The organism is Segatella copri (assembly GCF_019249765.2).
GTDB lineage: Bacteria > Bacteroidota > Bacteroidia > Bacteroidales > Bacteroidaceae > Prevotella > Prevotella copri_K.
Genome location: NZ_CP152484.1, coordinates 2,069,043 through 2,126,713, shown reverse-complemented (window position 1 = coordinate 2,126,713; position 57,671 = coordinate 2,069,043). Strand labels below are relative to the sequence as shown.

Annotated in this window: 45 protein-coding genes and 1 tRNA gene (2 of these 46 cut by a window edge); 17 read left to right on the top strand and 29 right to left on the bottom strand. The window is 44.9% G+C overall.

Translation table 11 applies throughout. From position 1 onward, the window contains the following. The 4 genes from KUA46_RS09275 to KUA46_RS09260 all read right to left on the bottom strand — a co-directional run. Nucleotides 1-978, bottom strand: partial view of an acyl-CoA dehydrogenase family protein gene (locus KUA46_RS09275; protein WP_218487911.1) — the 5' portion only. It extends 726 nt beyond the left edge of the window; only the first 978 of its 1,704 coding nucleotides appear in the window; it begins with the start codon at nt 976-978; its stop codon lies beyond the left edge, outside the window. A 35-nt stretch (nt 979-1,013) separates the two neighbouring features. Then, nucleotides 1,014-2,036 (bottom strand): electron transfer flavoprotein subunit alpha/FixB family protein, encoded by a 1,023-nt coding sequence (locus tag KUA46_RS09270; protein WP_089545009.1) that lies wholly within the window; start codon nt 2,034-2,036, stop codon nt 1,014-1,016. Between the two features lie 57 nt (nt 2,037-2,093). After that, complete coding sequence (locus tag KUA46_RS09265; RefSeq protein ID WP_218487912.1) at nt 2,094-2,963, bottom strand: electron transfer flavoprotein subunit beta/FixA family protein; 870 nt, start codon at nt 2,961-2,963, stop codon at nt 2,094-2,096. Between the two features lie 271 nt (nt 2,964-3,234). After that, entirely contained in the window at nt 3,235-3,837 is a 603-nt protein-coding gene (locus tag KUA46_RS09260) for a riboflavin synthase (RefSeq protein WP_022120073.1), read from the bottom strand. A 290-nt stretch (nt 3,838-4,127) separates the two neighbouring features. Between KUA46_RS09260 and pepI the strand changes: the two genes are divergently transcribed. After that, entirely contained in the window at nt 4,128-5,015 is an 888-nt protein-coding gene (gene pepI / locus KUA46_RS09255; protein WP_218487913.1) for a proline iminopeptidase, read from the top strand. A 192-nt stretch (nt 5,016-5,207) separates the two neighbouring features. Here the strand turns inward: pepI and mcrC are convergent, their stop codons facing one another. The 4 genes from mcrC to KUA46_RS09235 all read right to left on the bottom strand — a co-directional run bounded on the left by mcrC (nt 5,208) and on the right by KUA46_RS09235 (nt 10,451). Beyond that, on the bottom strand, nt 5,208-6,257 hold the full coding sequence (gene mcrC / locus KUA46_RS09250) for a 5-methylcytosine-specific restriction endonuclease system specificity protein McrC (RefSeq protein WP_218487914.1): 1,050 nt from the start codon (nt 6,255-6,257) through the stop codon (nt 5,208-5,210). Next, on the bottom strand, nt 6,254-8,224 hold the full coding sequence (locus KUA46_RS09245) for an AAA family ATPase (RefSeq protein WP_218487915.1): 1,971 nt from the start codon (nt 8,222-8,224) through the stop codon (nt 6,254-6,256). Before KUA46_RS09245 ends, mcrC begins: the two co-directional genes overlap by 4 nt. 166 nt (nt 8,225-8,390) lie before the next feature. Further along, entirely contained in the window at nt 8,391-9,893 is a 1,503-nt protein-coding gene (locus KUA46_RS09240; protein ID WP_218487916.1) for an RNA-binding domain-containing protein, read from the bottom strand. A 42-nt stretch (nt 9,894-9,935) separates the two neighbouring features. After that, on the bottom strand, nt 9,936-10,451 hold the full coding sequence (locus tag KUA46_RS09235; protein ID WP_218487917.1) for a hypothetical protein: 516 nt from the start codon (nt 10,449-10,451) through the stop codon (nt 9,936-9,938). 78 nt (nt 10,452-10,529) lie between these two features. Here KUA46_RS09235 and KUA46_RS09230 point away from each other — a divergent pair, with 78 nt between their 5' ends. Beyond that, a complete protein-coding gene (locus KUA46_RS09230) occupies nt 10,530-12,107 on the top strand; it encodes an IS1634 family transposase (RefSeq protein WP_218487981.1) in 1,578 nt (525 codons plus the stop codon). 32 nt (nt 12,108-12,139) lie between these two features. On the opposite strand, the gene KUA46_RS09225 is transcribed toward KUA46_RS09230, so the two are convergent. Then, nucleotides 12,140-12,361 carry a hypothetical protein gene (locus KUA46_RS09225; protein ID WP_256625119.1) on the bottom strand — a complete coding sequence of 74 codons (222 nt, stop codon included), beginning with the start codon at nt 12,359-12,361 and terminating at the stop codon, nt 12,140-12,142. A gap of 255 nt (nt 12,362-12,616) precedes the next feature. Between KUA46_RS09225 and KUA46_RS09220 the strand changes: the two genes are divergently transcribed. Beyond that, the gene (locus KUA46_RS09220; protein WP_211421283.1) at nt 12,617-13,759 is read left to right on the top strand and encodes an ISAs1 family transposase; all 1,143 of its coding nucleotides are present in this window, start codon (nt 12,617-12,619) and stop codon (nt 13,757-13,759) included. 527 nt (nt 13,760-14,286) lie between these two features. Further along, nucleotides 14,287-14,496 (top strand): hypothetical protein, encoded by a 210-nt coding sequence (locus KUA46_RS09215; RefSeq protein ID WP_228115258.1) that lies wholly within the window; start codon nt 14,287-14,289, stop codon nt 14,494-14,496. A gap of 268 nt (nt 14,497-14,764) precedes the next feature. Here the strand turns inward: KUA46_RS09215 and KUA46_RS09210 are convergent, their stop codons facing one another. The 3 genes from KUA46_RS09210 to KUA46_RS09200 all read right to left on the bottom strand — a co-directional run bounded on the left by KUA46_RS09210 (nt 14,765) and on the right by KUA46_RS09200 (nt 18,872). Then, the gene (locus tag KUA46_RS09210) at nt 14,765-15,445 is read right to left on the bottom strand and encodes a hypothetical protein (protein WP_022120747.1); all 681 of its coding nucleotides are present in this window, start codon (nt 15,443-15,445) and stop codon (nt 14,765-14,767) included. 22 nt (nt 15,446-15,467) lie between these two features. Further along, nucleotides 15,468-16,202 carry a hypothetical protein gene (locus KUA46_RS09205; protein ID WP_194252961.1) on the bottom strand — a complete coding sequence of 245 codons (735 nt, stop codon included), beginning with the start codon at nt 16,200-16,202 and terminating at the stop codon, nt 15,468-15,470. A 135-nt stretch (nt 16,203-16,337) separates the two neighbouring features. Continuing rightward, complete coding sequence (locus KUA46_RS09200) at nt 16,338-18,872, bottom strand: glycosyl hydrolase 115 family protein (protein ID WP_218486878.1); 2,535 nt, start codon at nt 18,870-18,872, stop codon at nt 16,338-16,340. Between the two features lie 207 nt (nt 18,873-19,079). Between KUA46_RS09200 and dnaG the strand changes: the two genes are divergently transcribed. Both dnaG and cls read left to right on the top strand, forming a co-directional pair. Further along, nucleotides 19,080-21,041 (top strand): DNA primase, encoded by a 1,962-nt coding sequence (gene dnaG, locus KUA46_RS09195; RefSeq protein WP_218486879.1) that lies wholly within the window; start codon nt 19,080-19,082, stop codon nt 21,039-21,041. A 70-nt stretch (nt 21,042-21,111) separates the two neighbouring features. Beyond that, nucleotides 21,112-22,536 (top strand): cardiolipin synthase, encoded by a 1,425-nt coding sequence (gene cls, locus KUA46_RS09190; protein ID WP_218486880.1) that lies wholly within the window; start codon nt 21,112-21,114, stop codon nt 22,534-22,536. Between the two features lie 49 nt (nt 22,537-22,585). On the opposite strand, the gene rsmD is transcribed toward cls, so the two are convergent. The 3 genes from rsmD to KUA46_RS09175 are packed head-to-tail and all read right to left on the bottom strand — an operon-like array spanning nt 22,586 to nt 24,491. Next, nucleotides 22,586-23,155 (bottom strand): 16S rRNA (guanine(966)-N(2))-methyltransferase RsmD, encoded by a 570-nt coding sequence (gene rsmD, locus KUA46_RS09185; RefSeq protein WP_254949396.1) that lies wholly within the window; start codon nt 23,153-23,155, stop codon nt 22,586-22,588. Between the two features lie 41 nt (nt 23,156-23,196). Beyond that, nucleotides 23,197-24,006, bottom strand: coding sequence for a DUF3822 family protein (locus tag KUA46_RS09180; protein ID WP_006847081.1), 810 nt, complete (start codon nt 24,004-24,006; stop codon nt 23,197-23,199). A gap of 5 nt (nt 24,007-24,011) precedes the next feature. Then, nucleotides 24,012-24,491 (bottom strand): hypothetical protein, encoded by a 480-nt coding sequence (locus KUA46_RS09175; RefSeq protein WP_218486881.1) that lies wholly within the window; start codon nt 24,489-24,491, stop codon nt 24,012-24,014. A gap of 77 nt (nt 24,492-24,568) precedes the next feature. Between KUA46_RS09175 and KUA46_RS09170 the strand changes: the two genes are divergently transcribed. Beyond that, nucleotides 24,569-26,140 (top strand): ATP-dependent DNA helicase, encoded by a 1,572-nt coding sequence (locus KUA46_RS09170; RefSeq protein ID WP_218486882.1) that lies wholly within the window; start codon nt 24,569-24,571, stop codon nt 26,138-26,140. 61 nt (nt 26,141-26,201) lie between these two features. Here the strand turns inward: KUA46_RS09170 and KUA46_RS09165 are convergent, their stop codons facing one another. The 4 genes from KUA46_RS09165 to KUA46_RS09150 form a co-directional block, all read right to left on the bottom strand. Continuing rightward, nucleotides 26,202-26,996 (bottom strand): DUF6266 family protein, encoded by a 795-nt coding sequence (locus KUA46_RS09165; RefSeq protein WP_153083755.1) that lies wholly within the window; start codon nt 26,994-26,996, stop codon nt 26,202-26,204. Between the two features lie 204 nt (nt 26,997-27,200). Next, complete coding sequence (locus KUA46_RS09160) at nt 27,201-29,084, bottom strand: DUF3987 domain-containing protein (protein WP_153092893.1); 1,884 nt, start codon at nt 29,082-29,084, stop codon at nt 27,201-27,203. Nucleotides 29,085-29,202: 118 nt separating this feature from the next. Continuing rightward, the gene (locus KUA46_RS09155) at nt 29,203-29,784 is read right to left on the bottom strand and encodes a BT4734/BF3469 family protein (protein WP_217744664.1); all 582 of its coding nucleotides are present in this window, start codon (nt 29,782-29,784) and stop codon (nt 29,203-29,205) included. Beyond that, the gene (locus KUA46_RS09150) at nt 29,781-30,227 is read right to left on the bottom strand and encodes a helix-turn-helix domain-containing protein (RefSeq protein WP_153092895.1); all 447 of its coding nucleotides are present in this window, start codon (nt 30,225-30,227) and stop codon (nt 29,781-29,783) included. Before KUA46_RS09150 ends, KUA46_RS09155 begins: the two co-directional genes overlap by 4 nt. A gap of 334 nt (nt 30,228-30,561) precedes the next feature. On the opposite strand from KUA46_RS09150, the gene KUA46_RS09145 reads away from it, so the two are divergent. Further along, nucleotides 30,562-31,404: an Abi family protein gene (locus tag KUA46_RS09145; RefSeq protein WP_153083773.1), complete on the top strand. Its 843-nt coding sequence runs from the start codon at nt 30,562-30,564 to the stop codon at nt 31,402-31,404. Nucleotides 31,405-31,430: 26 nt separating this feature from the next. On the opposite strand, the gene KUA46_RS09140 is transcribed toward KUA46_RS09145, so the two are convergent. Both KUA46_RS09140 and KUA46_RS09135 read right to left on the bottom strand, forming a co-directional pair. Further along, nucleotides 31,431-32,597 carry a hypothetical protein gene (locus tag KUA46_RS09140; RefSeq protein ID WP_153083751.1) on the bottom strand — a complete coding sequence of 389 codons (1,167 nt, stop codon included), beginning with the start codon at nt 32,595-32,597 and terminating at the stop codon, nt 31,431-31,433. Then, nucleotides 32,585-34,750, bottom strand: a complete 2,166-nt coding sequence (locus tag KUA46_RS09135) for a Piwi domain-containing protein (protein WP_153092896.1) — start codon at nt 34,748-34,750, stop codon at nt 32,585-32,587. The genes KUA46_RS09140 and KUA46_RS09135 overlap by 13 nt, the downstream gene beginning before the upstream one ends. A gap of 643 nt (nt 34,751-35,393) precedes the next feature. On the opposite strand from KUA46_RS09135, the gene KUA46_RS09130 reads away from it, so the two are divergent. Both KUA46_RS09130 and KUA46_RS09125 read left to right on the top strand, forming a co-directional pair. Further along, nucleotides 35,394-37,841, top strand: a complete 2,448-nt coding sequence (locus KUA46_RS09130; protein WP_256625013.1) for a site-specific DNA-methyltransferase — start codon at nt 35,394-35,396, stop codon at nt 37,839-37,841. Nucleotides 37,842-37,848: 7 nt separating this feature from the next. Beyond that, the gene (locus KUA46_RS09125) at nt 37,849-40,368 is read left to right on the top strand and encodes a DEAD/DEAH box helicase (protein WP_218486883.1); all 2,520 of its coding nucleotides are present in this window, start codon (nt 37,849-37,851) and stop codon (nt 40,366-40,368) included. A gap of 246 nt (nt 40,369-40,614) precedes the next feature. Here KUA46_RS09125 and KUA46_RS09120 read toward each other — a convergent pair. The 5 genes from KUA46_RS09120 to potA form a co-directional block, all read right to left on the bottom strand. Next, a tRNA-Tyr gene (locus KUA46_RS09120) sits at nt 40,615-40,696 on the bottom strand. Between the two features lie 174 nt (nt 40,697-40,870). Continuing rightward, nucleotides 40,871-42,178: an ABC transporter substrate-binding protein gene (locus KUA46_RS09115; RefSeq protein ID WP_218486922.1), complete on the bottom strand. Its 1,308-nt coding sequence runs from the start codon at nt 42,176-42,178 to the stop codon at nt 40,871-40,873. Between the two features lie 80 nt (nt 42,179-42,258). Beyond that, nucleotides 42,259-43,053: an ABC transporter permease subunit gene (locus KUA46_RS09110; protein WP_153138262.1), complete on the bottom strand. Its 795-nt coding sequence runs from the start codon at nt 43,051-43,053 to the stop codon at nt 42,259-42,261. 23 nt (nt 43,054-43,076) lie between these two features. Next, nucleotides 43,077-43,862 (bottom strand): ABC transporter permease, encoded by a 786-nt coding sequence (locus tag KUA46_RS09105; protein WP_256625014.1) that lies wholly within the window; start codon nt 43,860-43,862, stop codon nt 43,077-43,079. Between the two features lie 31 nt (nt 43,863-43,893). Further along, complete coding sequence (gene potA / locus KUA46_RS09100) at nt 43,894-45,297, bottom strand: polyamine ABC transporter ATP-binding protein (protein WP_218486884.1); 1,404 nt, start codon at nt 45,295-45,297, stop codon at nt 43,894-43,896. Between the two features lie 137 nt (nt 45,298-45,434). On the opposite strand from potA, the gene KUA46_RS09095 reads away from it, so the two are divergent. From KUA46_RS09095 to KUA46_RS09080, 4 genes are read left to right on the top strand one after another with little or no spacing between them, the layout of a single operon-like run. Further along, nucleotides 45,435-46,100 carry a SprT-like domain-containing protein gene (locus KUA46_RS09095; protein ID WP_218486885.1) on the top strand — a complete coding sequence of 222 codons (666 nt, stop codon included), beginning with the start codon at nt 45,435-45,437 and terminating at the stop codon, nt 46,098-46,100. A gap of 53 nt (nt 46,101-46,153) precedes the next feature. After that, on the top strand, nt 46,154-47,095 hold the full coding sequence (locus tag KUA46_RS09090) for a hypothetical protein (RefSeq protein WP_218486886.1): 942 nt from the start codon (nt 46,154-46,156) through the stop codon (nt 47,093-47,095). Between the two features lie 37 nt (nt 47,096-47,132). After that, nucleotides 47,133-48,626 (top strand): MBOAT family O-acyltransferase, encoded by a 1,494-nt coding sequence (locus KUA46_RS09085; RefSeq protein WP_218486887.1) that lies wholly within the window; start codon nt 47,133-47,135, stop codon nt 48,624-48,626. Nucleotides 48,627-48,685: 59 nt separating this feature from the next. Next, nucleotides 48,686-49,684: a thioredoxin-like domain-containing protein gene (locus tag KUA46_RS09080; protein ID WP_022120734.1), complete on the top strand. Its 999-nt coding sequence runs from the start codon at nt 48,686-48,688 to the stop codon at nt 49,682-49,684. A gap of 65 nt (nt 49,685-49,749) precedes the next feature. Here KUA46_RS09080 and KUA46_RS09075 read toward each other — a convergent pair whose 3' ends face one another. The 3 genes from KUA46_RS09075 to KUA46_RS09065 all read right to left on the bottom strand — a co-directional run bounded on the left by KUA46_RS09075 (nt 49,750) and on the right by KUA46_RS09065 (nt 54,496). Continuing rightward, nucleotides 49,750-51,891, bottom strand: a complete 2,142-nt coding sequence (locus KUA46_RS09075; protein WP_434725785.1) for a M3 family metallopeptidase — start codon at nt 51,889-51,891, stop codon at nt 49,750-49,752. A gap of 62 nt (nt 51,892-51,953) precedes the next feature. Then, nucleotides 51,954-53,093: an MFS transporter gene (locus tag KUA46_RS09070; protein ID WP_218486888.1), complete on the bottom strand. Its 1,140-nt coding sequence runs from the start codon at nt 53,091-53,093 to the stop codon at nt 51,954-51,956. A gap of 83 nt (nt 53,094-53,176) precedes the next feature. Further along, nucleotides 53,177-54,496 carry an ATP-binding protein gene (locus tag KUA46_RS09065; protein ID WP_117693774.1) on the bottom strand — a complete coding sequence of 440 codons (1,320 nt, stop codon included), beginning with the start codon at nt 54,494-54,496 and terminating at the stop codon, nt 53,177-53,179. Between the two features lie 380 nt (nt 54,497-54,876). Between KUA46_RS09065 and KUA46_RS09060 the strand changes: the two genes are divergently transcribed. From KUA46_RS09060 to KUA46_RS09050, 3 genes are all read left to right on the top strand, one after another. Then, nucleotides 54,877-55,305 (top strand): hypothetical protein, encoded by a 429-nt coding sequence (locus KUA46_RS09060; protein WP_153104189.1) that lies wholly within the window; start codon nt 54,877-54,879, stop codon nt 55,303-55,305. A 166-nt stretch (nt 55,306-55,471) separates the two neighbouring features. Then, the gene (locus KUA46_RS09055) at nt 55,472-57,595 is read left to right on the top strand and encodes a TonB-dependent receptor plug domain-containing protein (RefSeq protein WP_218486889.1); all 2,124 of its coding nucleotides are present in this window, start codon (nt 55,472-55,474) and stop codon (nt 57,593-57,595) included. Nucleotides 57,596-57,639: 44 nt separating this feature from the next. Further along, nucleotides 57,640-57,671 carry the 5' portion of a heavy-metal-associated domain-containing protein gene (locus tag KUA46_RS09050; protein ID WP_022120729.1) on the top strand. Its footprint extends 298 nt past the window's final position, so the window shows 32 of its 330 coding nt (coding positions 1-32); it begins with the start codon at nt 57,640-57,642; its stop codon lies off the right edge, out of view.

Below are 57,671 nucleotides of genomic sequence, written 5' to 3'. Positions count from 1 at the left end.
GTTGATGATCTTCTCACCAAACTGAGCACGCTCCTTGGCATAAGCCAAGCCCTCATTGTAAGCCTCCTGCTCAACACCTACACTCTGAGCAGCGATACCCAGACGGGCACCATTCATCAAAGCCATCACGTACTTAATCAATCCGAGACGGGTGTTACCGCAAAGCTCTGCCTTGGCATTCTTGTAAACCAACTCGCAGGTTGGAGAACCGTGAATACCCAACTTGTGCTCGATGTGACGAACAGTTACGCCACCATCACGCTTGTCGTAGATGAACATAGAAAGACCACGACCGTCCTTGGTGCCTTCTTCAGAACGAGCCAGAACCAGGTGGATGTCTGAGTCACCATTGGTGATGAAACGCTTCACACCGTTCAGACGCCATGTGCCGTCCTCATCCTGTGTAGCCTTCAGCATTACGCGCTGCAAGTCAGAACCTGCATCAGGCTCAGTCAAGTCCATACTCATGGTCTCGCCAGCGCAGATGCGAGGGATGTACTTCTGGCGCTGCTCCTCAGAACCGAACTCATAGAGTGTATCGATACAGCTCTGGAGAGACCAGATGTTCTGGAAACCTGCATCGGCAGCAGCTATGATTTCAGAAGCCATAGAGAAGATGGCGTTAGGCAGGTTCAAGCCGCCGTAACGGCGAGGCATTGACAAGCCCCAGAGGCCAGCCTTGCGTGTAGCATCAAGGTTCTCGAATGTCTTGCTGGCATAAATCATGCGGCCGTTCTCCAAGTGTGGACCTTCGAGGTCAACATCCTCAGAGTTTGGTTCGATGATGTTAGCAGCTACATCGCCGGTAATATCCAGCAATCGCTTGTAGTTCTCGATGGCATCCTCATAGTTTACTGGAGCATCTTCAAACTGGTCTTTTTCTGCGTAGTTGCGCTCCTTCAAGTCAACAACACGCTTCATCAATGGGTGATTGAGATGAAATTCAATCTCAGGGTGATCACTATAGTAATTAGCCATTTTGCTTTTCTTATTTAAATAATGTGTAATGCAGATTACTTTGAATTCTGCTTGTAGTACTTGATGAGCTTAGGAACCACATCCTCAACATTGCCGTTGATAACGTAGTCGGCAATCTTGTTGATTGGAGCATCAGGATCGTTGTTCACAGAGATGATGATGCCTGAATCCTGCATACCGGCGATGTGCTGAATCTGACCAGAGATTCCGCAGGCGATATAAACCTTAGGATGAACGGTAACACCAGTCTGACCAATTTGACGGTCGTGATCTACCCAGCCTGCATCTACGGCAGCACGGGAAGCACCTACCTCACCATGGAGGAGATGAGCCAACTCGAAGAGCTGGTCGAAGCCTTCCTTGCTTCCTACGCCATAACCACCGGCTACAACGATGGCAGAACCCTTCAGGTTGTGCTTGGCAGCCTCTACGTGGTGGTCGAGTACTTTTACTACGAAGTCTTCAGCAGGAACATACTTGCTTACCTCTGGATAAACCACTTCCTTCTTGCACTCACCCTCGTAGATGCTCTTCTGCATCACGCCAGAGCGGACAGTAGCCATCTGAGGACGGTGCTCTGGGTTTACGATAGTAGCTACGATGTTACCACCGAAGGCAGGACGAATCTGATAGAGCAGCCCCTCATAGTGCTTGCCGCTCTTCTTGTCGTCGTAATCACCGATTTCAAGCTCTGTACAGTCGGCGGTAAGACCGCTGGTCAATGAAGAAGAAACACGAGGACCGAGGTCGCGACCGATAACGGTAGCACCCATCAATGCAATCTGAGGCTTCTCCTCCTTGAAGAGGTTGACGAGAATGTCGGTATGTGGAGCTGAAGTGTATGGGAACAATCCCTCAGCATCGAAAACAAATAATTTATCTACACCATAAGGGAGAATCTGATCCTCTACCTGACCCTTGATGCCAGTACCAGCCACGATGGCATGGAGCTCCACGCCCTGCTGGTTAGCGAGCTTACGACCCTTGGTGAGCAATTCCTGAGATACTTCGGCAACGGTTGTGCCTTCTACCTCGCAATATACAAATACGTTGTTCATTGTCTTTTCTAATAAAGCATTTTTAAATGAATCGGAATCTGAATCATCCTTCGATGATTATCCGATAATACTTTCGTCCAACAATTCCTTCATCAGTCCGTCGATGTCCTCATCGCTGCTGGTCAAGGTCTTGCTCTCCTTTGCCTGGAACACGATGTTCTTCACGGCCTTCACCTTGGTAGGTGAACCGCTCAAACCACACTGTGCAGGGTCGCCGTCAACATCGGCAACGCTCCACTGGTTCAGGGTGAGGTAAGGGCGCTCCTCATAGAGGCTGGTCCAAGGTTCATCACCCTTGCGCTCCATAGGGCAGGTAGCGTATTTATATTTCATAACGAGCTTCACGTTGCATGGGCGACATGGAGCAGCACTTCCGTTTACGGTAATTACCAATGGCAATGGAGCCTCTACGGTCTCAACACCGCCATCAATGAGGCGGCGGATAGTAGCCTTGCCATCCTCTACCTTGAGGATTTCCTCTGCATAAGTAACCTGGTTCAATCCCAGCTTCTGAGCCACCTGAGGACCCACCTGAGCAGTATCACCATCGATAGCCTGGCGACCACCGATTACGATGTCTACGTCACCAATCTTCTGGATTCCGGTAGCAAGGGCATAGGAAGTAGCCAATGTATCAGCACCGGCAAAGAGACGGTCGGTGAGCAACCACCCCGTATCTGCACCACGATAAAGACCCTGGCGGATGATTTCGCCAGCACGTGGAGGACCCATAGTCAAAATACCAACTGTAGAACCTGGATTCTGCTCTTTCAATCGGAGAGCCTGCTCCAATGCGTTCAAATCTTCAGGATTGAAGATTGCAGGAAGGGCAGCGCGATTTACTGTGCCTTCGGCGGTCATCGCATCCTTACCCACATTTCTTGTGTCAGGTACTTGCTTGGCAAGTACTACGATTTTTAAACTCATATTTTTAAAAATGGTTATTGTTATAATTTCCTAAGTTTGTTAGTGCTCAGTACTCAAGTTGTACGTCGTCTAGTGCGATTGTCAGACTTGCTATCGTCCAATAAGTTACTGTCCAATGTTCAATTTGGGACAAAACACGGGGGCAAAAGTAACACTTTTTTATGGCTTACGCAAATATTTTATTAAAAAAATGCCCATTTAGTCTTGCTTTGTGCGCAAAACGCAAGAAATGTGCATGTTTTTTAGAACGTCCGTACTTAACTTTGCTGGCTTATTCAAAGCTCTTGAGTCGAGCGATATATTTGCCCAGAATGTCGAATTCGATATTCACTACCGTTCCCACTTCGATGTCGCAGAAGTTGGTATTCTCTCTGGTATAAGGAATGATGGCAACGGTAAATGTGTTGTCTGTAGGATCACAGACGGTGAGCGAAACGCCGTTAACGGTAACGCTGCCCTTGTCGACCGTGAAATAGCCTTTTCTTGCCATTTCCTTATTGAGCTCATATTCGAAAGTAAAATAAGTAGAGCCATCAGCGTCTTTCATTGCGATACATTTGGCAGTCTCGTCCACGTGTCCCTGTACGATATGACCATCCAGACGGCCGTTCATCACCATCGAACGTTCCACGTTTACCTTGTCGCCCACCTTGAGCAGACCCAGATTACTGCGGTCCAGGGTTTCCTTCATGGCGGTAACAGTATACGTGCCATCTTTTATTTCCACCACGGTGAGGCACACACCATTGTGCGCCACGCTCTGGTCGATGCCGAGTTCATCTACGAACGAACATTTCAGGGTAAAGTCGATGTTCTCCTTATCATGTCTGATAGCTACGACGGTAGCCATTTCTTCTACGATTCCACTAAACATATATTCTATTTTTATTTGGTTTCATTATTATTTAGAATGCAAAGATATTGCATTAGCTAGAAACAGCCAAATTATTTAAGTTCTTTTGATAAAATAAGCAAGATATATTTGTTTAATTGCCATATTTTTTATATTTTTGCACATCATAATATATGCACATGATAAATGTGATATACATGTCTTTTCAAAACTCCACCGAATATGAAGAATAATGAAGACTATATAATAAGGTATAGGAGCAGCAAAATTAGATAACACAGTTTAGGTAACAATAAAAACATTTGAAGACAATGGAAATCAAAGAAGGATATATGCCCTTCATGGGCTATCAAACATATTATCGTATCGTAGGTAAAACAGAGGAGGGCAAGAGCCCTATCATCCTCTTGCATGGTGGACCAGGCAGTACCCACAACTATTTCGAGCTATTGGATAGGGTAGCGGAATCAGGTAGAGCTGTCATCATGTACGACCAGTTGGGCTGTGGCAACTCATTTGTGGAGGGACATCCCGAACTCTGGACTCCTGAGACTTGGCTCAACGAACTCTGTGTGCTCATCGACTATCTCCACATCGACCATTTTCATCTCTTGGGACAGTCGTGGGGTGGCATGCTCGCCATCATCTATCTGATAGAGAAGCAAGCAAAGGGCGTGAAGTCAGCCATCCTCAGCAGCACTCTTTCGAGCAGCAAGCTTTGGGCAAGTGAGCAACATCGCATGATTAAGTTTATGTCGGAGGAAGACCAGCGTGCCATCGCTGAGGCTGAGGCGAAGGATGACTTTTCGAGCGAGGCGTATGCCAAGGCGAATGAACACTTCATGCTCCTGCATTGTGCCGGTGAGGTGACGGAGGATAGTCCAGAGTGTCTTCGCCGGAAGAAGCGTGCTGGTGCTGAGGCTTATCTCCATGGTTGGGGACCAAATGAATACACTCCTACTGGTACGCTCCGTGATTATGATTACACCGACCGCTTGGGCGAAATCCAAGTGCCTTGCTTGGTGATGAGTGGCACCAACGACCTCTGTACTCCATTGGTAGCAAAGACGCTCTACGATGGTATCCCAGATTCCAAGTGGCATCTCTTCGTAGGAGCCCGACACATGCCTTTCGCCGAGCAAAATGATGAGTATTGCCAGGTGCTGGAAGAATGGATGGAGGAGAAAGAGGGAAAGTGATTTGGCACTTTCCCCTTTTATTTTATGATTCCATTGTCAGTATCAGAGAGGTTGATTCTCTTTTTGTCCAATTGATTGGATAAAATAAGCATAAAACCGTCCAATTGATTGGATGAAATCAATGGAAAAAGTGCTGACAGTGGTGCCAAAAGTGCTTTAAAAAACGACTTTTGGCACCACTATCGGCATTTTTTAGTAAACTGAATACGATACGAAAGCCTCTAATTGCTTCTCTATTTCAGCGAAAGGTACATTGAGGTCAAGAGTGCGGAAGTATATGGTATTGCCATCCGCAAGCTTCATACTTCCATTGGGTGTGATGTCTTCGTCTGTTTTAGCATAAAGCAACATGCCATCCACTTTGCCCGAATGCAGTTTGTCCTTATTCATGACATATGTATGAATTTGGTACAAGTTGTTAGAATGTATTGTCGCTTTGTCAAATTGCACTTGCATGGTATGTCCATAATACTTGGTGTCAATGATGAGCGTTCGGTCATTGAGAGTAAGTAATATGTCAGTTTGCATGATAGGAAGAACATGAGTGGAAGATACATCTCGGTCGATGTTCCAATCTATTTGTGCAGCTTGAGCCTTGTATTCAGGATGTTTAGACCTATAGTATTCTAAGACAAACTTCTCGAAAAGGCGACAAAGATGTTCATCAGTAAATGACTTTATCTTGTATTTCCCCTTTTCTGTTGTCATCAGAATATCCTCGGTAAGGAAATAACAGATATAAAGTAGCATTTGATAGGATTTGTTGTTTCTGTCAAATGTCAGTATATTCCATTTTATCGTGCTTAGTTCGATGATGTCGATGCCTGAAAAGAACAGCATGAGATTCTTTAGCTTGGTCTTTTGATCTTTTTTGATGTTTCCGTGCTTGAGAAGACCAAAGACAGTTGCTTTTATAATCTGATTGAAGATGTTGTTTTCCGATAACTCATCATATTCACAACCGATTTCTTGCTTTCTGCATAACTTGTTTTGGATGGTAGCGTTCAAGTCAAGTTTTCCGCGAAGGGTAGGGAGTGAGTCTTTGCGAATGATATATTGCTTGAAAATACCTTGTTTCAGTTGGCATGAGATGCCCTTGATGAGAATTTCGGCAAACAATTGTTGTATGTTGTCGAAATTCTCACCAGCAATCTCTTCATAGTTGTTCTGCTTTAGCTCACGAAAAGCATAAGTGAGCATATAGTAGATGTTGAGTATGAATATGTTCTTGTCTTTCGTCATTTGAGTGCGTCTAATAGTTTTTCTACAGCCGTTTGATACTTCGAATCGTTGTCAAACCAATATTCTCTAAGCATTGGCTTGATGTCGTATTCCACGATATTTTCCAACCACAAATCGTTGATGTCATTTGGCTTGGAAGAGCAGAAGTAACTGTGACCGATACAGAATCCCGAACCAAGTGAATCGTCATTGATAATGTCATGGTTGAGTGAAACTATGGCATTGACAACTTTATCAAACTTATCATTTCCTATGGACTCTTGGTACTTCTTGAAACCTTCAGTGTCAAATCCAGGAGTCATTTCATAGAAACTAAATCGACGGCGCAAGGCATAGTCTATCATGGCAAGACTTCTGTCTGCTGTATTCATCATACCTATTATATATAGGTTGCTTGGCACACAGAACATTTCGCCATTATAAGCCAATTTAATTTCTGTGTCTCGATAGTCTTTTTCTATTAGCATTAACAATTCACCAAATATCTTGCTCAGGTTTCCACGATTTATTTCATCTATAATGAAGTAGTAATCTTTGTCCGGATTACTTTGGGCTCTTTTACAGAAGTTATAGAAAACTCCCTTTTTGAGTTCGAATCCACCATCTTCGTTAGGTCGATACCCCATCATGAAATCCTCATAGCTATAATTTTGATGGAATTGGATGAATTCGATTCTCGATTCGTCTATATCCCCCATCATAGAGTAAGCTAATCTCTTAGCGGAGAATGTCTTACCTACGCCAGGTGCTCCTTGCAAGATGATGTTCTTCTTGTTTTGCAAGAGCAAGCGCAGCTTGGTATAGTCTTCTTCGCTCATATATACCTCATTGAGAAAATTCTCTTGTGTATAGGGTTTCAGCTGTTTGTTTTCTTCTTTTGGATTGGATTCTCTGATGAGATCAATCAGGTACTCATATTCGTCAGGGGCAACTTTGAATAGTGAGCCATTCTTGTTTTGAATGAATTCCATGCTTTTTAGCTCTGGTGCATCCTTGAATGAGGCGTAGTCGATAGGGTATTGCAGGGATTCAACTTTTTTGAAACAAATATGCTGCCCATCTGATGGCGTGTCGATTTCGGCAATGGCAACGATTTGTTTCACAGGGTTGGCCTCATATCCTATGACAATATCCCCTTTCTTGGCATTCATGAAGTTTTGGAAGACTCTTCTTGGATTGCCGTTCTCATTGTAAAGAGTATAGTCTTGTATATCACCAACCTTCATCTTGGAGAAACTCCAAATCTTAGGGCTGGCTACGAGCCACCAATATTGCTTGTTGATATTGTCTTCTGTCTCATTTGTAGCTTCTGTAGTCTGAACATAGTCTAATTCTTTCAAAATAGTAAGCAATTCTTCGTAATAGTCAAAGATGTCCTTGTCTCCTTTCTGCTGCATTAGGAAAGCTTGAAGTTTTGATATAGGCATAGCTTTAGCTCCTGCTAAACCAAAATGTGTTGCCAATTGTACAAGCATGTCTTTCTTGTAAATGGGGATAAGTTGGTTGTTGGAGTATAAGAATGCTATCTTCCATCTGTAGCCTTCTCCTAATTCTGTGATCGTATCTAAAACCTCAAAGTTTCCATTGCTGGCGTTTGTTGCAATTTTGATGATAGCGTTCTTTACTACGTTGAAAGCTTCTTGAGCTGTAGGCTTATTATATCTTGCATACCAAGCATATTTTTCATCGCTGATAAACTTTGTGTTGTGAATATTGGTCTTAATACGATATTCATAGATACCAAATTTATATGATGAGCCACCCCATATAGATCCCAACTCGTATGTGCGAGATTCTAGCCAATAGCAGAAAGAGTCATCTTTGTTCAAATTGGTATATTGCTCCAAAGTCATGCCTTGGAGCGTATCCAGAGGAAATGTGTGAAGAAAGTCTTTCAAAAGCTTTTGGCGTAGTTTCTTAACTTCTTTTTTCCCTATTTTATCTGATGTAAGTTTTATATCGTTCATAATTTTTCTTTTTTTGAAAATAATTACTGACATAGTTACCGACATGGTTACTAACATAGTTACTAGCTCTGTTACTATTTCATGAAAAGTAGCAGAGCTTGAATTATCTGACTCTGTCGTTGACTTTGTCGTTCTGTATCAAAACAAAACGACAGAGTCGGATTGTTTATATTGTCTCCAAGAACAACAAACCCTTTTTGGTCGTTCTGTATTGTTGCTTAGGACTTGTCGGCTTATCTGGTACCGTAAGTTCCAGATAATCATGAAGTAGCAAAGGTTCGATGAAAGCCTTGAAGTTCCATTGTTGATACGTAACACCAATTAAATCGTATATTTCCTTTCTGTATTTTGGTTCTTTGCAGAACTTAAGAATGGATACAACTTTGTCTGTTGCATCTGTATATGTATTATCACCTTCAGCTCTGTTAGTAGCTCTGTTAGTAGCTCTGTTAGTAGCTCTGTTAGTAGCTCTGTCACTAACTCTGTCACTATCCAGCCAAAAAGTGACAGTGCTGGTGCAGATATCACTCTCAAAAGTCACGTCATTTCCTGTGATTTCCTTCCACTCATTCATCATGTCGAAACCATAACCGATGGTTTCAGATAGGTTTACCAGTCTGAATATCTTGGCAATAATTGGGTTGCGAGGATTGGAGTAGAGATGGTTGCCCAGTTGAGATATTGGCACAGGATAGCCACCGGCATTGAAGAACTCGACTCTGTCGGTATAGATATGAATGCACGAGTGGATGGTGCTGAATGGATCGAAGTGGGAGAGCATGTTGACCAATGCTTCTCGCAAAATCTTAAACTGCGAGCGGTCTTCCACATTGAAACCCTCATCGTTCATCATGAAAGGCGTATCCACGATGAGGCGCAGTCTCCTGATCATAATCTGAAAATACTCCCAAAGGTTCTCTTGCTCTGGGATGCGATAGGTATAGCGAGTTCGTGCTTCTCTCACGCTTCTGCCAGGAATCTCCACCAAGTCCATCCAAAACGTAGGGACATAGCGGCGAACCCATTCTTCTTTGCCAAAGCACATCAAGCCGCCATAATTCAGATGTCCCTCATTATCGGCGATGCCGATGCGCTTGCAGAAGTCGGCGATGTCATTGCCTATCAGATTAGGTCGAGGACTGTATAGCTTGAAGTAATTGCGATAGTCGCGAATGGTATCCTCGTTGAGCATGGAGAGATTGGAGTCTAAGAGTATCTGCTCAGACTTGATGCCGAATGATTGGTTATGAAACATGGCGGTTATCTCACCATTGGTTGCTCGCTGGTCTCCACTGCCAAATCGGATGAATGTATTCTGTGGATTGTTATAGTAGATAGGCTTGTGGGGTGATGAGGCGATATGAAATGCCAAAACCTTATGTCCATCTATATGATAGAGCATGCTCTTGGCATCGACTGGCTCATTGAACTTTTGGGAACGCAAGGTGCCCAAGAAGTCTTGTTCCAACTTCTCTGCATTGGCAACTCCAGAGATTTCAAACTTCTTGCCATTCTGCTTCACTCCAAGCACTATCCATCCGCCGGAAGTGTTGGCGAATGCACTTACGGTTTCCCATATATTCTTAGGGAGTTCGCTCTTGGCCTCCTTAGCCTCGAAGTCCTCCCATTCGATGTCGTTGATTCTGTCTATCAGCTCTTCCTTTGTCATAATAATGATGATTAAATTGAAATATAGAATTTCTTCCTCCCTTCACTTCAAGAAATAGATAGGAGCATGCTGGGTGCCTTCCTTCACCATGATACCCTTTTCGCAGAAATGGTTGAGCCACTTCTGAGCCATGTATGGAGTCAAGCCGAAGTGGATGCGCATGATGCGAGTGGTGATGTAACGATTCTTTTGAAGATACTCCTTGATTTCCTCCAATATCTTTTCCTCGGAGTATTTTGTAGATTGGTTGGAATAGCGGGAGCGGACGAAATGGACGTTGCGCTGTACTTCCTCCATTAGCTTACCTTCTGGTCGGAAGTTGATGCCGGTGATGCGTACTTCCTTGCCCGTAATCTTCTTGTCTGGATTCTCCTCTGGCATCTCTAGGCTAGCCGACATGGAGAAGTAGCCTATCTCTGGGATATAAAAGCGGCGTCCCATGGAGAATTCTTCCACCATAAGGTCGTGAAGCTCTGCCAACACCGCAGCCACATCTCCCTTGGTGAGTGAGCAGCGGCTCTCCTGACTTTGACAAAATGTGTACCTATAAAATAACATATCCTAATTTTCAGGCATTTAGCAAAAATAATCTCTGTAAATGGGTGACGCAACGACTATTTTTTGTATCTTTGCACCATGTTTGTACGTAAGAAGAAGCACCGCAGTGGGCATATCGGAGTGCTTGTGGTGGACAAGAGCAATGGCAAGTTCCGTGAAATCAAGAGTTTCGGTGTTGCGAAGACAGATGCCGAAGCGGATGCTCTGTGCCTAGAAGCGAACAAATGGATAAGAACTTATGGTGGACAGCAAGAGATTAACTTCACAGAACCAGACATCAAGCAAAACGAAGAGGAAGAGACAGAACGAGTACTGTCTAACATAGACTCCCTGCTTCTAAATGGACACCAAATTATCCTAAACCAAGTATATGACAGCATAGGTTTCAACCAAATTCAAGATTCCATACTTCGCCATTTGGTTATCGCTCGCATCTCTCAACCCATGAGCAAACACGCAACAGTAGATTACCTGAAGTCATACTTTGATGAAGATGTCGAGTTGTATAAGCTTTATCGCTACATGGACAAGTTGTACTATACCCAAAAAGAAGAGGTACAACGCATCAGTGTAGAGCACACCAAGCGCATACTCGGTGGACATGTAGGTCTGATGTTCTATGATGTGACCACACTGTATTTTGAGACCAGTAGAACAGATGTGCTGCGAGAGTCTGGTTTTTCAAAGGATGGCAAGACATCAGAGTCGCAGATAGTGCTAGGCCTCTTGGTCAGCCGTGATGGCTATCCTCTGTCGTATTGTATTTTCAATGGAAGCCAATACGAGGGATACACCATGCTACCTATCATAGATGATTTCATACAACGCTTCTTTCTGGACGATTTTGTAGTGGTGGCTGATGCAGGGCTCATGAGTAAGCGCAATGTAAAGTTACTGGAGGATGCAGGATACAAATATATAATAGGTGCTCGTATTCATACAGAGTCTGAGCAGATAAAAGAATGGATCTTGCAGCAAGACAAGATGCCTGGAAAATTTCACGAATACAGATATGGTGACAATGCAAGATTGATCCTCGGCTATTCCGAAGAACGAGCAAAGAAGGATGCACATAATCGTGATAAGGGAGTGGCAAGGCTCAAGAAGGCATATGCAAATGGAAAAATCACAAAAGCCTCCGTAAATAAGCGTGGCTATAATAAATTCTTGGAAATCAGCAAAGACATAGATGTAGTTATCAGCGAAGACAAAATCAAGGAAGATTCACAGTGGGATGGCTTGAAAGGTTATATAACCAATACTTCCATCACACCAAAGGAAGTTGTCGAACAATACCACGGTCTATGGGTCGTGGAACGAGCCTTTCGTGTAACCAAAGGGAACTTGGAGGCACGCCCCATCTTTCATTTCACAGAGAAAAGAATAGAGGCACATATCTGCATATGCTTCATTGCATACAAGGTGTATAAAGAACTGGAGCGTATCTTAAAAATTGCCAAGATAAACAAAAGTGTAGATTCAGTTTTGAAAATTGCTAAGACCATAGCTACTATCAGAATCAACATGCCGAATAATGGGAAGGTCAGGCAAGAAACATTGCTGCTGACTCCTGCCCAACACTCTATCAAGCCCTTGTTTGATGTTCAAAAGATACTAGACGGGGGCAAAAGTGACGATTCTGCCCCCGAAAAATAGAAAAATCCAAGATGGGTGACGCATAGTCAAAGTCAGGAAAAGCGGCGTCCCATGGAGAATTCTTCCACCATAAGGTCGTGAAGCTCTGCCAACACCGCAGCCACATCTCCCTTGGTGAGTGAGCAGCGGCTCTGGATTTTCTCTTGCAGTTGCTTCTCGGTCATAGGTTCATGCTGCACGATACGAATGTATTGGCGCTTTTCTCCTGTGCCCTGGGCATTGTTGAGCATGTAAATGTCGTATTTCAGTTCCATATTTCTTGTTGTTTGATGGTTCGTTGTTTTCTATATTCTTTGTCTTCTATGAAAGATGATGCAAATATATATAATAATGTGATAACTTGTATCTTTTGGTGTAAACTATTAGCAGGGTAAACGCATCAAACTTTTTACCTTTTAACATATAGATATTAATGTTGTATCTTATTGAATATTAACTATTTATATTTGCTTGTACCAAAAATATTTTGTATCTTTGTAAAGAATAATTAAACACTTAAAAGTTACAAAATGAGCATAATTAAGTTATCTAAACAAATTCCAGACCCAAGAGTCACAGGACGAACTGTTCATAAAATGGAACATATTATCTATATTACCATAGCAGCAGTACTGGCTGGATGTCAAACATGGGATGATATTGCTGAGTTTGGAAGAACTAAGAAGGAGTTCTTCAAATCTCGTTTGGTAGGTTTGGAGCACATTCCAAGCCATGACACCTTCAATCGTTTCTTCTCTATATTTGACCCAAAGGGCTTTGAACAAATTTTTCGCGATTGGGTCAAGGAAATTGTTGGTGAGGTCAAAGGCATAGTAGCCATTGACGGCAAGTTAATGCGTGGCTCCAGCAAATGCGATTCAGAGCACACATTGGGCAAAGATGATTTTCGCATGTGGATTGTGTCGGCATGGTCTTCTGATAACAATATCTCTCTGGCTCAAGAGAAGGTGGGCGACAAGACTAACGAAATCACCGTTGTACCAAAGTTGCTTAGCGCAATAGACTTAAAAGACACCATTGTAACGATTGATGCCATGGGATGCCAAACCTCTATAACCAAGAAAATAAGAGAGGGAAACGGAGATTATATTATTGCATTGAAGAAAAATCAAAAGACAAGCTATGATTTTGCAAAGGATATCATAGCCGAATACACTGATCGTGACTATCAGGGTATAGTTTCAAAGCATACTTCCTTTGACAGAGGGCATGGCAGATTAGAAGAAAGGAAATGTATAGTGGTGAGTTATGGCAGCACTACTCAAAAAATGTTCAAGAACAAATTTGAAGGGCTAAAATCTATTGTTGGCATTCTGTCACGAAGAACTATCGTTTCAACAGGTGAAACTTCCGAGGAAAACAGGTACTACGTAACTTCCCTAGGAAATGAAAGGCCTGAGGGAATCGCCAATGCAATAAGAAAGCACTGGGGAATAGAGAATAATTTGCACTGGCAATTAGACTTTACCTTTAGAGAAGACGAAAGTAGAAAGGTGAAAAATGCAGCAAGGAACTTCTCTACTATTACTAAGATTGCTTTGTCCATCCTTAAAAAGGATAAAACGATCAAGGGAAGTCTCAACTTAAAAAGAATGAAAGCTGGCTGGGACGAAAATTACCTGTCAAAACTTTTGGAGGCGAACGCATTTTGATGCGTCCGCCCTGAAACTATTAGGTTTATTTAAACATTGGTATATGTCATGTGATTATACGGCATTTGTCATCCGGTCGTATGATAAGTGTCGTATAATCGCATGACAAATGTCACGCAATTGTTATAATTGCTTTCTTGCATCGTTATAATTGTTTTCTTGCATCGTTATAATTGCTTCCTTGCATCATATAAGTCACAACATTGTTGCCATCCATCTCACCCTTGGCAATTCGCAGGGGAGGTATGTGATGAGGCTGAGACTATCTATTACACCTTCGTACCTGAGAAGGCGCAGGAAATGGGGTTCAGTGGATGCAAGGTAGAAGGTGAATAAAAGGCGCTTTTCAAGAAACGCTCATTCAGAATGAGTGTTTTTGCTCAGAATTACTCATTCTGAATGAACAAAAATGAAGATTTATTTGGTTGTTTACTTAAAAAAATGTATTCATCGAGTTGAAACGCCGCGGATATGATGTTTTTTATCATGCAGATAAGAAGGAGTGCGACTTTGTTGTTAGAGAGGGCATGAGAATCATGAAGGCTTATCAAGTAACGATAGTGATGAATGACGAGAAAACTCGCAAGCGAGAAATCGAGGGGCTGATGGAAGCCATGAATGCTTATGGCTTGGCTGAGGGATATATTCTTACGATGGAGGAGAAGGAAGAACTTGAGATAGATGGCAAGCAGGTTCATGTTCTTCCTACGTGGGAATGGATGTTGAGAGAGAAGTGAAATATTATAAAAAAAGTGATCATCATACCCCGAAAGGGAACTGGTATGGTATTTTGAGCCGATTCGACATAAAGTCACCTTCGGGAATAGCTTCTCAAAAACAGTAATTAAAATTTCATTCTCCTTTCGCAATCACCAGAGTATGCTTATAATCAGTCATTTATATAGGTAGTTAAGTTGTGTGTAGTGTTGGCTGGTCGGAGAATCTTAATCCGGATCATTATAATAGTTCCTGCGGAGGGCACGAAAGTGCCCTCCGCAGGAACTATTATTGTTTACTGGAAGCTGCTTTCCATTCATCATAGATATGGCTAAAGATAGCTACGCCATCATTCAGTTGCTTCCTAGCTAAAGACTTATCTTTGTTCCACCATTCAAGAATGTAATTCTTCAGTCCCTCATATTCCTTTTGATCCTTGAATTGTCTATCCAGGCTTCCCATTTTGCCAAGCGTTGCATTGTAAAGAATAAATGCCCTTTCCTGTCCATTAGGCTTCAGTGCATACCAAGTAGCCCAAGAGTTTCCTGTGTTTATGCCATTGCCAGGCAGAAATACGTGAACTTGGTAGACAGATGCATTCTTGCCGCGGTAAAGGAGTTCCATAAGGCGATCCTCTTTTACAGCCCTAATCGAATTACGTGCTATCGTTTGGCAATGTTCCCACACTTCGCCTTCAGGGTGTTCCTCTGTGAGTGCAAGCCATTCCATCTTGGTTACTTTCTCAGCATCGTACTTCTTGGCTTTTTTGCCATCTGGATTCTCGGCAAGTCTTACTTGATATTCTAACGCCCACCCCATGTACTTCTTAGGAATGTAGCCCTCTATCTGTTTGCCATCCATCATAGTGAGGCGAACATGACGCATTTCTGGGTCGTCATTCTTGCGAGCGTGTGCAGCTATCGCTACCACCATTACTGCTATGAGCAGCCAAAACTTCATTGCTTTCATAATGATTCCTTTTAGTTGTTATTTATTGTTTGCCATCTAATACTTCTATCACTCGTTGTATCATAGAACTTCGGTTGTGTTCACCTAGTCCAATGAGTTTCTTTTCCCATTCCTGCGAAAGTCCTACACAGTGGCAAAGTTCTCGGATAAAGGGTTTGTCGCATTTCTTATAGGTATCTCCCAGACATATAAGCTTGCCATCAGTCTGTCTGACATAGAAGTCGCAAGCCGTCTTGCTTGGGATGAAAAACATTGCTGCTGCTGTGTTACATTGCCTAGCTTTCATTCCTCCCATGTCCGTCACGGAATAACCTTGGGAGGCATAAATATAGACTTGCAATCGTGGGTGGTTGATATATAGCCAGCTCCATCCCACATTTTCCAAAGGAACAAGTGTGCGTACGTTTTGCTTGGAGGTGGCATTCCACACCACTACAGAATCAATGTTGGCGAAAGGTATCACGTCGCTAGTGCATTGGCGAGAAAAGAAGTTTCTATAAACTTGAACATCCTTTTTCTTGCGTGGCAAGTCTATTCGGTCATTACTTTCATAGAGTTGCTGGATACCATTCTTTAGGTACACTCGACCCTCGCATGATTGAGCTTGCATGCTAATAGTTCCCATATAAGCAAGCAAAATGCTAATGATGAGATATATTCGCCCCAAATTTACCTCCTCATGCACGGCATTTTTGATCTCTCGGATGGTCTTGCCATTGGAAAGACGCCAACCTTCTATTTCTTCAAATTTACACATAAGCGATTTCTCTTGATAATCCATGCAAAAATACGAGAAAACTTTCTGATTACCAAATGAATTAACCATTTTTTATAAAAATAGGCACGCATCCTTTCGTGGGTGCGTGCCTATACCTTTTATTATATGCTACCTTTAAATCACCTTGACTCTCTTTTTTCCTCCTCTTCCATCAATCACGATTTTCTCGAAGACGATGGCTGGGTCGTTAGGAGTGAGGGTGAGGGTGTGGATGCCATCGGATGAGACAGGCAGCTCTAGCTCTATCACCTTGTCCACGATGCGAGTGGCTATCGTTGGATAATAGATATTGTAGATGTTCTCCGGCTTCTCGTTCAAATCTTTGTTGAAGTTAACCTCTACAGGAGAAGCACCATCTAAACTTACACCATAGGTTAAGCCGCCCTTGTTGAGATAATCCAAGGTTGATTTGGTAATCACATGAATGCGAACCTTCTGCTTGCCATTAAATGCCTTGCCATCCGAAGTTTTGCTAACTTGCATCTTAAACTTGTAAGAGATGCTGGCTCCCTTCACGCTCTTGGTATACGGCATCAGAGTCATTGCCGATACGCTTTTGCCCATGAATGGAATCTCTGTCCATTTTGCCTCGGCAGCATCCGTCTTGCTGCTATAATAAGGTGCTTCGATTTCTACCACGCCGTTGTTTTCGCTGATAATCACTCCATCCTTGGAGGTTACCCGGAAGAGTTCCGGACAGGTATCCTTCTCGAAATCATCATTCCAACTCTTATAGCCGATATGCTTCTGGGTCATCATGCCGTTCCACTTGCCGCCAGCCATCTTATGATTGTAATAGTCGCAGATGAGTGAATCGCGCTTGAAGAGGCGCTCGCATTCATCAGCCCATACATTCGCCTTCGGATTGCCCTGCTTGTAGAGGACATGGTTCTGTGCCTGGGCAAAGTACATCTGGTGCAGATTGCTCATCAGCTCGATAGGGAAGAGGATAATCTGACGATAGGCGTCGTGATAGGATGCCGGCAGACTGTTGTACTGGCGCAGCGCATCGGCTTCGAGCTGGAGATACTGATTTACCACCTCCTGCCATTCTCCGTTTTCCAGACTGTAGGTGTTCTTGTTGAGCATCTCTGGGGTGCAGCGGCCGTTGTACTTGCAGATGAGGTTCAGAATGCGGGCTGCTTCATCGGCTTGTGATTCACCAAACTGCTGTGCGCACCAGTCGCGGGTATGACGGGTGATGTTGTTTACATCGTATTTATGTGGATTCCAAGCCATGTCCATAAACTGGCTGATAGGATATTCCATCGGCTTGAGGTCGCCCACATTGAGAATCCAGAGACGGTCGATGCCATTCTCGTAAGCAAGTGTCAACTGCTCCCAAGGATTCTGTACAGGAGTAACGTTGAGCATCTTTGAGTTTCTTGGAGCACCTACGTAATCTACGTGATAGTATAAGCCCCAACCGCCTTTGTGCTTGCGTTCCTTGGCATTCGGCACACGGCGCACGTTACCCCAGTTGTCATCGCAGAGTAGGAGGGTTACGTCATCAGGCACCTTCATGCCCTTGTCGTAGTAATCCAATACCTCTTTATATAGTGCCCAAACCTGTGGGGTTTCGCTAGCCTTTCTGCCGGTTACGTCAGCGATAATCTTACGCTGGTCGTTGATGATGTTGGTCATCAGTTTCGTATCTGCCTCTTCGCTCATCGCTTCATCGCCGTCGCCGCGCATTCCGATGGTTACAATCTGTTCAGTTCCCTTCATTCGCTCAATGCCTTCACGGAAGAACTTCTGCAGGTTTGTCTTGTTCTTCTGATAGTTCCATGGTCCCCATCCCTTTCGGTTGCGGGCGTATTCCTGGTGGTTGCGGGCCATCGGCTCATGATGGGAGGTACTCATCACTACGCCCATCTCATCTGCCGTCTTCTCGTTCTCCGGGTCATCTGCGTAGAAAGCCCAGCCCCACATGGCAGGCCACATCATGTTACCTCTCAGTCGCAATACCAGTTCGAAGACGCGCTGATAGAAACGGTGGTCGCCATATCCGGTGCCGTAGGTGTTCTTTACCCATGACGTTAGGCAAGGTGCCTCGTCGTTGAGGAAGATACCGCGATAACGTACGGCTGGTTCGCCATCTGTGTAGATTCCTTTGTTTACGAAAATGGAATCGTGGTGCTCTACAGGTACGTCTGCCCAGTCATACCAAGGCGATACGCCCATCTGCTGCGAGAGTTCGTAGATGCCGTAGATGGTGCCTCGTCGGTCGCTGCCTGCGATGACGAGCTGACCATCTATGAGCGTGATGATAAACTTTTCACGTTTGTCCTTCAGTAGATTTCCGTTGATGCGCTTCTGTTTCACCAGTTGGTCGATGGCTGCAGAATGGCCGATGGTGCCTACGAGGATAGCTGGTCGGGCTGTGTCGGCTTTTTTCAGAAAACCGGCATCAGAGGTGAGGGTGGCTGTGGCTCCACTCACACTTTTGATATCTTTCAGCAGGGCATGAGCAGCATAGCTCACTCCCTTGCAGTCGTTGGTATCCATGTAGATTTCTACTCGGTTATTGGCATTCAGCAGCAAGTCTCCTTGCTTGAAATTCACAAATCTGTCGGCTGCGCTCATGCTGATAGTTGAGAGCAGGGCAGCGCTTGTCAGGAATGTTCGCTTGATGTTGTTTAGTTTCATATTTATTTATTTTGTTGTTATTTTCCGATTGTCAGCAATGTGTTTTTGCCGGTTGCAAAGATAGCCAAAACTATCCGAATGTACCTTGTTTTATGTAAACTTTAGTTTTTAATATGTTTCATTTTTACTTTTCTGTCCGTTTCTCTTTGTGTTTTCAAAGAAAAATAGTAATTTTGCATAGTAAAAACAGAAAAAAGAATATATATAATGATAGACAGACCGACGATAGCAAAAATTATGGATGCCACCAAGATAGAAGAGGTGGTATCCGAATTTGTTACGCTCAAGAAGCGTGGCATCAATTATGTCGGCTTGTGTCCTTTTCATAACGATTCCAATCCATCTTTCTCCGTATCTCCAACAAGAGGTATCTGTCATTGCTTTACCTGCGGAAAGGGAGGCAATGCAATCAACTTTCTGATGGAACTGGAACAGATGACCTATCCCGATGCTCTTCGCTGGCTCGCCAAGAAATATAAAATAGAAATTCAGGAGCGGGAACTGACCAATGAAGAAAAACAGCGCGAGAGCGAAAGAGAATCCATGTTTATCGTCAACGATTGGGCGGCGAAATATTTTCAGGATATTCTCCTGCATGATGTGGATGGTATCGCTATCGGTATGGCCTATTTCCGAGGAAGAGGTTTCAGAGATGATATCATCAGAAAATTCCAGTTGGGTTTTGCGCTCCCTAAGCGTACTGCTCTTGCTGAGGCGGCTAAGGCGGCTGGCTATAATCCGAAATATCTGGTTGATACGGGACTCTGCTTCAAGGTGGATAAGGACGAAGCCGGCAATAAGTCGGGTGAGGATAAAATTCTTGACCGTTTCTCGGGCAGAGCCATCTTCCCCTGGTTCAGCGTGAGCGGCAAGGTGGTGGCTTTTGGCGGACGAGTACTCGACAGCAGAACCAAGGGCATCAGCCAGAAATATGTCAACTCGCCTGATAGCGTTATCTATCATAAGGAGCGCGAACTCTATGGACTCTATCAGGCCAAGAAGGCGATAGCCAAGGAGGATTGTGTCTTTATGGTGGAAGGATACACCGATGTTATCTCGATGCATCAGTGTGGCATCGAAAATGTAGTGGCCAACTCGGGTACGGCGCTGAGCGTGCATCAGATTAGATTGCTGCACCGCTTTACCAGTAACATCGTTCTTCTCTATGACGGCGATAATGCGGGTATTCATGCTGCGCTGCGAGGTACCGATATGTTGCTCGAAGAAGAGATGAACGTAAAGGTGCTCTTTCTCCCTGATGGTAATGACCCTGACAGTTTCGCCCGCAGTCATTCGGCAGAGGAATTCAGAAGATATATTCAGGAGAATCAGACCGACTTCATACAGTTTAAGACCGATATTCTGCTACGCGGCGTGACTGACCCTGTAAAGCGAAGCCAGGCTATCAATTCGATTGTAGAGAGCATCTCTAAAATCAAGAATCAGATAACGCGCGCTTCTTATATCACCGACTGTTCTCACCGTTTGGGCGTGAACGAGGCAATTATCGTGAATGCCTTGAACAATTTTGTGCGCAACGGTATGAGTGAGCAGGTAAAGGCAGAGCGACGTGCAGCGGGATTGAAAGATTCGCCTGTAGCGGCAGCGCAGCAGACGCAATCAGTGATGAGAGCGGTTACCCCACTGGATAAACTTCTGGAAGTAGAAGGCCTTCTGGTACAGTTGATTATTCATCATGGCGACCAGCTCATCACGGTTCAGGATGTAGACGGAAATGATGTGGAGGTAGCTGTGGCCCAGTATATCAGTCTTGATTTGGGTGGAGATGGCTTTAAGTTTCATAATGATTTATATAATCAGATTATGCAGGAGGCTGTGGAGCATCTCGAAAAAGAAGATGATTTTGTCGCCGAAACTTATTTTGCCAATCATCCGAATCCGGATATCAGCAGGTTGGCTGGTTTGCCTACAGGTGCCCAGGAGGTATCTACGGCTAGTCTGCAGATGAAGATGAGTGCCGACAAACTCCGTCAGTTTGTCTTTAAAGACATCTTGAGTTTCCGCACTCATTATATTGCTCAGCGTATTATAGAGGTTCAGCAGGAGTTTGCCAAGAATCCGACCAATCGTGAACTGCTGCAGGAGTTTATGAAACTCAAGCAGATGAACACGCTTCTGGCGAGCCAGGCAAACAATATCTTCAATTAACCGGAGCCCCTGTCTTGTGGGGGAGAAACTCTGTAAAGAAGTATTAGAGATAAAAAAGGAGAAACGCTATATGATTTATTTTCACTGGATATATCTGTTGCTTTATGTCGTGATAACCGTTCCGGCTATCATTACCGTCTTGATGGACAATCGTCAGCCCGCCAAGACGATGGCATGGATATTGGTCTTCTTCTTCATCCCCTTTGTGGGTATCATCTTCTATTTCTTCTTCGGACAGAATACCCGCAAGGAACGGCTTATCAGCGACCGCAGCATGGACCAGCTCACCAAGCGCTCCATGCTCGAGTTCGTAGAGCAGGAGAATCTTCACCTGCCAGACAGCAATAAACCGCTGATGAATCTCTTTGCCAACCAGAGTTGGGCGCTGCCTTTTAAAGATAATCAGGTGGATATTTATACCGATGGCTACGATTTCTTCCTTACCTTATTATATAATATAGGACAGGCAAAGCATCATATTCATCTCGATACCTATATCTTCGAAGCCGATGCCTTGGGATATCTGATAGCTGATGCCTTGATTGATAAGGCAGAGCAGGGAGTGGAGGTGCGACTGATTTATGATGATGTAGGCTGCTGGAAGGTGAAGGATGAATTCTTTGAACGTATGCGTGATGCAGGCATTGATATACATTCGTTCATGCCAGTCCGCTTTCCGGCTTTTACGAGTAAGGTAAACTATCGTAACCACCGCAAACTCTGTGTCATAGATGGTAAGGTGGGCTTTATCGGCGGCATGAATATAGCTCTGCGCTATGTGAAGGGTGATAAGAAACAGGCTTGGCGCGATACGCATCTCCGTATAGAGGGCGGTGGCGTTTACGCCATTCAGAGAGCCTTTCTGGTAGACTGGTATTTCGTAGATCGTACATTGGTTACCAATCGCCAGTATTATCCGCCGGTCAGTGCGCATATCCGCAACAATTGTCTCGTACAGATCGTTACGGGCAGTCCTATCAGTCCTTGGCCTGATATCATGCAGGGCTATGTCCGCATCCTGCTTCAGGCCCGGAAGTATGTGTATATGGAAACGCCTTATTTCCTGCCAACAGAACCAGTATTGTTTGCCATGCGAACAGCAGCTCTGGCTGGTGTGGATATCCGTCTGATGTTGCCCCGTCATGCTGATGCCAAACTGGTTGAGTGGGCATCACGTTCGTATGTGATGGAGGCGATAGAGGCTGGCGTAAAGGTTTATCTCTATACGGCAGGCTTTAATCATAGTAAATTGCTGGTGAGTGATGATAATCTCTGTACGATAGGCAGTACGAATATTGACTTCCGAAGTTTTGAGAATAATTTCGAAGCGAATGCGTTCTTCTTTGATGAGGGGATGGCGCAGCGCGTGAAGGCTGTCTATCTGCGGGATGAGGCGAAGAGCATCCTGGTAGATGATGTATCTTATTTCGTAAAACGTCCGTTCCTGCAGCGTCTTTTCGAGAGTACGGTAAGATTGCTCTCGCCGCTGTTGTAACGAATAAATCCCCGTTTGCATCTTGTCTGGTGCAAACGGGGATTTTTTTTTATCTGAATATTGAGAAGTTTACGCTTCCGTAACTTCTGTGCTCCAGAAATCGTGGATGCTCGGAGAAATCATAGTCTTTGCCATGCTCAAAGACGAAGATGCCTCCTTCGTTGAGATAGTCGCCATTCAGAACGAGGTCTGGAATCTGCGGCAACTCCTTCAGAGCGTATGGAGGATCAGCAAAGATAAAGTCAAACTTCTGCTTGCAGGTCTTCAGAAAACGGAATACATCACCACGAATCAGAATATCCTTGTCTTCGCCCAACTTCTGAAAACATTGGCGTATGAAGTTGGCATGGTCGCGGTCTGCCTCTACGCTGATTACCCGGCTGCAGCCTCGTGATACCAGTTCGAGCGAAATGCTACCCGTACCGGCAAAGAGGTCGAGGGCAGAGGTATCTTCGAAATCAATATATCCCTGCAGCACATTAAAGATGTTCTCCTTTGCAAAATCTGTTGTCGGACGCGCCTTAAACGAACGTGGAATGTCGAAATGGCGTCCCTTATATTGTCCTGTTATGATTCTCATATTTACTTTGAACTTTGAATGTTGAACATTGAACTTTATGATAAGCTATTCTGTTGAATTCTTAACTATCAACTCTTGTCTTACTTACTTAGGTACAGTGCCATCAAATCGAATGGCAGACCTTTAATCTCTGTGATGGGCGCACGGTTGAATTCGGCGGCAGGATTCAGAATGAAGGTCTTCTTGATATAGAGTTTCGTGTTGTAGAGGAACCAATCCTTATCAGGAACATTGCCTGATACATGCAACTCATCCTGCATCTGGTTGAATCCTAATTGCTTCCATACATAGAGAATGAAATAGAGGGCATCCTTGGCATGCTCGGCATTGAACGAGTTGAAAAATTTGAAACGGTTCTTCTCGAAACCGAAAACGTCCAGCTTCTTGTCGTGAAAATAAACATAGAGCTTGCGGTGAATGCCGGTGAAACTGCGATGGTGCAGATAGTGCCACATCGGTTGCATGATAGGTGTGAAGCGGACATCCTTGAAGTTGTCTTCTACCACCATCTTCAAATCCTTGTTGATAGGGAATACCGCTACCGCATTCAGTTCCGGCTGCACTCTGTAGAGAATGGCATCGCTGTTATGACTGTTGAAGGCATGCTGATAGAGCACATCGATATCCTCTTCATGAAATTCTTCGATAGGAACCAGCAGGATAGGCGAATCGAGATATACGCGTACCTTCTGGTATCCCCGCTGCAGGAGAGTACTCTCCTTGAAAGCCTGACGCAAGTTGGCTGCCATCGAAACACCACTCTTTACCGTATAAGGTTCATAGATGAGCTGATGCTCAGCTTCACGGTCAACTACCGAAAAACTGAGGGTGTTTCTGCTCACGCGGATGGTGAGGCGTGCTTGCTGAATGTTGTTACCTTTTATTTGCATATCTGTTACCAATTACCTGCGTTGTTATTATCTGTCGTTAAATCGCCTATCTTGAGTCCGGGATAGCTGCCGGCATAGTTGGCCTCCTCTATCTTCTGCTGGATGGAACCTTCGTCGAGTCCTTCGAGGAAGGTTTCATAACCGGCCCCACATTCCATCACCGGAATCTGCTTACCGCTTTTTCCTACGATAACCGTGGCAGCAAGTGTAAACTTCTTACCATCGGAATAGGGAATGTATTGGGCATCTTCCTGTAAGAACTTGCCTTTTACCAGTGTCGGAAAATCGCCTGTATATACGCCGTGTTTCGCCTTGTATTTCTCTTCAGCCTGACGTATCTGCATCAGTTTCTCCTTCACCTCTGTTTCTCTGCTAGCCATGGCTTTCTGGAAGCGGATGGGCTGGCTCACACTCAGAATACAGAGTAGCATCATGATGATGACGCATGCTCCCAAAATATAATTATTCTTTATTCTTTTTCTCATTTCAAAAAGTATTATTACTTTTGCACAGCAAATAGGTGCAGTAAATTTTCTGCAAAGATACTAAAAGTTTTCGAAATATGAACATTGAAGAGTTAAAATATCAGATATTACAGCAATTTGGCTTTCCGCCAACCCCAGAACAGGCTCAAGCGCTCGATGTTTTCGTGCAGTTTATGACGGATAGTAATCCTCATGCTGTGATGATTCTCCGGGGTAGTGCGGGTACCGGTAAGACATCGCTCTCGGGTGCTATCGTCCGTACGCTCCGTGCCGTTCGCCAAAAGGTGATGCTCCTTGCTCCTACGGGTAGGGCGGCTAAGGTCTTCTCTCTGAACAGCGGGATGCCTGCCTATACCATTCATCGCCGCATCTATCGCGAAAAGGCGTTTGCCGGAGTGGATGGACAGTTCAATCTCAATGATAATCTCTATACTGATACGCTTTTTATGGTGGATGAGGCTTCAATGATTGCCAATCTGGGATTGGGCGGAACCACCTTTGGCAGTGGTTGTCTGTTAGATGATCTGATTCATTTTGTGTATCAGGGACGTAACGACCGACTTTTGCTGATTGGCGATAAGGCACAGTTGCCTCCTGTTGGTGAGGAAGAATCACCAGCTCTTTCTGCTGCGATGCTCCAGGGATATGGACTGTCGGTTTATGAGTGCGATTTGAACGAAGTAGTCCGTCAGAGTCAGCAGTCGGGTATTCTCTTTAATGCTACCCGTATCCGCCAGATGATTACCCACGATGACATTACCCAACTGCCTAAAATCCGTTTCTCCGGTTTCTCGGATATCAGGGAGATGCCGGGTGCAGAACTCATCGAGGCACTTGGTGACAGCTATCATCAGGTAGGACTTGACGATACCATTGTGGTGACTCGTAGCAACAAGCGCGCCAACATCTTCAACCAGGGCATCCGCAACATGGTGCTTGATAGGGAAGAGGAACTCGAGAGTGGCGACATGCTGATGATTGTGAAGAACAATTATTATTGGATGGAGGAAGAAAGAAAGAAGATAAAGGAAAGTGAAGAAAGAAGAGTGAAGAGTGAAGAAACTGCGTTCGGCGGCCGAAGGGAAAGCCAATTCAATAGTTTAGCTAATCATAAAGTTTCGAGTTCCAAGTTCAAAGTTCAAAGTAAAGAAGTTCAAAGTAACGAACTTCCTGCTTTTCTTGCGAATGGAGATAGAGCGAAGGTGATGAAGGTGAGCCGTCGCATCGACCTCTATGGTTTCCATTTTGCTACCCTTCTGTTGAAATTCCCCGATTATGACAATTATGAACTGGAGGCTACGGTATTACTGGACACTTTGACGAGTGAGGCTCCTGCTTTGACCCATGATCAGCAAGAGCAGCTTTTCCGTCAGATAGAGGAGGATTATCAGGACATACCACTGAAGGCAGACCGTATGAAGGCAATCCGGCAAGATCCGTATTTCAATGCTTTGCAAGTGAAGTTTGCCTATGCCGTTACCTGTCATAAAGCGCAGGGCGGACAGTGGTCGCATGTTTATGTAGACCAGGGCTATATGACGGATGATATGCTTACTCCCGATTATATCCACTGGCTCTATACTGCTTTCACCCGTGCCACCGAAATGCTATATCTGGTGAATTGGCCAAATACGCAGATAGAAGGATGAAGATAACAAAAAGAGGGTGTGTCATAAGTCTGTGACACACCCTCTTTGTTTAGAAATGAGGTTACTCTAGACCATCGTCACCGCTTCCTTCGCTAGGATTTGTTGGGGTGGTAGTGCTGCTGTCGCCATTGTCACCCTTGTTAGAACCCTCGTTTGGTTTGTTCTTGTCGATGACACCGTCGTTGTAGAGGATGCCGTTGGCACCTTGCTCCACACTGCCATCGCTCTTCACGTCACCTACATACACAGAGTTGCTCACGCTTGAGTTTTGCACAGAGGCAAAGGCGATGTAGCAGGAGAGAAGGTCGTCAGACCAATCGACAGGGAGTTTCAACACAGTTTTGCAATCTATACGACTCGCATCTTCGGTGGTGAATACTGCCTCGCCCTTTGTGAAATTGTAGACGAGAGGCATGGCGAAATCGTCGATGCTGGCGTGGCTCTCGTCAGAGTTGTCCTCCCAGGAAAAGGTCGCCACGTTGCTTGCCACTTTCACCGTGCAGAAACGGCCCGGCATCAAGGAGCCGCTACTCACCAATACCTTGCTAGGGTCGATACCAAAGGCGGGATACTTGCCTGCCATGCAGTTGCGCACGGTGTGGCTCATGGCCGCATTGGTGGCTGTCTGGTGCTGGGTGTAGTTGCGGAAACCCACTTTCAAATAGGCTGTCATCACCTTGACAAACTTCTGTGCCATACCAAACTTGATGCGCTGTGACATCTGTTTCTCGGTACGAGGGTTCTTGATACTCTGGGCCTTGCCACGCATGTAAGCCATGCCCTTCCAACTACCACCAACTACTGTTCCTACGGTTCCATTGAATCCACCAAGGATACCTTGTTTAATTTTTCCCATAATCTTGTTCCTTTCTTTAATATTAAATTGTTAAACACTAAATGAATTCTATCTTTATCCCCTCAAAACTAAGTTTTTCGGAGCATGTATAGACTTGGTACGGAGCAGGTACGGAGAGGGTACGGAGCAAGTCTTGTCGCCGTTGAGCTAAATCATGGTCCGTAGCCCTCGTTTCCTAACCACATTGCAAAGATACTACTTTTTTCAGCACTTTCCAAGCATCGGTAGGAGGCTGCGCTCGTCTGCGTTTTGTTGCTTAACCTTCTCATATTCTCCGTTTCCTGTTCGTTTGCATAGACCGTGCTTGTTGACATATTCGCCTACATATTTCTCGGCTGTGCGCTGAGGAATGCCAAGCTTTTTTCCGATAGAAAGAACCGTTTGGCGATTGAACTTGTCGGGAAGGTTCTCGAAGAGTCTTTCGCTCTTAGGGCTTAGTTTGATTCCCAATGTTCCGTCTTCCTCCTTGTTTGGCATAAGCGTGGCAAAGATTTTTGCGGCGTGCTGCATCAGTGTGTCGGCGATGGTTATGGCATTGTCCAAGTCTTCGTCTCGGCAAATAATGGAGGTTGTTGCATTCTCAGAGATGGAGGTTGTGGGACTTTCGGAAAGCGTTTCCTCCAATCTTGCGATACTCAAAACCATGGCGATGCGGAAGGTGCTCAGTCCCAGTCGGTAGATGCTTGCCACAAAGTCTCTGCCCAACATGTTCTTGTATTCCTCCACTAGGCTCTCGAAGTATTTGTTGAATTGCTCACCTTGTGCATCAGTCAGTTCAAACAGGATGTCATTCGAGTAGGACTGACCAGTCTTTGGCTTCATACTCTTGCTAGCAACCAAATGCTGATGGATGCGGAACACACGCTTGCCGATGGCTTCCATTTCCTCGTCGATGGTGCGCTTAGCCTTGCTGAACACGTTGTGCCATTTGGCAGGAATATCCACCTTCATGAAGAGAAAGCGGGAGAAAAGTCCGTTCTCAGGTGAAGGGATGAGGTTGTTCACCTGTCCTGGTGTACCTGTGAGATAGACCGTCCATTTAGGGTTGTGAATCTCCACGTGCTCGTTCTCCTTGCGACGTCGATAGGTGATGTCCTCATGATGGAAACCCTTGCGCAGACCATCGGAGAAATTGCCATAGTCGCTCTTGAGGGTGTTGGCGAGCGAATCAGCCTCAGTCTCGAAGGTGATGCCTTGGTCGTGGTTGTCGTGGAGGGCTTGGTAGATAGCGGTAGAGGAACAGTTGGCTGGTATCAACATTGAGCGATAAGGCGGTTCCTTGGGCATAGGCATGGCAGCGGACTTCTTGTTGCCCGAGGCACGCAGGTCAGCGAGTTGCTGTTGGTAATCGTCCACCTCCTGTTTATTGGCCTCACGTATTTCTTGCTCTATAGGACTCACCAGCTTGAGGCAAGCAGAGGTACGTCCTTTGCCGCTGGCAGCGTTTGCCACGAGGAAGGTGAAGAGGTTAGGATATACTCGCATGTCATCATAGATGGCGAAGACCTCTGGGAAGGCTCCGCTCAGAATGGTGATGGAGGCAAGCAAGAGCATGTCTTTCTCGGTAGGTGTCTTGCCCAAGGTTGTGATGTCCTTGAAGATTGGGGGCAAGTTGGTGGCTACTTTGTCGCTGAAGGTTGGCAGAGGGATGGGTTCTTCTGTGTTTGCATCATTTGCAGAGTTTGCAAGGTTTGCATCATTTGCAATGTTTGTAGAGATTGCGTTTTTTGTGCTGTTAGCATCTCCCATGGTAATATTAACCCCTGCTTCCTTGGCATAACCGAAGAAAGAAGCAATGCTGATGCCAGAATGGTTGCTGTTGGAATTGAGTCGCTTGATACAGTCGTCATAGAGTTTGTCGCATTCCTTGTGGTTGTAATCGGCATAGAATCGACTGATGTCGTGGAAGAAGCTTCTGCCTTCCTCGCCCATTTCGAGCGAGATGCCAAAGGCGATGTTGCGCCAACGGTTATAGCCTGCGGTGATGTCGATACCCATCTCCACGATACGATTGGTCACTGTGCGGATTTGTTCCGCAGTATTGATGTTAGCCCATTGCTTTGGGCTGAATGATTTATTTGTTGTCATAATTGTAATCTCCTTATACTTTTGATGTTTTTAATAACGTTATGATGCCATTTGAAGGCATTTGAATTGGCTTTCCCTTCGGCCGCCGAACGCTGTTTCTTCACTCTTCGTTCTTCACTTAAAAAGGGCATATGAGTGGGTTCACGTAACAATGTCGGTCGTAGGGTAGGAAACAGGCTCGGCTCACGTTTTTGCAAGCAGGGTCAATGTCCACTCCATAGTTCAATCGAATGTAGTTTTGCAGAGCAAGAAACCAAGTTGCATGGTCAGCCTCTTGCAAGTCTATTGCTACGATGAGCTTCAGTCCATCACCCGAAGGACTGCGGAAGGCCAGTTCCAGTTCGAAGTTTTCCTTCATCACCTCATCGTGTATGAATTGCTGCTTGAGGTCTTCCACCTGTTCGTAACCGATGTGGTCGATGTCGATGCAGAGCAGACTGGAGTGCTGGATGAGACCTTGGTCGTTGCGACTGCTGAAGGTGCCGCTTGCTAGGATGTAGTCAAACTCCTTTGCCTTGAAAGCCTTGCGCTCTTTCTCGTCGGCAATGCCACGGAGCGTGTCCGTGGCTTGCTTGTAGAGCAGAGGGTTGGTGATGTAAGTCCAAAGATGGTAGATGCTCACACGGTTGTGGCTCAACACGTTAGAGATGGGATGTCGGTAATATTGCATCCGATGCTCGTGGAGTTGGTCAATGGTCATTGGCATGGTGTGCCTCCTTCCTTTGCTGGTTGCTCGGCCTTTGGCATAACCTTGTCTTTTGGCATAGGCTTCACTCTGCTGTCTCTGTAGGATTCCTCCATGAGTCGTTGCAGGTCGCTTTCCTTGTAGTAGCATCTTCCGCCCATCTTGGCGAAGGGCAGCTTGCCGTTGGAACGGAGCGTCTGCAAGGTACGCTGACTGATGTGAAACATCTCCATCACCTCATAGTTGTCGTGCCACTGGTCGAGTGGGGTGAGGGTAGGAGCTTGCACGGCTTGTGTAGACTGCACACTTTGCACGTTTTGCAAACCTTGCAAACTTTGCAAAGGCTGCAAGGTTAGTGTTGTGGCTGGTTGTGAGTCTTGTATGCCTGTGTCTTCTTTTTTGTACGTGCCATACTGTGCTTCAGGCATCATACTGTTTATTATGTCTTTTTTGTTCATTTTCCGAACCCTAACGATGTGACGTATGGATTCGGTTGCAAAAGAACTTGGTCTATCTTGGGCGACGAAGAAATGTATTCTGGTCTGTTTTGGCCTATTTTGGTCTGGTTGGTCTAAATAGGTCTAGCTCTAAGATTTTTACGGAAAACTAAAATTTTTAAAGAAATTCTCAAAAAAGTTTGGTAGATTCGAGAGAAAGTTGTATATTTGCAGCACAAGAACCCGCCAAGCCTCTTTTTAATGCTTAAATCGGCGGGTCGTTTTATTTTTGTATGTAAATTATGATATGCAGTACAATAAACAATATACAGCCCCATCAGAGCTATTAAGAATAATGGAAGGTAGAGGTTTGGATTGTTCGGATGTATCTGATGCCGAAGCTTTGCTAAAATCAATAGGTTATTACCGATTGAGTGGCTATTTGTACCCTTTTCTTAAAATTCCTAAGGAAGAGCATCTCTTTAAGGTAAAAAGCAGTTTGGGTAAGGCAATCCAACTTTATGACTTTGATAGGGATTTGCGTTTGTTGATATTTAACCAGATTGAGCGTATAGAGATAGCTGTAAGAAGTGCAATTGTTAATATATCGTGTGCAGAGACTAACGATGTGTTTTGGATGACTAACTCTTCTTGCTTTGCTCATCTTGACAAATTTTCTAAGACAAAATCACTGATAGATAAGGAACTACAGAATACACGTGAGGATTTTATAAATCATTTCAATCATGTTTACGACAATCCTTACCCTCCATCGTGGATGATTTCAGAAATCATTCCTTTAGGTGTATTGACGAGAATATATGAAAATATAGCTAGTAACCAGCTACGTAAGAAAATAGCAAGATATTTTGGCTTGACAGTTCCTGTTTTTATTTCTTGGATGACTATAATAACATTGACAAGAAATACTTGTTGCCATCATGCGCGCCTTTGGAACAGATATTTGTCTTTGCGTGCATTGGCAATGAATCGACCAAGCTTTCCGTGGGTGTCAAATGATGTCGTGCAAGGAAAGGTGTTCTTTACCCTTTGTATATTGAAGCATTTTATAGATGTGGTCTATCCTCGAAATTCTTTCAAGCAGGATTTAGTAGAGCTATTAAAGAAGTATCCAATTGTTGATACCAAAGCAATGGGGTTTCCTGAAAAGTGGCAAGAGCAACAGTTGTGGCAATAGCTGTACTATGTGTGAAACAAGTACGGCTATTGCACCTCATTTTTTATATTGGCATATTCTTGCTCTATGTCACCTGAGTATTGATACGGTTTCAGCGACTTGGAATTACGGTTTATTGCAAGTCTGTATTTCTTAAATGCTTCACCGTTTTGCCCCATGACAACCTTGGTGCAAAATTGGTCGTATGCAGTAAGTGTATATCCTGTCTCATATTTGTCCTTTATCCATGAGAAAAAGCCTAGATAGTCGAGCATGGCTGCGGCATGAGCAGGAGCATCAAGCATCTGCTCTATTAGCTTTATAGCTTTTTCTTTTCTTCGATTATCATTGTTGGAGTCAAGGGCGACAATCTTTGGCATTTTCAAGAATTCATATTGTGTAGTGTCCTCTAAGAATCTTTCTGCCTTGTTTAGAGGGCGTTTTTCTTTTTGTTGGTTCTCTTCTGTTGCCACAAGGGCGTCCTTGTGTCGTATGACGATATTCTCCTCTTGGATTTTATCTTTCTCATTTTGATATTTGTCAAATTCTTCTTCCGTTGGAAAGACTCCTTTCCATAGGAAAACGAAATCTCCAAAGTCATCGTCAAAGTCAAGGTTACCTTGGGTATATAACAGGGGAGAGAATGTTAGGATTAAACTGAAGTATAGTTCTGTGAGCATATTTTGTAGTAATACAGCGACGTTTTTATTCTTGCCAGCTTTACATGAATCTATCTCTTTGCTATAGTCTTTGATGGTGGTCATAAGGCTTTTTATCTCTGGTCGGACAAACCGATCGTCTTTCATAATGGAATGTAGTTCCACCAAAGCCCAAATGGTGCGTCGCTTTTCCAAGTCGAGAATGGTCTTGTACATTCTTAGTGTTGGAGTTGAAATTTCTGGGCATGTCATAATGTCTGACAATACAGCTTTATACACTCTCGTATATGAATCTATCTGTGTGGAGCGATTCAAGCAGCTTATAGTATTTCTCTGCTCTCGGTCTTTGTGATATATCTCCTTTACTTGGGTCAGACTATCAAGTGCGTTGATGATGTCTTTCTCCAGTTCTAGCAAATTGCCTCTTTCCTTAGTATGGCGCAAAAGGCGCATCAACAGAGACTGCTTCTCGAATGAAACAGTCTCTGTGATAAGGTTGGGGCGAAGCTCGCCCCTTAGTATTGATTCTGTGATGGGTAAAATCATAGCATCCAAAGATTATTTTTTCCAAACTCAGTTAATTGCCCATTCGGGAAATGTGGTACAAACTTAGCGACCAGTGCTGCATACGCAATGGTGATAGGCATACTTCGCATGGAAACAGATTTCCAGTTGATGCGAGTGGTCTGATAGGTCAAGGTGACAATCTCCTTGACGTCTTGTTCTGTCAATTCCTTTTTGTTCCGTCTTCCTGGCATGATGGAAATCTTGACAGGGAACGGTCTGAGAAACGGCATTTTTTCACCAAATCCACCATATCTCTCATTGTTGTATAAGAGGTATTCGTGGCAACCTTTACGAGTGCGGAGATGTATGTATGTGCCGCTTACTGGCATCAGCACGTTGGTGCACGATGTGTCGAAAGCCATTAAGTCCTCATTGTCCGTCTCTGTGACATGGATTACAATGACAGGACAACTAACTTGACAGGTTCGCAAGGCATCCTCTATGATGTCAGACTCTTCACGATTCAGCTTCTTGTGATAATAGATGATGAGGCGTGAGGGGTGCTTGAACTTTCCGTAGAAGTTCAATATAGCCTTGATAAGGGTGGCTCTCAACTCTTCGAAGTTGCCTTTGAGACAAGCATCAAAGTTGTGTAACTCTCCCTCTTTGTCGAGGCATACTGCTGATCCGATATATTGTTGGTTGATGCCATGCTCTCTGTAAGCACCGATTCCTACAATCATATCATTCTCTTGGCTAGGATAGGCTATCTTCCATGCTTTGCCCCCTTCTTTGCCGGCTATAGCTGCTGCGATGTTGGGCACCATATAATTGATAAAACTGTTCTCATCCACTCTCTTTTTGTGAATCACTTGTGAGCCAATGTTATATTTCATCAAGAGATACTTCATGTCGTAATAGAGGTGGTAATGAGGTGATGAGACATCATCTCTGTCTACGTCTGAAATGATGATAGCAAAGTATTTCTTGTCGTGCTCGAAGTTCATCGCCGTAAGATGGTTCTCTAGTTCCGCCAAAGCATGCTCGTCGTCAGAGAACATAAAGTTCATGCCATTTGCCCAGGCATGATTGCCCATCCATATCGTATGGTATAGATAATTGTTTGTGTCGATGTCATCTGGTGACAGGCGGTTTTTGGGAGCATTCTTGGAATCCTTTCCTTGTTGGAAAATGTAGTACAAACGCCAAAGGGTAAAATTCTGAGAACGTGGACAGATAAAGAAATGTCGATGTTCTGTAGGACGCTCTGCAGCTCCAAATCTCTTGAAGCAGTAGCCTGGACTAACATTTGTCTGGTTGTTGCCAAATCTCAGCATTTTGGCTTTTTCCTCGACGATGTTGATTTTCTCTTCAGCCAGTTGAATGAAGTGGGCGTTGTTGGGCAAATCCACTCCTACGCTTTCAGTGAAAGCTGGAATGTTTATCCATTTGGATATGAAATTTCTTATGCCGTTATATTTAGTAACATATTTGTTGCCATCTCGATGGTAGTGAGTAGGGATTTTGAGTCCGCTCTTGATGCTGTGGTTTACGATGGGGTATATTTTCCCATTTGTAGCCTCCATGTGGTGTTGTCCTATTTCTGATTTCTTCAGAATCATAGTTCCTGCGATGACACGAAATTGCTCATCTTGCAGGGACTGCAAGAGGTAAATAGGTGTTTTCCCGACAAGGGATTTGCTTCCTTGTGTAATATCTAGTTGCCAACCATCCTTTATCTGGTCATTGTATCTTATGGTCAAGCCATATCGCTGGTATGTCCAGTAATTGGTACCCTCGTCCGCTTCCTTGATGTAAACTTCTATGCCACCAATGAAATCCTTCTTGCAAGGACAACCATATTGTCGAAAGTAGCGAATGATTTTTCTATATAGGTATGCCTTGGTCAAGCGAATGTCTTCCTCCGTGTTGAGGTTGTCAAGAATTAGTTCTTTTAGGGAGTTTTTCGTATCCTTCAAGTTGGCTTCTAATTCATCTTCCCAGACAGGGAAGTATACCTCGTCTATGTTTTCAGGAGCATTGAGTTTTTTCCAAATAAGTGTGTCTCGCAATTTGCTGAAATGAACGCTCCCGCTCTTGATAGATTTTTGGAGGTTAGTGCATAGACCTCCTACACCAGCGAAAAGACTGATGGCTGTAGGCTCTTTCTTTACTTTTATAGCGAATGAATTGATTTCCATCCTTTTCTCTTTTTAAAATTTGATACTTGTCCTAGTTTGCCAGAGGCATCCTTAGACGTTTTTATTTTCGCAAAGTTACGGAAAATAGTTGAGATAAAAGCAATAATTGCAGAGAAAATGCAGAGAAAATTGAAAATTAATGAGTTATTCTAAATTTTATTATTAAATTTATTGCAAAATTTGGAATAAAGTACTTCTTTATTTGTAAATGTTTGCTTTTTCTTCGTTCTTTTCCATAAAATATTGTCGATTTTCAAATAATATTTGTATCTTTGCACTTGGATTTGGTTTTGGCCATTTCCAAGACATTTTAGTAAAAACAAAGCATTGACTATTATTTCGCGTTCACAAAGAAAAAGCCTGAGAAACTGATTTCTTTTCCGCAGAAGGAGTAATCGGAATGCTGTTTGCTGTGAAGCCTCTGTTTTAGAGGAAGTTTGCTCGCACACTCATGTGTATTGTTGATGTTCATACCTATACGGTGTGGACATCCGTTCCTACATGAGTGGCGGGTTTTCATTCTCAGGCTTCCCGTGAACGCGAAAGGAAAGGGGTCCGCACCTTTTTCTTTTCTCCATCCATGATGCTCTCTCCTTGCAGCAAGCCGTCTTGATAGTTGGATGCGACTTAAAATAACTATAAGATGGCAGCGATTAATGATTTAATTGCTCGAATACAAGATCCGGAACTTCGCCTTCATGTGGCAAAGGAGGTGAAAGAGCTGACCAAGCATAAAAAGTTTGGACTTGTGTTTGAGAATCATGTGCCAGAGATGACTTTGCTCTATGACTATCCTATCAGCCGTGGATGCAAGGTGATTCGCAAGGTGGATGATGACAAAAGGCTCACAGAGGATATTCTTTGGGAGGTGATGAGTGTGTGCCGTGGGATGGCTACTTGCCACCATTCTATAACAGGTGAGGAACTGCAAGTTTCTTGCCAAGACCTCATTTGTGTGGCAAAGAATGGTGAGCCAATTTACCCTTGCCTTAAATATGTGGACTCTGTTCAAAATGCTCCCGATAGCGACCTTTGGCACACGTTGATAGAAGCGGACAATTTTCATGCTCTCCAGCTCTTGGCTTATCTTTATCCGCAACAGGTGGATTGTATCTATATAGACCCTCCCTACAATAGTGGTGCTACCGATTGGAAGTACAATAATAATTATGTAGATGGCAATGATAGTTACCGTCATAGTAAATGGTTGGCTATGATGGAGAGTCGGCTGTTGCTTACCAAGAAATTGCTGAATCCTAAGAATTCGGTGCTGATTGTAACTATTGATGAAAAGGAGTATTTGCATCTTGGATGCTTATTGGAGGAAATGTTTCCTGAGGCAAATATTCAGATGGTGAGTAGCGTAATAGCACAAAGTGGTGTGGCTAGAAGTAATTCCTTTTATCGAACAAACGAGTTTCTTTATATAGTACAATTTGGGGATAGTGCTGTTCAAAAATTACCTTTATCCGAAGAATGGGAGTTAGGGAAAAATAAAAGTCAAGGTGCTCAAGGTATAGTTTGGAATCAATTAAGAAGAACAGGAACTAATAGCTTAAGAACAGATAGGCAAAATTTGTTTTATCCTATCATTTTCAATGAAAATGCCTCTCAAATCTTGGACATAGGCGAAGCTATGCCTTTGTCAGAACATCCTTCTTCTGTAATGGAGAAAAAGGCTAATCGTTTGTTTTTATGGCCAATTAGACCGAATGGAACAGAAGGAAACTGGCAATTAGGGAAAGATGAATTAAAGGAACGTTTGTCTAAAGGTTATATAAAATGGGGAAAAATTACGAATACGGGTATCTATGTTACTTTTTTAAAAAGGGGAAGCATACAAAAAATAGAAGATAAAGAAGTAAATGTTGTTGGTAGGGATGTTGTAAGTGGAACAGTACTTGTTGATAATTCCAATTATTCTAGGTCTTTTATTCCTGGAACACAATGGAATATTGCAAATCATGATGCTAGTTATAAAGGGACACAACTTTTGTCTAAATTTATCGGCAATCGCTTCTCCTTCCCAAAATCCCTTTATGCTGTCCACGATGCCATCCGTTTCTTCGTTGCCAACAACCCAAACGCTCTCATCCTCGATTTCTTCTCGGGCAGTGGTACAACCCTTCATGCTGTTAATCTCTTGAATAAGGAGGATGGCGGACATCGCCGTTGCATCATGGTGACCAACAATGAGGTGAGTGCCGAGGAGGAAAAGGCATTCCGAGCCAAAGGTTTGCACAAGGGTGATGAGGAATGGGAGAAGTTTGGCATCGCTCGCTATGTGAACTGGCCTCGTACAAAATGCTCCATTCTTGGTGTGGATGTGAATGGAAACCCAATCCAGGGAGATTACATTACTTCCAATACGGAAGAGAAGGTGGTAAAAAGAAGTATCAAGCAAATTAGCCTTGACCTTCGTGATGATTCCTTGGGAACAAAATTGAAGAAACAAATCGTTGGCTTGATTGGCGACAAGAAAATGCCACAAAATGCGGTTAAGGCTGAATGCCCATATCTTGTGCCAGAGGATGCTAATAATGCAATCCTCTTCGACGTTACCAAGATAGACGGGTTTATGGAGGATATTCATGAGAGTATTGATACCATCTACGTGGTTACTTCTAATAATAAGGCATTCACCGCAGCCAAGAAGGAACTGGATGAGTTGCCCGAAAAGATAAAGACTGTACCTGTTACGATTCCGATGGCTGAAGGCTTTGTTGCAAATGCGGCTTACTATAAGTTGACTTTCCTTGATAAAGATAAGGTTTCGCTTGGCGCCCAGTTGAACGAACTGCTGCCTATCTTGTGGATGAAAGCAGGTGCCCATGGTGTGTGTCCTACTCATGTGGATGGTGAGTTTATGGTATTTCCCGAGAACAAGATGGCTGTCTTGAACGATGAGTTTGCCATAGACGAGCTGAAAGAGGCATTGCGGGACAAGCCAGAGGTGGAGACCGTTTACATCATCGAAGATAGTGAGGAGAATTATCGCACGTTGGCTGCAAGTCTGAATGTTAAGCAGACTTATCAGCTTTACCGTGACTATCTCGACAACTTTAAGATTAATATAGAAAGAAAACAATAAGGCACGTATGTTAGTAGATTTATTTGAATTTCAGAATAAAGCACTTGGCAGTCTGCGAGAGCGACAGGTGAAGGCACAGCGTCGCTATAAGCAAGATGGTGAGAAGAGCATCATACCTTTTACAGCCCCTACGGGTGCTGGCAAGACCATCATCATGTCTGCATTCATTGAGGCTCTCTATACTGGAGACACCTATCAAGGGACTCAGAATGATGCCATCGTGCTATGGATAAGCGATGCACCTGAACTGAACGAGCAGAGTAAGGACAAACTCTACAAAGTGGCAGACAAGTTGAGAAATCGCCAAGTTGTGACTATAGATGAGCAGAACTTCAAGGCCGACAAACTTCAGTTGGGTACCATTTATTATGTGAATACCCAGAAATTTGGGGTAAACAGCAATCTTGTGAAGTATAGCGATAGCCGTAACTATACAGGTTGGGACTTTATGCGCAACACGATAGAGGAGTATGGTGACAAACTTGTGGTTATCATTGATGAGGCTCATCGTGGTGCCAAGCCCAATGAGATTGGTACGCAGATGAGTATCATGCAGAAGTTTGTTCTTGGTTCGGAGGCAGACAATATGCCGTCCATGCCATTGGTAATCGGCATGAGTGCCACCTTGGAACGATTCAATGAATTGGTGAAATCTGCTGATTCTACGCTGTTGCCTAAGGTGGAGGTTACTCCCGATGAGGTGCGTGCGTCAGGCTTGCTGAAGGATGAGATCAAAATACACCATCCTCAGACAGGAGAGGCTTTCGCCGAGATGACCTATCTGGCGGAAGCCGCAAAGGACTGGAAAAGTAAATGCCAGCATTGGGAGGCGTATCGTCAACATGAGGATGTGGAAGTGAGACCAGCCTTGGTGGTTCAGGTAAAGAACAAAAAGGATGATAAGTTGTCTGAAACCAACCTCGACGAGTGCTTGCGCATCATTGAGGCTCATGCCGGGATTTCATTGAGAAGTGGTGAAGTGGTACATACTTTCGACATCAAGGAATCCATTACTGTCAATGGGCTTGAAGTGCGTTATCTCGACCCTTCACGAATATCGGAGTCCAAGGACGTAAAAGTCATCTTCTTCAAGGATAATCTTTCCACAGGTTGGGATTGTCCAAGGGCTGAGACGATGATGTCGTTCAAGGTGGCATCAGGTTACACCAACATCGCCCAACTGCTAGGAAGAATGGTGCGCACTCCTTTGCAGAAACGAATAGAGACTGATGATACTTTGAATGAAGTACAGCTTTTCCTTCCTAATTTTGATGCGGTTACCGTAGAACGGGTGAAGCGAGAATTGGAAGGTACGATTCCTACTCATGTGGAAACCAATCCTTCGCCTAAGCAGGAATTGAAACTTAGGGGCAACTTGCCTTGTGGACTTTCACGACAGGAAGTGTTCGAGGCTATCAATGCCGCTCAGATAGATAATTATGCGATACCGCAAAAAGACGTTACGGATTATCGAAAAGCTCTTTTCAAACTTTGCCATTTGCTGGTTCGCACTCGATTGTGCAGAGATGCTGTCAATAAGCTGAAGAATGATATCGTCGGTCAGATAACTGATTTCGTCAAGGATTTGCAGGATGCTGGGACTTACCAGCAGACGATGGAGAAAATCCGCACCATGAACGATGTGGTGTTAGCTTTTGATGCCTTGGGCAAAAGCGCAAAAGAGGGCGAGGATGGCAAACTCATTCTTTCAGAGTCGGATATAGATACTTGGAGCGAGAATGTGGAAACACGTTTTGGAAAAGACGGCGTGCTGAATGCTTATCGCAAGGCTCGCCTGGATGAGTATGACAATACTGAACTGCGTTTACAATTTATCCTCTACGCCAATAATCAGTCGTGTATGGAACGTCTGGATAAGTATTGCAAGGAGGCATTCTATGAATATTACGATAAGTATCGTCAAAAGTTAGAGGCTTTTGGGGAGGAAGTGAAGCGTGAATATGAGAAGATTGTAAAGGCTCACGTATCTACTTTGCCATTCGATTTAACCTTGCCAGACTTGATGGTTACGAGCAAGCATCCTGAAGGAACAGCATTTACTGATCATTTATATGTGGATGGAGAGGGGAAGGCTGTATTTAAGTTGAATGAGTGGGAGCAAGCTGTACTTGATGTGGAACAGAAAAAAGAAGGTTTCGTTTGCTGGGTGCGAAATGTTCCTAATAAGAATGGTTTTCTATGTATTCAATATCTTAATGGCGACGAATTAAGACCGCATTTCCCTGATTTTATCGTTGTGCGTCGTGTGGATGAGCAGTTTGAGTTTGTATTGCTTGAACCTCATTATACTGGCTATGCAGACTCTGTTCCCAAATTGAAGGGAATGGCAGCATATTCAGAGCGTTGTTCTGCTATTAAGCGTAATGAGATGATGCGCATTGTGGATATAGCGACTGGTAAGAAAGTGGAATCGCTCAATGCAGCTTCTTCCTCGGTTCGTAATGATATTAAGCATTTGATGAGCCAAGATGATTTGAACAATTTGTTTATAAGGTATAATAAATAGAGAATCAGGAGGCAATGATAAAGTGAGAGTCTTTGCCTCCTGTTTTAGCTTTTTAGTTCTTCAAGCACCCAATAGGCATCGCCGTATGCGGAACCGCATGTATGGTGGTGTGAGAGGTCGGTAAATGCGAAAATAGGAGACAAACGCCTACGATTAGTGTTTACCTCCTACTCGATTGTATAAAAAAAGTCCGGCTCTCTCTCGAAAGTCGGACTCTTAAATTTTTGAGTTATTTTTTGGGAAAAGTGGGTAGTGATGGATTCGAACCACCGAAGGCATAGCCAGCAGATTTACAGTCTGCCCCATTTGGCCACTCTGGTAACTACCCAAAAGCTTTATGTCTCAAAAGCGAGTGCAAAGGTAATGCTTTTATTTGATATTACCAAATTTTTTCGGTATTTTTTTCTCTTTTCCTTCAAAAAATGTTCTTTTTCCCCTATAAAATAGGTTTTTCCCCTCTCTTCCCCCTTTTACCTTTTTACCCTTTTACCCTTTTACTTTTTTACCCTTTTACCTTTACCACATGTCTTCTGCGGTGTTTTCTCGACAGCCTTCTGTGCTTGTAATGCTCATACTTCTTGATGGCAACGAATACCGTGAGGGCAAGGACTACGGCCAGCAGGAAGATAACGATGCCGCCGCCCAGATTGTCGCCCTTCACCTTCGACCACATATCCAATACCTCGGGAGTATGATCGCCGGCATCATGAATCATGGCGCATCGGGCTACTATGCTGCTGTCTGGATACATGATAGGGTTGAGATGGGCATTCCTGCCTTCCTCGCCAAAGAAGTAGGCCAGATTTACAGGTTGGGGATAAGCCTCAGTATCGCTCATAGCTTCTAATACTTTCTTGCCTGCCACGCTGCTCACATATCCTGTAGTCTCCATATTAGCGAGTGCCACGTCTTCCTGACAGAGATAGTTGATGAAATAGGCGGCAGCCTTCGGATTGCGGGAATATTTAGGGATTACCCAACCGTCGAACCATACATTGCTTCCTTCTTTCGGTACTTCATATCCCAGTTCTACACCCACTTTCCCGGCTTCTTCAATAGCCCAGACGGCATCACCGCTCCAGGTCATGTTGAGATAGGCTTTGCCTTTGGTCATGGTCTCCTTGCCGAAGTCGGCTTCCCATCCTTCAATGTTTGGCTTCAGAGCTTTCAACTCTTTCTCTACTGTGGCTACGGCAGCGGGTGAATAGTCGTTCATCAGCTGTGGTATGGTCACCTTGCCTGTTTCCAGGTCTTTACGGTGTGCCCAGATGAGGGCGGTGCCATAGGAGTCGCGGTAGGAATCCTTCATCAGGAGTTTGCCCTGATATTTTCTGTTCCATAAAGTTCCCCAGGTCTGTGCATCATTTATAGGTACGTGCACCTTATTATATAGGATGCCACAGGTTCCCCACATGTAAGGCACGGCATAATGGTGGGCGATGCGCCCATTGTTGGAGGTGGCATCTATCTGCTCAACAATGTATGGTGATACGTTGCTGATATAGTTGGGCGTCTTGCCGAAGGCTGTGTCGATAGGCAGGAGAAGGTCTTTGCGGAGCATGCGCTCGATGATATATTCTGACGGGCATACCACGTCGTAGTCTTCATGACCTCGCTCTATCTTGGTAAGCATCACCTCATTGATGTCGAAGGTCTGGTAGATGACTCGGATCTTCTTGCCGGTCTGCTGTTCATACCATTTCGGAAAGTTGGCAAGAACGTCTTCATCTATATAATCAGCCCAGTTGTAGACCTTCAGAATCTCCTCACGGTTCTCTTTGTTGTAACAGGAAGAGAGCGGCAGAATCATCAGCAGGCTAAGAAAGAGAAAAACGATGGCCTTAACTCCTTTTACTCCACTGACTCCTAATAATATCTTGTTCTTCATTCTCATTTCTTCTTATTTTTCTCAGAACGTTTGTTGATGATAATCAGCATCACCAGTACCAGTACGAAGATGATGGTACTCAGCGGCCGAAGTTCTGGGGTCAGTCCTCCCTTTCTGGCATCGGCATAGATGAATGTGGAGAGGGTTTCCAGACCTTCGTTACCTATTGTGAAGATGGTGACGGCGAAGTCATCGATACTCATCGTGATGGCAAGCATGAAACCGGAAATCATACCCGGCAATATCTCTGGGATGATGACCTTGCGAAGTGCCTGCATCGGAGAGGCGCCCAGATCGAGTGCCGCCTCATAGAGGTTCGGATTCATCTGCTTCAGTCTTGGCATCACACTCAGGATAACGTATGGCAGACAGAAGGTGATATGCGAGAGTACCACGGTAGTATACCCCTGCGGAATGCCCAGCGTGATGAAGAGCAGGAAGAGCGAGATACCGATGATGATGTCGCCGTTGAGTATCGGAATGTTGTTGACAAACTGTATGGCGTTACGTGCATAGCGGTTGCGCAGGTTGTAGATGCCGATGGCTGTCAGGGTTCCGAAGAGCGTGGATACGGTTGCGGTAATCAGGGCGATGGTTACGGTATTGACCAGTGCAGCTGTGAGCGAATGGTGCGTGCCTTCTTCAAAGAGATTCTTGTAGAGCTGCAGCGAGAAACCCGTCCAGTTGCCCATCACCTTCGCTTCGGTAAACGAGAAGATGATGATGATGAAGATAGGGGAGTAGAGTAGCAGCAGGAGCAACCAGAGATAGCCCTGGCAGAATACTTTCTTCATCATATCCTTACTGAATAATGACTGCATCATCTGATACCTCCTTCCTGTTTACTGCCATCACCTGCGATGAGGGTGGAGGCGCCGATGAGGAAGAGCATGATGAGCGAGAGGGCTGCACCGTAGTTCCACATCGAATTGTTGATGTTCTCCTGGATGGTGGTACCGAAGAGCTTGATGTTGTTCATCGTCAGCAGTTCGGAGATAGCGAAGGTAGAGATGGTTGGCATGAATACCATCAGAATGCCACTCGCTACGCCCGGCATGGAGAGGGGCAGGATGACCTTGAAGAACTGCTGCCAAGGCGATGCTCCCAGGTCTTCAGCTGCTTCGATATAGCTGCGGTCCATCTTCTGCAGGGTATTGTAGATAGGGTAAATCATGAATGGGATGAAGTTGTAGACCATACCGAACAGGAGGGCGCCCTCACCCAGTTGAAGGTCGGCAAAATCGAAGAGGGCCACGGTGGCAAGTGTGCGCACCAGGATGTTTACCCACATCGGCAGAATGAAGAGCATGACGATGGTGTTGGCATACTTCATCTTGGTTTGTGTCAGAATATAGGCGGCCGGATAGCCCAGCAGAATGCAGAGCAGGGTGTTGAGAAAGGCGATGCCTATTGAATACACAAAGGTGTTGATGGCTTCGGGGTGTGCCAGGAACTTCTGGAAGTTGTAGAGCGTCAGGGCTCCGTTCTCATCGGTAAATGCAAACACTACGATGAGAAGCAATGGCAGTACCACAAATATCGCTGCAAAGATGGCGTAAGGTATCGACCAGCTTTGTCGCGAAGAGATAAACTTGATAATGTTCAATTTATAATTGATAATTAGGAATTAATAATTTTTATTCAAACGAAATATTCTCCTGAGGAATGGTGATAGCCACATGATCGCCTAAATCCCATACATCCTGTGTATCTACATAGAGCTTCTCGCCCCAGTCGGTATCGATGGTGAGATGATAGTGGTCGCCCTTGTAGAGAATGAAGCTGATGTCGCCTGTAAAGGTTCCTTCGCTCTCGTTGTCGAAGAGTTCTATCTTGTTGAAAGGTACGTTCACCCGGATGGTTTCGTTTCCGTTTTCATCGGTCTGAATCTTGTCCTTTATTTCTTCCGGAATCTCCATCTGGTATTCGCAGCCCAGGAATTCTATTGTTCCGTCGCCGTTTACCTTTGCATCGAAGGTGTTGGTGATGCGCTCCTTCTTCATGATGTGAATATTGTCGGGTATCACGCTCATTCCTATCGTCTGACCTACTTCGAAATGCTTGTAGTTCTGGATGAGGAATTCATTGCCCTTCTCGGTTTCTGCCAGCATCTCGTAGTGTACTCCCTTGAAAATAGAAGATGTTATCTTGCCCACAAACTGGGCGTGGGCGGTATCGGTGGAAACTTCTATATCCTCAGGACGTATCACGACATCCACTTCCTGGTTGCAGCCGAAGCCCTTGTCTACACAAGGCAGTTCGGTATCTGCCACATTCACCAGACAGTCGTGGACCATCGTTCCGCAGAGAATATTGCTCTCGCCGATAAAGTCAGCAACAAAAGCATTGGCTGGTTCGTTGTAGATATCGGTTGGTGTACCTATCTGCTGTATCTCTCCCTCGCTCATCACCACGATGGTATTGCTCAGGGTGAGGGCCTCTTCCTGGTCGTGGGTTACGTATACGAAGGTAATGCCCAGGCGTTCGTGCATCTGCTTCAATTCCAGCTGCATGTCTTTACGCATCTTGAGGTCGAGTGCTGCAAGCGGTTCGTCCAGGAGAAGAACTTCCGGTTCGTTGACGATGGCACGGGCGATGGCGATACGCTGCTGCTGACCGCCCGAAAGCGAGTTGACATCACGATATTCGTAATCACTCATGTTTACCATCTTCAGGGCACGTTTCACCTTTGGCAAAATCTCTTCCTTCGGTGTGTTCTTGAGTTTCAGACCGAAGGCGATATTGTCGTAAACGTTGAGATGAGGGAACAGAGCGTATTTCTGGAATACCGTGTTTACATTTCGCTTGTAAGGAGGAAGGTTAGTAATATCGTTGCCGGCGATGGTAATGATGCCTTCGCTGGCGGTTTCAAAACCTGCCAAAAGTCTTAATAATGTCGTTTTTCCGCATCCCGAAGGACCCAGAATGGTCATAAATTCGCCCTTTCTCACATAGAGATTGATGTTGTTGAGGGCTGTTTTCTCGCCAAATCTTTTCGACACATTCTTAATATCTATGATATGCTGTGCTGTCTTGTTCATTTTTGTTGTAAATTTGCGTGCAAAGTTACGCATTTTTCGATAAATATTGAAAGAAACAAAGAAAAAGTTGTATCTTTGCAAACGTTTTGTAGTATCTGATATACAGAACTGAATAATTATTGAATAAATATACATACATGATTGTTACAATAGAATGGATGGAGGAGTGGTTCAGACGGTTTGACCAGGAATATTTCGGGGGAAAACTGCCTGTTCCTGAACTCGGACTTACTCATGCCAAGACTCGGTTGGGGCAACTTGCCTATAAGCGGGCCTCCAGATGGGGACGCACCAAACTCTACGATTTCAAACTCTCCATGTCTACTTATTATGATATGACCGACAAGCAGGCAAAGAGTGTCTTGCTTCACGAGATGATACATTACATCATCGGTTATACTGGACTGAAAGATACCTCGGCACATGGTGTCGTGTTCAAGGGACTGATGGATAAGCTCAACTGCCAGTATGGCTGGGATATCAGAGTCTCGACATCCACCAAGGGCTGGAAGGTAAGCGAAACCGTAAGAAGCAGGAAAGAGAAGAAGGGACCGCAAATCTATCTGATGCTTGCCATCGAAATGAATGATGGAAGACATTATCTCTCGAGAGTGAATCCGAGTTTTGCCCATCGCATCGAAAATCAGCTGAAGACGGTCAGGGAAGTGGTTTCTCATCAGTGGTATACTACGATGGAGAACTATTTCGAAGACTATCCGCAGGTGCGCAGTTTGAGAGGAAGGCGCATCTCGAAGGCCGATTTCGGAAAGTTGCTCAATGTGCTCACTCCCTTTCAGCTGTAATGCCAGATGAATGTATAAGAAAAAGAATAACCAAAACTCATTAAAGATATAAAATGAAAGAAACCTGGAAAATGATAGCCCTGCTTGCAATAGCCATTGGAGGACTGCTGGCTTATGCCTTCATTCCAGAGCAAGTGGCTGAAAACATTCCGCTGAAACAGATTGGAATGGATGCGCTCACCGGTAAAAGTGAGGCAGAGCTTGCTGAAGAGGAAAAGGCTGACAGCATGATAAAGGAACCCGTGGATACGGCGGCGCAGCGAGTACTGATCTTCGGCGACTCGATGTCGGAATATCTAGGTCTGCGACTGGCTGATTATGCCAACAAGAACGGGCATAAGCTCACCTGTATTACCTGGGTGGGTTCGGGCACCAGAAACTGGGCTGCTACCGATACCCTGCAGCATTATATCCAACGTATCAAACCTACCCATGTCTTTGTATGTCTGGGCAGCAACGAACTGTATACGTCTGATATGAAGGGATGTGAAAAACGCATCCGTGCCATCCTGAGCAAGATTGGTAATATTCCGACGATATGGATCGGTCCGCCAAACTGGTGTGAGGATAATGGATATAACAAACTCCTCCGTGAGGTGATGGGCCCACGAGGCTATTATCCTAGCTACAAACTTACCTTCGAACGCCAGAAAGACGGCCGGCATCCGACTATGACTTCATCTGCCATGTGGATGGATAAGATTGTTGAATGGATGAATAGCGGACATTGTGTGCATCCGTTCCGATTGGAAAAGCCGGATAAGCGTGACCGCAGATACAGACAGATTACCATCTTGCCTCCTGGAACCAAACATAGGGCAGACAACACGGCTATGAAGAAGGATTCTCTTTCTATGCCTGTTGAGGGAACTGTGCCTGAAACCACAGAAAGTCCTGCTGCAACCAAGGAACCTGCAACTGCAGGAAAAACGGCTCCGGCTGCTGACAAGACGGTTCCAGCGGTAAAGCATGTAAACCATAAAGACTCCGTATAAGAAAGAGTTCAATAAATAATATCTTCAGAACAGACAAATGAATTATTCAACATTCGAAATAAGTGCCTTGTGGCATTGGATAGAGCGGCTGTTTGTTTATCAGGCAGATTCTCCGCTGATGATGGGCAGCATTCCGTTTGCGTTGCTCTTCATCTTCTTCCTTGCCATTTATACCCTGCTCAAGAGCTATTCGCGCACAGCCATGATGATGTATGTCATCTGCTTCAGCCTTTTCTTTGCCTATAAGGTGAACGGAATGGTGATGTGGATGCTGCCGCTTACGGCTTGCATCAATTATGCCGTAACCCAGGAAATGAGACTGCATGAGGGGAAGGCGCGCAAGGCGCTGCTCACCTTCGTGGTGCTTGTAGACCTGGCTCTGCTGTGCTATTTCAAATATACCAATTTCATCATTGGCGATGTAGTCAACGAGATGTTCAGCACCAACTTCTCCCTGCAGTCTATCGCTCTGCCTGTAGGTATCTCGTTCTATACCTTCCAGGCTATCAGCTATGCGGTAGATACCTATAAGCGCAAGTTCGACATGGAGGTAACGCTCCTGGAGTATTGCTTCTATCTCACCTTCTTTCCGCTGCTGATGGCGGGTCCTATCACCCGTGCCGCCAACCTGATACCCAGACTGAAACGAAACGAACAGGCTTCCAGCAGAATGCTGTGGACAGGACTCTTTCTTATCATGCTGGGACTGGTCAAGAAGAATATGCTGAGCGATTATATCGCACAGTTCAACAACTGGGTGTTTGATGCGCCGCAAACCTTCTCGGGTTTCGAGAATCTGGCAGCGCTCTTCGGCTACCCTGTCCAGATTTTCCTCGATTTCTCGGGATACAGCGATATGAGTATCGGTGTAGCAGCCATTCTGGGTTTCTATCTGCCCGACAACTTCTATTTCCCTTACCGCTCACTCTCGGTTACCGAGTTCTGGCGTCGCTGGCACATCTCGCTTTCCTTCTGGTTCCGCGATTATGTGTATATTCCGCTGGGTGGAAACCGGAAGGGAAAGGTGTGCATGTATTTCAACAATTTCCTCACCATGCTGGTGGCAGGTTTGTGGCATGGCTCTTCCTGGATGTTCGTCATCTGGGGTGCTCTTCATGGTTTCGGACTTGTGGTGCATAAGTTCTTCAGCCGTCAGTTGGGCATAAGCATTCCCCGTACGCTGGCAGGCAATTCCCTCAGCTGGCTCATCACCTATTTATATATATGCTTTGCTTGGTCGTTCTTCCGTGCCAAGGATTTGGGTGTGTTGGGGAAGATGTATGATAAGGTGGCAAATGATTTCAGCATCGATTATCTGGTGCCTTTCTTCCATGCCCGTCCTGCCTGGACGCTTTGCATCATAGGTGTCATGCTGAGCTATCTCTTTACCGAGCGCCAGTATCATCGTCTTCAGGCGCGGTTCATCCTCCTGCCTTGGGTGGCTAAACTGCTGCTCTTCATCATCTGTCTGCAGATGGTGGTGGAGGTTTCCCAGGAGAGTGTGCAGCCGTTTATTTATTATCAGTTCTAGTTTCGATGGTTAATATTAATATATATTTTTGAAGTAACAGACATAAACAGTAAAATTGTATGAAGAAACTATTATTCTTTTTGCTCCTGATGACGGCTGTCGTCGGTAGAGCACAGACTTCGCTTGACTTGCTGCCTGTAGGCACCGAGGCTCCCGACTTCACGATTACTGACAGTAAGACGGGTAAGAAAATCTTCCAGCTTTCAGATAAGAAGACTCAGAAGGATAAAGACGGAAAAACGGTTCCGGGTGTCTGGACCGTGCTCGATTTCTGGGCTTCCTGGTGTCCAGACTGCAGAAGAGACATGCCGATGGTGAAGGCTATCTATGACAAATACAATACCAAGATCCAGGTAGTGGGTGTTTCTTTTGATACCGATGAGGCTAAGATGAAGAAATATCTGGGCGATAATCAGTATAGCTGGTTGCAATACTGTGAGTTTAAGAAATGGAAGGAAACTAAGATTTCCAAGGATTATCACATTTCGTGGATTCCTACCTCTTATCTGATCAATCCGGAAGGTAAGGTTGCATTCTCTACCGTGAAGGCGGAGGAGATGATGAAGAAACTGGATTCGCTCGACCAGGCTGGAGCTTTGAAACCTGCTCAGGTGCAGACTGCTCTCAAGAAGGTGTATAATGAAAGCATCGATCCGATGGCTCAGATTGATGAGGCTTTGGCTAAAGCCAAGAAGAATGGCAAGTTTGTTATCTGTCAGGTAGGTGGTAACTGGTGTCCATGGTGCTTGAAGTTTGCCGATTTTGTAGAGAAGAATGCTGCGGTCAACAAGATGGTGAATGATCATTTCGAATATATTCATGTGAACTACAATCGCAGAAAAACTGCCGGTGATGCGGCGGTGAAGAAGGCTGAGCAGCTGATGAAGCGACTGAATAATCCTCAGCGTTTCGGATTCCCGGTCTTTGTGGTGCTCGATGAAACCGGAAAGGTTCTCCATATCCAGGATTCCAGTTTTCTGGAAGAAGGTAAGGGATATAACGAAGAAAAGGTGCTCAGATTCCTGAAGAGCTGGACACCTCAGGCTATTAAAGGATAAAGAAAGAGGGTGTGTCATTAACTTATGGCACACCCTCTACCTGTTTCATATCGTAATTTTATGCATTACAAACCTCTTGCTTTCAGAAATCCGGAAGCATCGGGCTTCTCCATACCTGTAAAGTCGGTAAACATTTCCAACTGGTCCTTGGTGTTGCCACGGCTCAGAATCTTATCGCGGAATGCCTGACCAACGGCTGGATCCAAGGCACCATGCTTTGCAAAGTAGTCGGCGATGTTCACAGCCAACACCTCTGTCCAGAGATAGCTGTAATAGCCTGCAGCATAACCGCCGCCCCATACATGGTTGAAGTATGATGTGCTGTAGCGAGGAGGAATCTGGGTGTTGAGCAAACCGATGTTGTGGAGCTCTTCCTTCTCGAAGGCGCCTGCCATATAAGGTGAAGGCACCTCTTCTTCGCTAATCTTGTGCCAGGCAAGGTCAAGACAGGTTGCAGCCAGATTCTCGCCCAGTGAATAAGCGGTCTGGAAGCTGATGCTCTTCAGCATGCGCTCTTTCAGATCGGCTGGCATCGCAGCACCGGTCTCGGTATGACGGGCGTAATGGTCGAATATCTCCGGAATAGAAGCAAACGATTCGTTAAACTGGGATGGCATTTCTACGAAATCGCGGGCAACAGCTGTTCCTGAAAGGGTATTGTATTTGCAGTCGGAAAGGATTCCGTGAAGTGCATGACCGAACTCATGGAACAGGGTAGTAACCTCATCCCATGTGATGAGAGATGGCTGACCCTCCGGTGCCTTGGCGTTGTTGCATACATTATATATGATAGGCAACTGGCCGCGCTGTTTGCTCTGCTTGGCAAAGGCGCTCATCCATGCACCGCCACGCTTGGTAGGACGGCGGAAGTAATCGCTGTAGAAAAGGGCGATTGGCTTGCCGTTCTTGTCGCTCACCTCGAATACTTTCATGTCTGGGTGATAGGTAGGAATATCCTTGCGCTGTTTGAAGTTCAGTCCGTAAACACGATGGGCGGCATAGAACACACCGTTCACCTGTACGCTGTCGATGTTGAAGTATGGCTTGATCTCATCATCGGTAATGTTGAGCATCTCCTTCTTCATCTTCGCAGAATAATAGAATCGGTCGTATGGCTGCAGCTTGAAGTCCTTGCCCTCCGTCTTCTGGGCATACGCTTCTATCGCCTTGGTTTCAGCATCAGCCTTAGGAGCATATTCCTTGATGAGCTGCTTCAGGAAATCATCCACATTCTTGCTGTTCTTAGCCATCGTCTTTTCGAGCGAATAGTCGGCATAGTTGTCATATCCCATCAGCTTGCCCTTCTCGGCACGCAATTTGGCAATCTCGGTTACGATAGGGAAGGTGTTGAATTTTGGGTTGGTACCGTCGGCACGGTGGATGCTTGCCATATACACCTTCTTGCGCAGTTCGCGGTTCTGGAGATTGGTGAGGATAGGCTGCTGGGTGGTGTTGATGATGACGATGCAGTAAGGTGCCTTGCCTCCGCGGCTCTCAGCATCTTTCTTGCATTGTGCAATGTCTGCATCGCTCAATCCGGCGAGTTCTTCCTTGCTGTTCACCCAAACCACGGCGTTGTTGGTAGCGGCAGGAAGAAGGTTGCCCCATTCCTGCTGTAACTCAGAGATGCGGGAGTTGATCTGCTTCATGCGCTCCATCTTCTCGGCAGAAAGGAGGGCACCTGAACGTACAAAACTCTTATAGATAACCTCAGTAAGGCGCTTGTCTTCGCCCTTGAGTTTCTTATATTCATTATCGTAAACATACTTGATGCGCTCGAAGAGTTTCTTGTTGAACGAAATCTCATTGTCGAGTTCGGTCAGCAATGGGGTAGCCTTCTTTTCGGTTTCGGCGATGCCCGGAGTTTTGTGGGCACTGGTGAGACCGAAGAAGATGTTAGTCACCTTTTCTAGTAGCGCACCGCTCTCTTCATAGGCGAGGATGGTGTTCTGGAAGTTAGGCTTCTTCTTGTTGTTTACTATCTTCTGGATGTTGGCACGCTGCTCCCTGATAGCCGCTTCGATGGCTGGCAGGTAGTCGCTCTCCTGAATCTTGCTGAAGTCAGGAGCACCGAATGGAAGACTGCTCTTTGTTAAAAGAGGATTCTGACGGTTACCGCCCGCAGTCTGTGCGAACGATGAGGCTGGCATCTGCAAGAGTGTTGCAGCCAAGCCCAGGGTAAGGAAAGTCTTGTTAAGTTTCATCATGTTTCTTTGTTTATTTGAAATTCGTTTGCAAAGATAGTGATTTATTTCGGATTATCGCATTTTTATTCATATTTCTTATGGAAAATCAGCAGACAGATGGCTCCTGCCAATGCCATCGGAACACCGATAAGGGCAGGGAAGTTGTATCCTAATCCCATCGCAACAGGAATACCACCGAGGAAAGCTCCCATGGCGTTACCCAGATTGAAGGCGCCCTGAATGCAGCAGCCGCCCAGCATTTCGCCACCTTTGGCATGCTTCACGATGAGGAATTGCTCAGGCGATCCGATGCCGAAAAGACAGGCGCAGCAGATGAACATCAGCACCACAGATACCCAGCCGAAAGGGGCGAGGAAGAAGGTGAGCAGAAGTGCAGCTGCTGCCAGAAACTGGAGATAACAGGTAAAGCGGCCCGGCTTGAAGCGGTCGGCAAGCAAGGCACTCACCTGATTGCCTACTACCATTCCGCCGCCTGCAAGAATCATCAGCAGAGAGATGCTGGCTGCGCTGAATCCGCCCTCCATCTGAAGCAGCGGCGAGATATAACTGAACCAGCAGAGGATGCCGCCATTGCCCAGGAAGGTGGCGGCGATGATGAGCCACGGAGCCTTTTTGCGGAGAAAATGGAACTGTGCCTTCATACCGTTGTTTGGCAGTGCTTCTACATTTGGAACCCATCTGTGAATCATGTATAAGGTGATGAGTCCGAGCACGATACAACTGACAAAAGGTACTCGCCAGCTGAACATGTGACTCAGGAAGGTTCCCACCGGCACACCCAGCAGGTTGGCCACCGGCATACCTGCGCACATCATTGCCACGGCATTGGTTCCCTTACCCTCTTTGGCAATCTTTACCGCCACGATGGTACCCGTTCCGAAGTAGGCGCCATGAGGCAGACCTTCTATAAAGCGGGCGCAGAGCAAGAGCCAGTAGTTAGGTGCTACTGAGGCGATGACAGCTCCGAAGGTGATGAGCGAAGCCAGGAACATCAGGATATTCTTGGGTCTGTATTTATGCATGAGAATCAGCGAGAAAGCTCCGGCGCAGACGCCGAGTGCATAGATAGAGATGAGATGTCCTGCTTCCGGGATGGAAACGTTCATGTTGTTGGCGATGTCTGTAATGATGCCCTCGATGATGAATTCAGCGATGCCCAAGGTAAAGGTACCCAGCGCGAGTGCAAATAGTCCTTTTTTCATTTGTTCTTATGAGTCAATATTATCCTTAAAAAATAGTTTCTCTCTTATTTTATGTCTTTGTAAGACAATAGTTTCAGCCTTTTTTACATATCCTCCATCGACAATCCTTGGTATCCGATATCGAATTTCTTGAATTTTCCTGTAGCCTGGAAGAAATGCTCGGCTTTATCTTTTAAAATGCCGAGATTTATATCCTTAGCTTGGCGTTTTACTTCATAAAAAATAACCTTCTGCTCCAGTTCATCGGCAGCGATAATATCGATTTCATTCTCTCCCTTTCTGTCCCACCAGGAGGCTATCTGGGTATATTCTTCGCTCTCTATCATCTTGGCAATAAAATATCTTTCCAGAACCTTGCCGGTGTATGTGGTGTAGCTCTTATCCATGACCATTTTTAGTTTTTTATTGGCGCCAACCTCTATCATGTATCCATATTTGTAGATGTAGCGAAACCAGACGCGAAGGAAGTTGTCTTCTATCTGATAGCGAATGTTGCGATTGGTCTTTTGGAACATCGGTATATAACGGGAGATCAGGCTATAGTCGTTCTCCAGTTTGGTGAGATAGCCCGAAAGTTCTATTTTCATGATGCTTTCTATTTCACCTCGAGTTGTGTAGCCTGAAGCGATAAGTTGCAGTATCTCGAAATAGCGGGCATAGTCTTTGCCAAATTCTTCTATCAGCATATTTTTTCCTTCGTAGATGAAATAAGAGTTTTTTGCAATAAACCGCTCTGTCATCTGTTCCTTGGTCGTGGCTCCTGCATCCATCATCATTTCTACATATTCTGCTACTCCGCCTGTATAACTGTAGAGAGCCAGTAGGTCATCATTGGTATAGGCAGAATTATATGTAGAGAGAATTTCCTTAATGACAGAAGGGGGAAATGGAGTGACTTTTATTTCTCCAGTCTGCCTACCATAAAGAGGTTGCTTGTTATTTTTAAAGATGATGTTCATAAGTGAATAAACAGAACCGCAGACCACAAGATTAATATGAGCTTCCTGTTTGTTAAGGTCCCATATCTTTTGCATATCTGAAAAGATTGATGGATTAACCCGCTTGAAATCCTGAAACTCATCAATGATGAGAGTGATAGGGCGAATCTTGGATAGTTGAAGCAGATATTTAAAGATGTCAGCAAAGCGTGTTACTTCGCCGAGAATAGGAAGCTGAAGTTTGCTCGTCATCTCTTCGATAAAATCTCTGCAGAGTTCTGCTTCTGATTTTCTTGCAACAAAGAAATACAGCATATCCTGAACATCCTCGTATGCTTTTATCAATAAGGATGTCTTACCGCTACGTCGGCGTCCGGTTACGATTGTAAAACGGGCCGTTTGCAAAGATAGATTTCTTATCTCTTGCAATTCTTTTATTTCGTTTTGTCTTCCAAAGAACTTCATATTTCTATAATTTTACAGTTTCTTTTTGATGCTATTTTTCGAAACCGCTGTTTCGAAAATGGCGGTTTCGAATGCAAAGATAATAAAAAAGCCTGAATATCAGCTTGTTTGTTCTCTAATTTAAGTTTTTTTATTTGTTTGTGTGCTTCTTGTTTTTCCGAAATGGCGGTTTCGAAAAGTAAAAATATTGGAGTTGTCAGAATTGACAATAACTCTATATAATAAGGTATGAATGCAGAAAGAAGAGGGGTTAGGAGTCCCTGAAAATTAAATATAAGAGACTTGCAAAAAAGAAAAACCGTTAAAGGTAATTAATTTATGGGGGTATTAGCTTCATATTCTGATGGAAATGCTTAATTTTGCAATTTGAGAAAAGAAAGGTGCAAAAAATAGGTATGAAACGTTCGCTCAACATATTGATGGCTTTGATGCTCTCGCTCATGGTGGTTTACTTGAGCGTGGGTACTACCGTCATGCACTGCCTTCATTATGACAAGGTGATGGTGGGTATGGTGACTGACTGTTGCGTGAAACGTAGCATGCACCATGACTGTTGCCTAGGTAAGCTGGGCGCACAGGTGAACAAACATTGCATGGAAATGGAGCTGGTGAAACTATCGCCTACGGTCTCTATCCAACACTTGGATTTCGATGCAGTACCAGTGTTTGCAGGCATCGCGCCAGCCCTTTGGCAGACGTTGCCTCGTCCTGTTATCTGTAGCATTCAGAAGGCAAGATATTGGAATCAGAATGTTCCGCATTCGCCTCCAAGGGCTTATCTTGCCCTCCTTAACTTCCTGATTATTTGATTTTTCCATATTTGCAAATAGGTTGCAAAAGTTTTTCTGTACTTTTGCAGCCAAGATTGTCGTATGCCTATCCCTATCAGTAAAATCTTAGGGTTGCATACATATATAAAAATGGTAAAATCATCCGAAGCGAAGATTTAAGATTCGGATAAAAGGAAATATATTTATGTATTCAAGATATATATTGCTCAGTACCTTGCTGGTTATTGGTGCTGAGACTTATGCAAAAAATAATAAGACAGAGGTTGTGTCTCTGTTATCATCATATAATAACTCTGTAGAAAATAACTCTGTAGATTCCTCCTCTCAGGATTCCATTTTCAAGGACGAGACCTTGCATGAGGTGAAGGTGGTGGCTCGCAAGTCGGGCACTTCCCGATTGGCTGGTGCCGTGAATGGCATCGCCGTGAACAAGGATGAGCTCTTCAAGGCGGCTTGTTGCAACCTGGGCGAGAGTTTCACGACCAATCCATCGGTGGATGTGGCTTATAATGATGCCACGACAGGAGCAAGACAAATCAAACTCCTCGGTCTTTCGGGCACTTACGTACAGATGCTCACCGAGAATCTGCCGAATTTCCGTGGTGCAGCCATCCCATACGCCCTGGGCTATGTGCCGGGACCTTGGATGAAAGGCATTCAAGTATCCAAGGGCAGTGCTTCGGTGAAGAATGGCTATGAGTCGATTACAGGTCAAATCAATGTGGATTACTTGAAGCCTGAGGATGAGCAACAGGTGGAGGTGAACCTCTTTGGCGATACCAAGAGCCGAATCGAAGCAAATGCCGATGCCAATGTTCATCTGACGGATAAGTGGGCAACGGAGATATTGTTGCATCATGAGAATATCCTCAAAAACCATGATGACAATGGCGATGGTTTCTATGATATGCCAGGCAGAGAACAATATAATGTACAGAACCGTTGGCTGTATAAAGGCAAGCACTACATCTTCCATGGCGGCCTTGGGGCTTTGAAGGAGATTCGTACCAGTGGGCAGGATGAGGAGCATGTTCATAGTGACGATATTTATCGAATCAAGCTCCATACCAACCGCTATGAGGGCTATATGAAACATGCCTTCATCCTCAATCACGAGCATGGTACCAATATTGCCTTCATGTCCTCAGCTTCGATGCACCAGCTCGATGCCCAGTATGGCAACAGGTTCTACAACCTCAATGAGAAGAATCTCTATGGCTCACTGATTTTTGAGACCAATTTTACTCATCAGCACAATTTGTCGGTAGGTTTGAGCGTCAACCATGATTACCTGGGACAGCGCGCCAATGTGAATGTTTCTCCAAGACCGGCAGTAGGGGTAGAAGACTCTCCTTATCTTTTGTCGGAGATGCAGAGAATGAACGAGAAGGAGACGACTCCTGGAGCATACGCCCAATACACCTATACGTTAGGCACGAAGTTGACAGCGATGGCAGGTGTCCGTTTCGACCATAGTTCTATCTATGGCAATTTCTTCACCCCTCGTTTCCACGTGAAGTATTCGCCTGTCGATGCCATCAGCATCCGCTTGTCAGCAGGTAAGGGCTATCGCACGGTATTTGGCTTGGCAGAGTACAACTATCTCTTGGCGAGCGGCAGGGAGTTTCAGATTACGGGTGATGGACTTAAGCAAGAGAAAGCTTGGAACTATGGTATGAGTACCGCTTTCTACATCCCGATGTTTGGCAAGACACTGAAATTGAACGCTGAGTATTACTATACCGACTTCAAGAATCAAGCAGTGGTGGATTATGATGCCAACAAGGGGCTTATCTCCATCTATAATTTGATGGGCAAGTCTTATTCGCACACCTTCCAGATAGATGCCTCTTATCCATTGCTGAAGGGCTTGGAGATAACAGCGGCTTATCGTCTGAACGATGTGAAGTGTACCTACGATTATGGCAAAACCTTGAAAGAAAAGCCATTGACCAGCAAGTATAAGGCGCTCTTCACGGCTTCCTATAAGACTCCACTTGGCCTATGGCAATTTGATGCCACCGTGCAGTTGAATGGTGGAGGCAGAAATCCTGAGCCTTACCAGTTGGCAGATGGAAGCCAGTCATGGTCTCCTCGTTTCCATAGCTTCGGACAAGTGAGTGCGCAGGTTACGAGATGGTTCCGCCATTGGAGTATCTATGTGGGAGGCGAGAACCTGACTGGTTTCAAGCAGAAAACTCCTATCTATGGTGCCAGCAACCCATGGGGAAGCGATTTCGAGCCAACCTTGGTTTGGGGACCTGTAGAGGGCAGGATGTTCTACGCAGGAGTGAGGGTACACTTTTAATTGAAAATGTTTAAAGTTGAATGATTAAAGTAAATAGAAAAGTTATGAAGAAGATTTTAGTAATGTTCACAATGAT

Excerpts from the sequence above, each read along its gene's own strand:
- KUA46_RS09270 (WP_089545009.1), bottom strand. The coding sequence starts at position 2,036 with ATGAACAACGTATTTGTATATTGCGAGGTAGAAGGCACAACCGTTGCC.
- KUA46_RS09265 (WP_218487912.1), bottom strand. The coding sequence starts at position 2,963 with ATGAGTTTAAAAATCGTAGTACTTGCCAAGCAAGTACCTGACACAAGA.
- KUA46_RS09260 (WP_022120073.1), bottom strand. The coding sequence starts at position 3,837 with ATGTTTAGTGGAATCGTAGAAGAAATGGCTACCGTCGTAGCTATCAGA.
- pepI (WP_218487913.1), top strand. The coding sequence starts at position 4,128 with ATGGAAATCAAAGAAGGATATATGCCCTTCATGGGCTATCAAACATAT.
- mcrC (WP_218487914.1), bottom strand. The coding sequence starts at position 6,257 with ATGACGAAAGACAAGAACATATTCATACTCAACATCTACTATATGCTC.
- KUA46_RS09245 (WP_218487915.1), bottom strand. The coding sequence starts at position 8,224 with ATGAACGATATAAAACTTACATCAGATAAAATAGGGAAAAAAGAAGTT.
- KUA46_RS09240 (WP_218487916.1), bottom strand. The coding sequence starts at position 9,893 with ATGACAAAGGAAGAGCTGATAGACAGAATCAACGACATCGAATGGGAG.
- KUA46_RS09235 (WP_218487917.1), bottom strand. The coding sequence starts at position 10,451 with ATGTTATTTTATAGGTACACATTTTGTCAAAGTCAGGAGAGCCGCTGC.
- KUA46_RS09230 (WP_218487981.1), top strand. The coding sequence starts at position 10,530 with ATGTTTGTACGTAAGAAGAAGCACCGCAGTGGGCATATCGGAGTGCTT.
- KUA46_RS09225 (WP_256625119.1), bottom strand. The coding sequence starts at position 12,361 with ATGGAACTGAAATACGACATTTACATGCTCAACAATGCCCAGGGCACA.
- KUA46_RS09220 (WP_211421283.1), top strand. The coding sequence starts at position 12,617 with ATGAGCATAATTAAGTTATCTAAACAAATTCCAGACCCAAGAGTCACA.
- KUA46_RS09215 (WP_228115258.1), top strand. The coding sequence starts at position 14,287 with ATGAGAATCATGAAGGCTTATCAAGTAACGATAGTGATGAATGACGAG.
- KUA46_RS09210 (WP_022120747.1), bottom strand. The coding sequence starts at position 15,445 with ATGAAAGCAATGAAGTTTTGGCTGCTCATAGCAGTAATGGTGGTAGCG.
- KUA46_RS09205 (WP_194252961.1), bottom strand. The coding sequence starts at position 16,202 with ATGTGTAAATTTGAAGAAATAGAAGGTTGGCGTCTTTCCAATGGCAAG.
- KUA46_RS09200 (WP_218486878.1), bottom strand. The coding sequence starts at position 18,872 with ATGAAACTAAACAACATCAAGCGAACATTCCTGACAAGCGCTGCCCTG.
- dnaG (WP_218486879.1), top strand. The coding sequence starts at position 19,080 with ATGATAGACAGACCGACGATAGCAAAAATTATGGATGCCACCAAGATA.
- cls (WP_218486880.1), top strand. The coding sequence starts at position 21,112 with ATGATTTATTTTCACTGGATATATCTGTTGCTTTATGTCGTGATAACC.
- KUA46_RS09180 (WP_006847081.1), bottom strand. The coding sequence starts at position 24,006 with ATGCAAATAAAAGGTAACAACATTCAGCAAGCACGCCTCACCATCCGC.
- KUA46_RS09175 (WP_218486881.1), bottom strand. The coding sequence starts at position 24,491 with ATGAGAAAAAGAATAAAGAATAATTATATTTTGGGAGCATGCGTCATC.
- KUA46_RS09170 (WP_218486882.1), top strand. The coding sequence starts at position 24,569 with ATGAACATTGAAGAGTTAAAATATCAGATATTACAGCAATTTGGCTTT.
- KUA46_RS09165 (WP_153083755.1), bottom strand. The coding sequence starts at position 26,996 with ATGGGAAAAATTAAACAAGGTATCCTTGGTGGATTCAATGGAACCGTA.
- KUA46_RS09160 (WP_153092893.1), bottom strand. The coding sequence starts at position 29,084 with ATGACAACAAATAAATCATTCAGCCCAAAGCAATGGGCTAACATCAAT.
- KUA46_RS09155 (WP_217744664.1), bottom strand. The coding sequence starts at position 29,784 with ATGACCATTGACCAACTCCACGAGCATCGGATGCAATATTACCGACAT.
- KUA46_RS09150 (WP_153092895.1), bottom strand. The coding sequence starts at position 30,227 with ATGAACAAAAAAGACATAATAAACAGTATGATGCCTGAAGCACAGTAT.
- KUA46_RS09145 (WP_153083773.1), top strand. The coding sequence starts at position 30,562 with ATGGAAGGTAGAGGTTTGGATTGTTCGGATGTATCTGATGCCGAAGCT.
- KUA46_RS09135 (WP_153092896.1), bottom strand. The coding sequence starts at position 34,750 with ATGGAAATCAATTCATTCGCTATAAAAGTAAAGAAAGAGCCTACAGCC.
- KUA46_RS09130 (WP_256625013.1), top strand. The coding sequence starts at position 35,394 with ATGGCAGCGATTAATGATTTAATTGCTCGAATACAAGATCCGGAACTT.
- KUA46_RS09125 (WP_218486883.1), top strand. The coding sequence starts at position 37,849 with ATGTTAGTAGATTTATTTGAATTTCAGAATAAAGCACTTGGCAGTCTG.
- KUA46_RS09115 (WP_218486922.1), bottom strand. The coding sequence starts at position 42,178 with ATGATTCTGCCGCTCTCTTCCTGTTACAACAAAGAGAACCGTGAGGAG.
- KUA46_RS09110 (WP_153138262.1), bottom strand. The coding sequence starts at position 43,053 with ATGATGAAGAAAGTATTCTGCCAGGGCTATCTCTGGTTGCTCCTGCTG.
- potA (WP_218486884.1), bottom strand. The coding sequence starts at position 45,297 with ATGAACAAGACAGCACAGCATATCATAGATATTAAGAATGTGTCGAAA.
- KUA46_RS09095 (WP_218486885.1), top strand. The coding sequence starts at position 45,435 with ATGATTGTTACAATAGAATGGATGGAGGAGTGGTTCAGACGGTTTGAC.
- KUA46_RS09090 (WP_218486886.1), top strand. The coding sequence starts at position 46,154 with ATGAAAGAAACCTGGAAAATGATAGCCCTGCTTGCAATAGCCATTGGA.
- KUA46_RS09085 (WP_218486887.1), top strand. The coding sequence starts at position 47,133 with ATGAATTATTCAACATTCGAAATAAGTGCCTTGTGGCATTGGATAGAG.
- KUA46_RS09080 (WP_022120734.1), top strand. The coding sequence starts at position 48,686 with ATGAAGAAACTATTATTCTTTTTGCTCCTGATGACGGCTGTCGTCGGT.
- KUA46_RS09075 (WP_434725785.1), bottom strand. The coding sequence starts at position 51,891 with ATGATGAAACTTAACAAGACTTTCCTTACCCTGGGCTTGGCTGCAACA.
- KUA46_RS09070 (WP_218486888.1), bottom strand. The coding sequence starts at position 53,093 with ATGAAAAAAGGACTATTTGCACTCGCGCTGGGTACCTTTACCTTGGGC.
- KUA46_RS09065 (WP_117693774.1), bottom strand. The coding sequence starts at position 54,496 with ATGAAGTTCTTTGGAAGACAAAACGAAATAAAAGAATTGCAAGAGATA.
- KUA46_RS09055 (WP_218486889.1), top strand. The coding sequence starts at position 55,472 with ATGTATTCAAGATATATATTGCTCAGTACCTTGCTGGTTATTGGTGCT.